39 protein-coding genes and 5 pseudogenes (1 of these 44 only partly in view) are annotated in these 57,671 nt (G+C 71.4%); 40 read left to right on the forward strand and 4 right to left on the reverse strand.

Translation table 11 applies throughout. The features are described 5' to 3' along the window. Nucleotides 1-459 precede the first annotated feature (459 nt). The 10 genes and pseudogenes from ACHMXE_RS11550 (at nucleotide 460) to ACHMXE_RS11595 (ending at nucleotide 18,907) form a co-directional block, all read left to right on the forward strand. Nucleotides 460-1,302 (forward strand): substrate-binding domain-containing protein, encoded by an 843-nt coding sequence (locus ACHMXE_RS11550; RefSeq protein ID WP_395346083.1) that lies wholly within the window; start codon nucleotides 460-462, stop codon nucleotides 1,300-1,302. Further along, nucleotides 1,299-1,463 (forward strand): hypothetical protein, encoded by a 165-nt coding sequence (locus ACHMXE_RS11555; RefSeq protein WP_395346084.1) that lies wholly within the window; start codon nucleotides 1,299-1,301, stop codon nucleotides 1,461-1,463. The genes ACHMXE_RS11550 and ACHMXE_RS11555 overlap by 4 nt, the downstream gene beginning before the upstream one ends. Before the next feature lie 330 nt (nucleotides 1,464-1,793). Continuing rightward, entirely contained in the window at nucleotides 1,794-2,531 is a 738-nt protein-coding gene (locus ACHMXE_RS11560; RefSeq protein WP_395346085.1) for a TonB C-terminal domain-containing protein, read from the forward strand. Then, the gene (locus ACHMXE_RS11565; protein ID WP_203207396.1) at nucleotides 2,531-3,121 is read left to right on the forward strand and encodes an RNA polymerase sigma factor; all 591 of its coding nucleotides are present in this window, start codon (nucleotides 2,531-2,533) and stop codon (nucleotides 3,119-3,121) included. The genes ACHMXE_RS11560 and ACHMXE_RS11565 overlap by 1 nt, the downstream gene beginning before the upstream one ends. An 8-nt stretch (nucleotides 3,122-3,129) precedes the next feature. Continuing rightward, nucleotides 3,130-3,234, forward strand: a pseudogene (locus tag ACHMXE_RS11570) (hypothetical protein); the annotation flags it as partial. 163 nt (nucleotides 3,235-3,397) lie between these two features. Then, nucleotides 3,398-4,114 carry a FecR family protein gene (locus ACHMXE_RS11575; protein ID WP_395346086.1) on the forward strand — a complete coding sequence of 239 codons (717 nt, stop codon included), beginning with the start codon at nucleotides 3,398-3,400 and terminating at the stop codon, nucleotides 4,112-4,114. Nucleotides 4,115-4,185: 71 nt separating this feature from the next. Continuing rightward, nucleotides 4,186-4,551 carry a FecR/PupR family sigma factor regulator gene (locus ACHMXE_RS11580; RefSeq protein WP_395346088.1) on the forward strand — a complete coding sequence of 122 codons (366 nt, stop codon included), beginning with the start codon at nucleotides 4,186-4,188 and terminating at the stop codon, nucleotides 4,549-4,551. 4,363 nt (nucleotides 4,552-8,914) lie between these two features. Next, nucleotides 8,915-17,398 (forward strand): filamentous haemagglutinin family protein, encoded by an 8,484-nt coding sequence (locus ACHMXE_RS11585; RefSeq protein WP_395346089.1) that lies wholly within the window; start codon nucleotides 8,915-8,917, stop codon nucleotides 17,396-17,398. A 177-nt stretch (nucleotides 17,399-17,575) separates the two neighbouring features. After that, nucleotides 17,576-18,160 carry an RNA polymerase sigma factor gene (locus ACHMXE_RS11590; RefSeq protein WP_395346090.1) on the forward strand — a complete coding sequence of 195 codons (585 nt, stop codon included), beginning with the start codon at nucleotides 17,576-17,578 and terminating at the stop codon, nucleotides 18,158-18,160. Nucleotides 18,161-18,274: 114 nt separating this feature from the next. Then, on the forward strand, nucleotides 18,275-18,907 hold the full coding sequence (locus ACHMXE_RS11595) for a transposase (RefSeq protein ID WP_395346091.1): 633 nt from the start codon (nucleotides 18,275-18,277) through the stop codon (nucleotides 18,905-18,907). Between the two features lie 2 nt (nucleotides 18,908-18,909). Here the strand turns inward: ACHMXE_RS11595 and ACHMXE_RS11600 are convergent, their stop codons facing one another. Continuing rightward, nucleotides 18,910-19,347, reverse strand: coding sequence for a type II secretion system protein N (locus ACHMXE_RS11600; RefSeq protein WP_395346092.1), 438 nt, complete (start codon nucleotides 19,345-19,347; stop codon nucleotides 18,910-18,912). 144 nt (nucleotides 19,348-19,491) lie between these two features. Here ACHMXE_RS11600 and ACHMXE_RS11605 point away from each other — a divergent pair, with 144 nt between their 5' ends. The 27 genes and pseudogenes from ACHMXE_RS11605 to acs all read left to right on the forward strand — a co-directional run bounded on the left by ACHMXE_RS11605 (nucleotide 19,492) and on the right by acs (nucleotide 48,339). Continuing rightward, nucleotides 19,492-20,007 carry a prepilin-type N-terminal cleavage/methylation domain-containing protein gene (locus ACHMXE_RS11605; protein WP_395346094.1) on the forward strand — a complete coding sequence of 172 codons (516 nt, stop codon included), beginning with the start codon at nucleotides 19,492-19,494 and terminating at the stop codon, nucleotides 20,005-20,007. A gap of 3 nt (nucleotides 20,008-20,010) precedes the next feature. Further along, nucleotides 20,011-20,391, forward strand: coding sequence for a type II secretion system minor pseudopilin GspI (gene gspI, locus ACHMXE_RS11610; protein ID WP_395346096.1), 381 nt, complete (start codon nucleotides 20,011-20,013; stop codon nucleotides 20,389-20,391). Beyond that, nucleotides 20,392-21,054: a type II secretion system protein J gene (locus ACHMXE_RS11615; RefSeq protein WP_395346097.1), complete on the forward strand. Its 663-nt coding sequence runs from the start codon at nucleotides 20,392-20,394 to the stop codon at nucleotides 21,052-21,054. A 222-nt stretch (nucleotides 21,055-21,276) separates the two neighbouring features. Next, nucleotides 21,277-22,329 (forward strand): cation:proton antiporter, encoded by a 1,053-nt coding sequence (locus ACHMXE_RS11620; RefSeq protein ID WP_395346098.1) that lies wholly within the window; start codon nucleotides 21,277-21,279, stop codon nucleotides 22,327-22,329. Between the two features lie 213 nt (nucleotides 22,330-22,542). Beyond that, the gene (locus ACHMXE_RS11625; protein WP_395346099.1) at nucleotides 22,543-23,631 is read left to right on the forward strand and encodes a transporter substrate-binding domain-containing protein; all 1,089 of its coding nucleotides are present in this window, start codon (nucleotides 22,543-22,545) and stop codon (nucleotides 23,629-23,631) included. A gap of 16 nt (nucleotides 23,632-23,647) precedes the next feature. Beyond that, complete coding sequence (locus ACHMXE_RS11630; protein WP_395346102.1) at nucleotides 23,648-24,247, forward strand: ANTAR domain-containing response regulator; 600 nt, start codon at nucleotides 23,648-23,650, stop codon at nucleotides 24,245-24,247. Nucleotides 24,248-24,506: 259 nt separating this feature from the next. Further along, nucleotides 24,507-25,754 carry a transporter substrate-binding domain-containing protein gene (locus tag ACHMXE_RS11635; RefSeq protein WP_395346104.1) on the forward strand — a complete coding sequence of 416 codons (1,248 nt, stop codon included), beginning with the start codon at nucleotides 24,507-24,509 and terminating at the stop codon, nucleotides 25,752-25,754. A gap of 65 nt (nucleotides 25,755-25,819) precedes the next feature. After that, on the forward strand, nucleotides 25,820-26,713 hold the full coding sequence (urtB, locus tag ACHMXE_RS11640) for an urea ABC transporter permease subunit UrtB (protein WP_057591911.1): 894 nt from the start codon (nucleotides 25,820-25,822) through the stop codon (nucleotides 26,711-26,713). Nucleotides 26,714-26,718: 5 nt separating this feature from the next. Next, a complete protein-coding gene (gene urtC / locus ACHMXE_RS11645; RefSeq protein WP_395346105.1) occupies nucleotides 26,719-27,834 on the forward strand; it encodes an urea ABC transporter permease subunit UrtC in 1,116 nt (371 codons plus the stop codon). After that, nucleotides 27,831-28,271 (forward strand): ATP-binding cassette domain-containing protein, encoded by a 441-nt coding sequence (locus ACHMXE_RS11650; protein WP_395346106.1) that lies wholly within the window; start codon nucleotides 27,831-27,833, stop codon nucleotides 28,269-28,271. Before urtC ends, ACHMXE_RS11650 begins: the two co-directional genes overlap by 4 nt. After that, nucleotides 28,220-28,588 carry an ATP-binding cassette domain-containing protein gene (locus tag ACHMXE_RS11655; RefSeq protein ID WP_395347359.1) on the forward strand — a complete coding sequence of 123 codons (369 nt, stop codon included), beginning with the start codon at nucleotides 28,220-28,222 and terminating at the stop codon, nucleotides 28,586-28,588. The genes ACHMXE_RS11650 and ACHMXE_RS11655 overlap by 52 nt, the downstream gene beginning before the upstream one ends. Further along, nucleotides 28,582-29,274: an ATP-binding cassette domain-containing protein gene (locus ACHMXE_RS11660; RefSeq protein WP_203207381.1), complete on the forward strand. Its 693-nt coding sequence runs from the start codon at nucleotides 28,582-28,584 to the stop codon at nucleotides 29,272-29,274. Before ACHMXE_RS11655 ends, ACHMXE_RS11660 begins: the two co-directional genes overlap by 7 nt. 55 nt (nucleotides 29,275-29,329) lie before the next feature. Then, the gene (locus ACHMXE_RS11665; protein ID WP_395346107.1) at nucleotides 29,330-30,871 is read left to right on the forward strand and encodes an amidase; all 1,542 of its coding nucleotides are present in this window, start codon (nucleotides 29,330-29,332) and stop codon (nucleotides 30,869-30,871) included. 183 nt (nucleotides 30,872-31,054) lie between these two features. Further along, nucleotides 31,055-32,293, forward strand: a complete 1,239-nt coding sequence (gene phnA, locus ACHMXE_RS11670; RefSeq protein ID WP_395346108.1) for a phosphonoacetate hydrolase — start codon at nucleotides 31,055-31,057, stop codon at nucleotides 32,291-32,293. 10 nt (nucleotides 32,294-32,303) lie between these two features. Next, nucleotides 32,304-33,317 (forward strand): annotated as a pseudogene (gene psrA, locus ACHMXE_RS11675) (iron-containing alcohol dehydrogenase PsrA); the annotation flags it as partial. Between the two features lie 81 nt (nucleotides 33,318-33,398). Next, a pseudogene (phnY, locus tag ACHMXE_RS11680) lies at nucleotides 33,399-34,846 on the forward strand (phosphonoacetaldehyde dehydrogenase). Nucleotides 34,847-34,955: 109 nt separating this feature from the next. Then, nucleotides 34,956-36,521: an ABC transporter substrate-binding protein gene (locus ACHMXE_RS11685; RefSeq protein ID WP_395346109.1), complete on the forward strand. Its 1,566-nt coding sequence runs from the start codon at nucleotides 34,956-34,958 to the stop codon at nucleotides 36,519-36,521. A gap of 108 nt (nucleotides 36,522-36,629) precedes the next feature. After that, nucleotides 36,630-36,746 (forward strand): annotated as a pseudogene (locus ACHMXE_RS11690) (hypothetical protein); the annotation flags it as partial. A 295-nt stretch (nucleotides 36,747-37,041) separates the two neighbouring features. Continuing rightward, nucleotides 37,042-37,527 (forward strand): ABC transporter permease subunit, encoded by a 486-nt coding sequence (locus tag ACHMXE_RS11695; RefSeq protein ID WP_395346110.1) that lies wholly within the window; start codon nucleotides 37,042-37,044, stop codon nucleotides 37,525-37,527. Nucleotides 37,528-37,530: 3 nt separating this feature from the next. Beyond that, on the forward strand, nucleotides 37,531-38,376 hold the full coding sequence (locus ACHMXE_RS11700; protein ID WP_395346112.1) for an ABC transporter permease: 846 nt from the start codon (nucleotides 37,531-37,533) through the stop codon (nucleotides 38,374-38,376). Nucleotides 38,377-38,390: 14 nt separating this feature from the next. Continuing rightward, nucleotides 38,391-40,094, forward strand: coding sequence for a dipeptide ABC transporter ATP-binding protein (locus ACHMXE_RS11705; protein ID WP_395347360.1), 1,704 nt, complete (start codon nucleotides 38,391-38,393; stop codon nucleotides 40,092-40,094). Continuing rightward, entirely contained in the window at nucleotides 40,091-40,891 is an 801-nt protein-coding gene (locus ACHMXE_RS11710) for a phosphodiesterase (RefSeq protein ID WP_395346113.1), read from the forward strand. The genes ACHMXE_RS11705 and ACHMXE_RS11710 overlap by 4 nt, the downstream gene beginning before the upstream one ends. Then, entirely contained in the window at nucleotides 40,888-42,147 is a 1,260-nt protein-coding gene (locus ACHMXE_RS11715; RefSeq protein WP_395346115.1) for an alkaline phosphatase family protein, read from the forward strand. The genes ACHMXE_RS11710 and ACHMXE_RS11715 overlap by 4 nt, the downstream gene beginning before the upstream one ends. Nucleotides 42,148-42,305: 158 nt before the next feature. Continuing rightward, entirely contained in the window at nucleotides 42,306-43,328 is a 1,023-nt protein-coding gene (locus ACHMXE_RS11720; protein ID WP_395346116.1) for a porin, read from the forward strand. Between the two features lie 50 nt (nucleotides 43,329-43,378). Beyond that, nucleotides 43,379-44,983 (forward strand): alkaline phosphatase D family protein, encoded by a 1,605-nt coding sequence (locus tag ACHMXE_RS11725; protein WP_395346118.1) that lies wholly within the window; start codon nucleotides 43,379-43,381, stop codon nucleotides 44,981-44,983. Nucleotides 44,984-45,007: 24 nt separating this feature from the next. Then, nucleotides 45,008-46,291 carry an MgtC/SapB family protein gene (locus ACHMXE_RS11730; RefSeq protein WP_395346119.1) on the forward strand — a complete coding sequence of 428 codons (1,284 nt, stop codon included), beginning with the start codon at nucleotides 45,008-45,010 and terminating at the stop codon, nucleotides 46,289-46,291. A 50-nt stretch (nucleotides 46,292-46,341) separates the two neighbouring features. Then, the gene (gene acs / locus ACHMXE_RS11735) at nucleotides 46,342-48,339 is read left to right on the forward strand and encodes an acetate--CoA ligase (protein WP_395346120.1); all 1,998 of its coding nucleotides are present in this window, start codon (nucleotides 46,342-46,344) and stop codon (nucleotides 48,337-48,339) included. A gap of 44 nt (nucleotides 48,340-48,383) precedes the next feature. Here the strand turns inward: acs and ACHMXE_RS11740 are convergent, their stop codons facing one another. Both ACHMXE_RS11740 and ACHMXE_RS11745 read right to left on the reverse strand, forming a co-directional pair. Continuing rightward, nucleotides 48,384-48,638 (reverse strand): DUF1488 family protein, encoded by a 255-nt coding sequence (locus tag ACHMXE_RS11740; protein WP_203207369.1) that lies wholly within the window; start codon nucleotides 48,636-48,638, stop codon nucleotides 48,384-48,386. A gap of 110 nt (nucleotides 48,639-48,748) precedes the next feature. Beyond that, the gene (locus tag ACHMXE_RS11745) at nucleotides 48,749-48,907 is read right to left on the reverse strand and encodes a hypothetical protein (RefSeq protein WP_395346121.1); all 159 of its coding nucleotides are present in this window, start codon (nucleotides 48,905-48,907) and stop codon (nucleotides 48,749-48,751) included. A 354-nt stretch (nucleotides 48,908-49,261) separates the two neighbouring features. On the opposite strand from ACHMXE_RS11745, the gene ACHMXE_RS11750 reads away from it, so the two are divergent. From ACHMXE_RS11750 to ACHMXE_RS11760, 3 genes and pseudogenes are all read left to right on the forward strand, one after another. Then, nucleotides 49,262-49,405: a hypothetical protein gene (locus ACHMXE_RS11750; protein ID WP_395346122.1), complete on the forward strand. Its 144-nt coding sequence runs from the start codon at nucleotides 49,262-49,264 to the stop codon at nucleotides 49,403-49,405. A 3,598-nt stretch (nucleotides 49,406-53,003) separates the two neighbouring features. Next, nucleotides 53,004-55,430, forward strand: a pseudogene (locus ACHMXE_RS11755) (glucoamylase family protein); the annotation flags it as partial. A gap of 97 nt (nucleotides 55,431-55,527) precedes the next feature. After that, nucleotides 55,528-57,606 (forward strand): GH36-type glycosyl hydrolase domain-containing protein, encoded by a 2,079-nt coding sequence (locus tag ACHMXE_RS11760; protein WP_395347361.1) that lies wholly within the window; start codon nucleotides 55,528-55,530, stop codon nucleotides 57,604-57,606. A gap of 16 nt (nucleotides 57,607-57,622) precedes the next feature. Here ACHMXE_RS11760 and ACHMXE_RS11765 read toward each other — a convergent pair whose 3' ends face one another. After that, nucleotides 57,623-57,671, reverse strand: the 3' end of a protein-coding gene (locus ACHMXE_RS11765) for a response regulator transcription factor (protein ID WP_203207365.1). The gene runs 749 nt beyond the window's last position; the window shows 49 of its 798 coding nt (coding positions 750-798); its start codon lies beyond the right edge, outside the window; it ends in the stop codon at nucleotides 57,623-57,625.

The raw sequence follows: 57,671 nt of genomic DNA on the forward strand, positions 1-57,671 counted from the left end.
CCTGCTGTCACCCCCCGAAAAGAAGATTCATGGGTCGCCAGGAAGGCGGCACAGGTAGCGAGGAGGCAGGCGGATTCGATGGCCCCATGGGGCCTCGCGCGGCACCTGTCTCTGCCAGCTCAAATCTTTATTGGTCAATGCAAAGGAGTTTCCCAATGCGTGCAATGTTCAAGCCGGTCGCGATCGCGGCCGTGATGGTGGTGGGTGTTCTGGCCGCCGGTGCGGCGTCGGCCCAGATCGCGGTCGGCGGTGGCGCGACCCTGCCCGAGCTGCTGTATGACGATGCCCTGCCTAGCGGCGTGGGCCTCACCGACTTCAGCTACACCGGCACCGGTTCGGGCGCCGGCAAGACGGCCTTCTTCACCAACAACGCGACCGGCTTCAAGAACGAATCGCTGGCCACGACGCCCGCCTGGGGCGCGACCCCAGTCGGTGCACTTCGCCGGCAGCGATTCGCTGATGACCGCCGCCGAGCGCAACAGCTACACCAACGACGTGTTCCCCGCCGGCGGCACGCAGACCCGCCAGGCCGCCTGGGGCCGCCAGATCCAGCTGCCGACGGTGGCCACCTCGGTGCTGATCCCCTACAAGCGCACCGGCGTCTCGACGCTGAACCTGACGGACGCCCAGATGTGCGCCGTCTTCGCCAACAAGCCGCTGATCACCACCACCCAGCCCAACCTGATGTGGGAACAGGTGCTCGGCACCGCGACGACCGCCAACCCCGGCACGAACCTCGTGCGCGTGGTCTATCGCAGCGAGACCAGCGGTACCACCGAACTGCTGAGCCGCTACCTGGTCGAAGCCTGCCCGGGCGCCGGCTTCGTGGTGTCCAACAGCTTCACGACCGCCGTGGCCGGTGCCCTGAGCGCCGCGACGGGTTCGAGCGCCATTCCCGCCCACTGGGTGGCAGTGACGGGCAGCAGCGGCATGTCGGGCGCCTTCGGCACCGACGGCCGCGTCGGCTACCTGAGCCCCGAACCGCTCTACACCGGCAGCAACAACGCGGTCGTCGCCCGCATCAACGGCAACCTGCCGTCGTCCAGCGCGATCAAGACCCAGCTCGCCGGCACGTCGCTGCCGGTCGGCGGCGCGTCGCAGTCGACCGATCCGCTGGCATGGGTTCCGGCCTATTCCAAGCCGGCCTCGGGCTATCCGATCTTCGGCACCACCAACATCCTGGTGAACCAGTGCTACAAGGACGCCGCGGTGCAGACCAAGGTCCGCAACTTCCTCGCGAAGATCTATGGCCTGCCGGCCATCGGCGCCAACCCGCCACGCTGCCGGACTCGGCGACCATGACCAAGGTTGCCAACCACAACTTCATCGCGCTGCCTGACGGCTCGGTGGGCACCAACAACTGGAACACCCAGATCAAGAACGTGTTCCTGAACCCGAGCAGCCCGCTGGGCATCGGCAACACCAGCGTCTGCGCCAGCGTCGGCCGTCCGCTGACGAACTGATCCACGGCCGTAGCGTGGCCAGGCTGCCGGCGCGTCCGGCGGCCATTCCGCCTCGGGGAGAACGCCGCGCACGACGCGGCCGGATCCTCGGGGCTTTCTCCGTTTTGCCTTCCACGTACCCAAGGAACACCGCCGCGATGCAACCCTCGCGTTCGCGCCGATCCGGGGTGACACCCGCGCCCGGCCTCCATGTCACGCGAGCGTCACCGCCGCGAACTAACGTCGACCGCGTACCGAGCAGTCCACGCGGTCCCGGATCGTCCGGCGAACGCGGCGGCTCGGGGGCATCTGCGCCTATCGGGTATGAGAGCGAATTCGGCATCGGTCAGTGTGCTGACACTGGCCTGGTGTCTGGCTGGAACCGCCACGCTGTTCGCGCCGGACGGCGCGCGGGCACAGGCCGCGGGCTCGAACCCACCCGTGGCCATGCAGGCCGGCACGCGGATCGAGTTCGACATCGGCGCGCAGCGCCTGGGCGATGCGATAGCGGCTTTCAGCCGGGCCACCGGGCTCGACGTGCTGGTCGACGGCGAGGATGCGCAACGGCCGGCCGGCGCGGTGCGCGGGCGGTTGACGGCCGCGCAGGCCCTCGAGGCGATGCTGGCCGGGACGGGGCTGGAGGCGCGCCATGCCACCGCGACATCGGTGGTGATCCAGGCGGCGCGCGGGCCGGCTGCGCCGGCCTGGCAGCCGGGCACGGAAGCGCCGGAGTTCGAGGAGTCGGGGTTCCACGGAGGAAATGTCTTGTACCAGTCCTATGCCGCCCAGGTGCAGCAGGCCCTGCGCGCCTCGCTGTGCGGCGCGAGCGAAACGCGGCCCGGCGGCTATCGCCTCGCGCTCCAGGTGCGCCTGGATGCGCGCGGCACGGTCGAGCGCTTTCGCCTGCTGAGCACCACCGGCCAGACCAGCCGCGATGCCGCGGTGCTGCGCAAGGTGCGTACCCTGGCGGTCGGCACGCCACCGCCCGCCTCGCTGCCGCAGCCGCTGGTGATCCTGCTGCTGCCCGAAGGGCCCGATGCCGAGTCGGCCTGCGCAGATGTCCCGGCCGCGCCGGAGGCCCTGCCGTGATGAACGAGACGCCGGGCCTGGCGGCAAGCCTGCGCGCCCGCGTGGTCGCGCGCTATGCCGAGTTGCGCGGCAGGCTCGAACGCATCGTGGGCTCGCGCGACGACGCGGCCGACGCCATGCAGGAGACCTGGTTGCGGCTGGCCACCACCGCCGGCGAGACGGGGGCACAGCCCGGTTCGCCCGCCTCGAACCCCGCCACGATCCACAACCCCGACGCCTACCTGCTGCGCATGGCCGCCAACATCGCGATCGACCGCTATCGGCAGGACGACGCGCTGCTGGCTCGCGTCGAGATCGACGCGCTGGTCCACATCGTCGACGAGACCGCCGATCCCGAGCGCATCGCGAGCGCGCGCAGCGACATCGAGGCGCTGGGCGAGGTGCTCGCGCGCATGCCCGCGCGGCGGCGCGCGATCCTGGTCGCGGCCCGCGTCGAGGGCCGGCTCAACAGCGAGATCGCGCAGCGTCTCGACGTGTCGCTGAGCACGGTCGAGAAGGAATTGCGCGCCGCGCTCGACTACTGCAAGAAGCATCTGCCGCACGTGGAGGCGGCCCAGCAGGGCCATTTCAGCGGACCGCGAAAATACTGATGTACGCCATGTCCTTCACTCCACCCGAATCCGGCTCGCCGCAGCATCAGGCCCAGGCCTGGTGGCTGCGCCTGCATTCGGGCGAAGCCACGCGCGCCGATGCCGACGCGTTCCGCGAATGGGCCACCCGCAATGCCGCGCACGCGCAGGCATGGCGCGAGGTGATGCGCGTGTGGTCGTCGATCGATCCGTTGCTGATCGAAGAGGCCGCGCGCCAGGCGCTGCCCCCCGCGTCGAGCACGCGGCCTGCCGGGCTGGCGCGGCGGGTCCCGCGCGTTGCCTTCCTCGCCCGGCCGGCGCGCCTTTCTCGGCGGTGCGGTGGCGGCGGCGGTGGCGGCGGTCGTGGTGCAACCGCCGCTGGGCCTGTGGCCCTCGGTCGAGGAGCTCGCGGCCGACTACCGCACCGCGACCGGCGAACAGCGCCAGCTCGCGCTTGCTCCCAGCGTCGACGTGCGGATGAACACGCAGACCCTGATCAATCGCGTGGGCCGCGACGGCTTCGAACTGGTGGCGGGCGAGGCCGAGGTCGCCCTCGCCGGCACCGGGGCCTTCTTCGTGGACGCCGGCGGCGGCCGCCTGCAGGCGAATGCCGCGCGCATCAATGTCCGCTACACCGGTCCGCAGGTCTGCGTGACCTGCCTTGAGGGCCGGGTCACGGTCAGCGTGGCCGGCCAGCAGCGCACGCTGGAGGAGGGCCGGCAGATGTTCTACGACCGGACGGGCCTGCAGGAGCCCGTGCGTGCCGACGTGGCGAGCGTGGGCGCCTGGCGCAGCGGCGTGCTGTCCTTCGACCGCGTGCCGCTGGCGGACGTGATCGCCGAGATCAACCGGTATCGCCCGGGCAAGGTCTTCCTGCGCAACGACGAGCTCGGCCGCACCCCGGTGCGCATGCAGATCGCGCTGCGCAGCATCGACAACGCCCCGCTGATGATCCGCGAACGCTACGGCGCGCGCATGCGCAGCCTGCCCGGCGGATTCGTCGTCCTGAGTTGAAGGGGCGGGGACCGCGACGGCCCGCCCTCGAATAATTTACGGGTTGCCCCGCGCAGGCTCGTCTTGGGGGTATGGAACCGACACCCATCGACGACGGCCCCGCCTCGCACGACGCCTGCCTCGGCGAAGCGTTCGAATGGCTCGTGCGCCTGAATCGCCTGCATGCCAGCGAGGCGGAGGCCTTCGCGCTGCAGGCCTGGTGCGCGCGCAGCGCGATGCACGCGCAGGCGTGGCGCGAGGCGCTCGCGCTGTGGCGGGCACTGCTGCCGGCCGCATGCGCCGCCGTGCAGCGCGCGTCGATCCTGCCGGGACGCAGGCGTCCGCGGCGACCCGTCGATGACAGGCGTGTCGGTTCCAGCCGTGTCGCCGCCTTCGGGCGCGGCAGTTCCTCCGACACCTTCCGCATGCAGCACCGCACCGGGCAATCATGGTCCTGAATTCCCATTCCCTTCGTTCGCGCGCACCGGCCGCGCCCCTGGCGCCCCTGGCACGCGCCGTCGCCTTGCTGCTCGCCGCCTGCGGCATGACGGCGGCTGCGCACGCGCAGCAACGCGCGTTCAGCGCGGCATGGATAGCGCAGAAGAACATCGCGCAGGGCCAGGCGATCGCGACGGGTCGCCTGCCCAATGGCCTGCCCGTGTCCTCGCTCAACACGCCGAGCGCGCAGCAGCAACAGTCGCGCGAGCAGTTGCAGCGTTCGCTCGGCAACCTGAACCTCGCCGCGCAGGGCATCGCGGCGCAGCAGGCCGCGCAGGCGGCCGCGCGGCAGGCGGCCTTGGACGATCCCTCGTCAGTGCCCGACGGCCTGGCCGACGGCGGCTTGAAGGTCGACACCAATTCGCTGACCGCGGGCTGGCTCGATGCCCAGGCGCCCGTGCAATCGCAAGGCGGCGATGGCCGCACCACGGTCACCATCCAGCAGACCGGCGACCGCGCGATCCTCAACTGGGAGACCTTCAACGTCGGCAAGCGCACCACCGTCGATTTCAGGCAGCAGGCCGACTGGGCCGTGCTCAACCGCGTCAACGACCCGCAGGCGCGGCCTTCGCAGATCCAGGGCCGGATCAAGGCCGACGGCACGGTGTTGATCGCGAACCGCAACGGCATCGTGTTCAGCGGCTCGAGCCAGACCGACACGCGCAACCTCGTCGCGGCGGCGGCGAAGATCGGCGACGAGCAGTTCAAGGCGCGCGGCATCTACAGCGCGCAGGCGAACGGTGCCTACACGCCGAGCTTCACCGATGCCGACGGCAAGGTCGAGGTGCAGGCCGGCGCGCGCATCAACACCACGCCGACGACCACCGTCACGCAGGGCGGCGGCTATGCGCTGCTGCTGGGCAAGGAGGTCACCAACGCCGGCACCATCACCGCGCCGCGCGGCCAGGTGCAGATGGCGGCGGGAGATTTCTTCATCGTGCGCCAGGGGCAGGGCACCGCGTCGAACCAGCGTTCCACCACGCGCGGCAACGAAGTCGCGCCGCAGTTCGATGTCGACAGCACGGCGGGCGCGGTGACCAACACCGGCCTGCTGCAGGCGCCCGAAGGCGACATCACCCTGGCGGGTCGCAAGGTGGTGCAGGACGGCGTGGCCGTGGCGACGACCACGGTCGATGCGCGCGGCAGCATCCATCTGCTGAATTCGGCGAGCGACAAGCTCGGCAGCGTCACGGTGACGGCACGTGGCCTGAACGCGATCCTGCTGGACGACCGGCACGGCCGCACCGCGCTCGACAGCCAGCGCGATGCGCTGATGGTGCCGCCGGCGGTGGCGAATTCGCCCGATTCGACCTTCGACAACCTCTCGCTGATCGAGGACCGCCGCGACCAGTCGCGCATCGAGATCGTCGCGGGCGGCGGCGTGCTGTTCGAGGGCGGCTCCACCACGCTGGCAACGGGCGGCCAGATCGCGGTGAGCGCGGGCACCGCGGCGCGCAGCACGGTCGCCAACGGCGCCAGGCTCGACGTTTCCGGCGCCGTCGGCGTGCAGGTGGCGATGTCGTCGAACAATGTGCAGATCAACATCCAGGGCAACGAGCAGCGCGACGCGCCGCTGAACCGCGACACCACGCTGCTCAACAACGGCAACGTGTGGATCGACCGGCGCAAGCTGCTGCGCGTGGCGGCCGGCGTGGGCGGCTACGACAAGGAACGCTGGTACACGCCGGGCGGCCTGCTCGAGGTCGGCGGCTACCTGGGTCTGCAGGGCCACGGCATCGGCGAATGGGCCGCGCAGGGCGGCAGCGTGGTGTTCGCGGGCGCGGAGCTGGTCACGCAGGCGGGTTCGAACATCAACCTCTCGGGCGGCACGCTGGACGTGCAGACTGGGATGATCCGGCAGAGCTGGCTCAAGGGAGCGGACGGCCGGCTGTACGAGGTCTCCAGGGCGCCGGCGGACGTGCGGTACACGGGCCTCTACAAGGGCTATGAAGACGCGCACGAGCGCTGGGGCGACAAGACCACGGAGTTCTTCTACAACCCGCTGATCGGGCCGCAGCAGCGGCTGGAGAACGGCTACACGGTCGGGCGCGACGCGGGCCGGCTCGTGGTGTCGACCCGTGCCGCGGTGCTCGAGGGTGACATCACGTCCACGGTCTACCAGGGGCCGCAACAAACGGCCAGGCGCGACGCGGGACTGGATGGCTACGCGCAATCGCACGATGCGGCGGCACTGGCCGCGCAACTGGTGCTGGGCAGCTACCTCACGTCCTACGGCACCGATCCGGGGACGGGGCGCGCACGCGCGTTCCCGACCTTCTCGCCGACTTTCGCGCGCATCGTGTTCGGCACCGGCGAGCCGGGGCTGGGCGACGGCATCTCGCCGAACGGGCCGCTGCCGCAGGAACGCAAGGACGCGCTCCACATCGACAGCGAGCGCCTGAACGGCTGGGGCCTGGGCGCATTGCTGGCCGCGGGCTCGGACAGCGTCACGGTGGAAGATGCCGTGGCGGTCGCCGCGGGCGGCAGCATCCGGCTGCTCGCACCCCAGGTGCAGGTGGACGCGAACCTCACGGCACGCGGTGGCGAGATTGCGCTGGGCAACGTGCGCCGGGTGAACGGCAGCACGGGCATCGTGGAGGGCGCGTTGGCTCCCTTCGGTGAAAAGCCGGTCAAGGTGACGATCGCCAGCGGCGCGGTGCTCGACGCGCGTGGCTTGTGGTCCAACCTGAAGCTCGATCCCACCGACAGCCACGGCCTGCCCTACATCGACGGCGGCAAGGTCGACGTGCGCACCACCGGCGACCTGACGCTCGCCGCGGGCACGACGATCGACGTCTCGTCGGGCGCGGCGCTGCTGGCCGACGGCAAGACGCGCGGCGGACGCGGCGGCGACGTGACGCTGTTCGCGGACATGCAGTTCGCGGGCGTGCCATCGACGCACGGCCTGCTCACGGTCGACGGCGACATCCGCGGCTTCGGCGTGGCGGGTGGCGGCACGCTGCGCATGCTTTCGGGCACGGCCATCGTCGTCGGCGGCCAGGTGCCGGGCATGGATGGCACGCTCGGCGCCGGCCAAGCGGCACCGACCGATCTGATCCTGCTGCAGGACTACCAGGTGCGCGCGGGCGACGTCCTGCCGGTGGACTACAGCTACGAGCGCACGCGCGCGCAGCCCGGCGAGGCGGTGGGGACGCGGCCGATCTTCTCGGGCGATGGGGTCGTGCTCGCGGCCGACTGGACGCCGCCGGCGGGTGCCGGGCGATACACGCTCGGAGGGTTCCACAGCGACGGCCGCTTCGAGGCATTCTTCATCGAGTCGACCGGCGATCGGCCGACCATGCCCGCGGGGTTCCGCATCACGAGCAGCGTCAGTGCCGAGAACTTTCCCGGCGGCTACGTGGTGCCGAGGGAGGTCTTCCCCGAAGGCTTGTTGATCGTTCCGGAAAACCGGACGATCGCCGCCGGGCAGGCGTCGCCCATCGATCTCACGCTCGCGGGTGGCACGCGCGTGACGGCCGGTGCGGTCTTCGATCGGCCGGTCGCCACGCGGCCGAACCTGTCTCTCGACACCGGCATTTTCCAGACCGGCTTCTCCAGCTACGACATCAACGCCCGCCTCGGCGTGGTCGTGCCCGACAACGCCAGGATCGACGTGCGCATGCCGGTCTTGCGCTTCGGCGATGCGGCGCGCGCCGTGGCCACCGGCAGCGATCCCGCGCTGGCGCTCGAACGCTGGCTGCCGCCGACCTGGACCGAGGATCCGCTGAAGGGCGTGCTGACGCAGCGCGGCGGCGCCGGCATTGCCCTGCAGTCCACCGACGATGCGGTCGCCGCGGCGGCGGCGGTCGCGTCGGGGCCGGTCGCCATCGGCGTGGGCAGCGCCATCACGGTCGATCCCGGCCAGTCGATCGCGCTGCGCGGCCGCGACGTGCGCGTGGACGGACTCCTGAGCGCACCGGGCGGCACCATCGCCATCGGCGGCGGGCAGGCCGACCTCGCGAAGACCGGCCTGTTCTGGATCGGCGACACCGCAGTGCTCGACGTTGCGGCGCAGGCCGTCACCGCGGTCGACCTGTCGGGCCGCACCTACTGGCCGCGTGGCCGACGGCGGCACCATCCGCATCGGCGGCTCGCTGGATTGGGAGGCCAAGGGCCAGGCCGAGGCGGCGAATGCCTTCATCGTGGTGCGGCCCGGTGCGCTGCTCGACGCCTCGGGAAGCCATGCCGTCCTCGATCACGGCACCGCCCCCGGCGCACGCGGGACGGTCGCCAGCGATGGCGGATCGATCGTCCTGGCCTCGACCCTCGGCCTGTATCTCGACGGCACCCTGCGGGCCGCCTCGGGCGGTGCGGGCGCGGCCGGTGGCACGCTCGCGCTCGCGCTCGAATCGACGAACTATCCGACGGTCTCCACGCCCGGCGACGTGCTGCGGCACCGCGAACTGGTGCTGGCGCAGACGCAGGGCACGAGCGCGGTGGGGAGCGGCGCGATCGCTCGAGGATGCGCGGGGCCTGCTGTCCGTCGGCAGCGCGCGCATCGGCGTCGACCGCATCGAGGCCGGCGGCTTCGACAATTTCTCGGCGCTGGTCTACGGTCCCCTGAGCTTCGACGGCGACGTGGCGCTGCATATGGGCCAGAGCCTGCGCCTCTACGCCGGCACCTATGCGCTGGGCGAGAACGCCGCTGCGGGATCGACCGCCTCGCTGTCGGCCCCCTACGTGCGCCTGGCGGGCGCGACGCGCGTCCAGCTCGACCAGATGACGCTGCCGGGCGCCGTCTGGCAGGGGGCCGGCGCCATCACGCCATCGACGCAGGACGCCACCGGCACCTTCTCCGTGCGGACGGACCTGCTCGACATCCGCGATCTCATCGGCTTCGGCACCCACGCGACCATCGACCTGCGCACCTCGAGCTACGAAGTGGACCGCCGGGGATTCCAGGGCGTCGACCTCGCGAGCCGCGGCGACGTCCGCATCTTCGATGGCGGCCTGACCACCACCGGCAACCTCGTGGTGACGGCGGCACAGCTCTACCCGGTGACCGGGGCGCGCGGCACGCTGATGGCGGGCTACCGAACGCCGGATCCGGACAACGGCATCACCGGCTTCGCGCCCGGCAGCGTGCTCTCGATCCGTCGCCACGGCTCCGAAGACGCAGCCATGCCCTACACGGTCTTCGGCAGCCTCTCGCTGGCCGCCGAAACCATCGAGCAGGGCGGCGTCGTGCGGGCGCCGCTCGGACAGCTGCTGCTGGGCAGCACCGACGCCGCGTCGAACACCGAGCGCGTGATCCTGCTGCCGGGCAGCATCACCTCGGTCAGCGCCGCGGGCCTGACCCTGCCCTACGGCGGCACGGTCGACGGACTGGCCTACCAGTACGGCGGCAAGCCGGTGACCATCCAGGGCGTGGGCGCCTCCGATGCGGGCGGCATCCGGGTCACGGCGCGTCATGTCGACGCCCAGGCCGGCTCCGTGCTCGACCTGTCGGGCGGCGGCGCATTGACCGGCGCGGGCTTCGTCGCGGGCCGTGGCGGCTCGGTCGACGTGCTGACCACGCCGCTGGCCAATGCCAACCCGGTCAACGGCTACAGCAGCGCCGGCAACACGGTCTACGCGATCGTGCCGGGCAGCGCCGCGCAGTACGCGCCGGTGGCACCGGAGGCAGGCTTCGGCGCCCCCGCCATCGGCCAGCAGATCACCATCGGGGCGGGCGTGCCGGGTCTGCCCGCCGGCACCTACACGCTGCTGCCTTCGACCTATGCGCTGCTGCCCGGCGCCTTCCGGGTGGAGATCGGCACGGCCGACGCGGGACGGCTGGCGCTGCCGGGCACCACCGCCGTCGGCAACGGTTCGTATGCGGGCGCGGGCTACCTCGGCATCGCCAACACCGCCATCCGCGACGCGGTACCCCATCGCATCGTGCTCACGCCGGCCGACAAGGTGCGCACCCAGTCGAGCTACAACGAGACCGGCTACGACAGCTTCGTGCTGGCCGACGCCCAGCGGCGCGGCTTCGTGCGTGGCATGACGACCGCGGATGCGAAGACGCTCGCGCTGGACCTGCGCAGGCCGAAGGACGAGGACGCCGAACGCACCAGCCTGTCGTTCCGCGGCGAGGCACGCCTGCAGGCCGCGGCCGGCACGCAGGGCTTCGGTGGAACGGCGAGCGTGCTCGGCGTGGGCGAGGTGCTGGCGTCCGGGCAGGCAGCGACCGACGGCCTGCCGTTCGCCTCGGTGCACGACGAGGACCTGAACCGGCTCGAAGCGCCTCGCCTGGCGGTCAACGCGAACATCGCCACCAGCTATGGCGCCCGCGGCGGCATGGCCAGCATCGACGGTGGGGGCGAGCTGATAGTGCGCAGCGGCGCGCGCCTGTCGGCCGGCGATCTGATCCTGGGCGGCAGCCAGCTCACGATCGAGGAGGGCGCGACGCTCGGCACCATCGGCCGGGGCCGCGCGAGCTTCGACTCGAGCGACGGCTACGTGTTCTACGGCCGTGGCGTGCTGGCATTGTCGAACGGCTGGCTCAACATGCTGCTGCGCTCGCCGTCGAACGGCGAGCAACCCGGCAGCGGCTCGGTCGACATCGGCCGCTGCGTCACCGCGAGCTGCAATGGCACGACCACGCTGGTGTCCGAGGGCACGCTGGCCATCGCCACCGACGGCACGCTGAGCCTGGCGGACAACGTGTCCTATGGCACGCGCAATCTGCTGCTCGCGGTGGCCGCCGTCAACCTCGGCGAGGACGCGAGCATCGCCGCCGCCGCATCGGCCGGCCGCCTGCCGCGCGGCCTGAGCCTCAACCAGGGCCGACTCGGCAGCCTGCTGGCCGGCAACAGCGCCACAGGCGCGCCCGCGCTCGAGACCCTGGTGCTCAACGCGCGCGACGCGGTCAACGTCTTCGGCGCGGTGAACCTCGATGCCTCGCGCCTCGAGCGTTTCGTGCTCGGTACGCCCGCCATCCATGGCTACGGCGCCGCGGGCGACGTGGCCGCGATCCGCGCGGGCGAATTCATCTGGACCGGTGCCGCCGCGCCACCCGGCGCGCCGATGGCCGATCTGCTGGGCGCGGGCACGCTCGACATCGGCGCGCGCTCGATCGTGCTCGGCCAGGCCCCCAACACCCAGCCCGACAGCACCGCCGCCGACGACCGCATCGCGCTCGGGTTCGCCGATGTGCGACTCAACGCCAGCGAAAAGCTCAGCTCGAACGGCGGCAAGGGCACGCTGGCCGTGTTCCAGCACCAGGGTGACTACACGCCCGGCACGGGCTATGCGCGCGAAGGCGGCAACCTGCGCATCGCCACGCCGGTTCTCACTGGCGACGCGGCATCCACCATGCGCATCGAGGCGGGTGGAGCGATCGATATCGCGGCTTCGGGCTTCGGGGCCACCAGCGATGCGCTGGGTGCCACGCTCGAACTCAAGGCACGCCGCGTCGGGGTCGACGGCAACGTCGTACTGCCCTCGGGCCGGCTGGTGCTCGCGGCCACGGAGGACATCGTGCTGGGCGCCAGCTCGCGCATCGATCTCTCGGGCCGCAAGGTCGCGCTGTTCGACGTCGACAAGTTCAGCTGGGGCGGCGACCTCGTGCTCACGAGCAGCGCCGGCAACATCGTGCAGGCCGCGGGCGGCACGATCGACATCTCGGCCGTGAACCAGCGCGCGGGCACGGTCGAGGCGGTGGCGCTCGGCGCCGATGCCGGACGCATCGACCTCGCGGGCGAACTGCGCGGGACCGCCAGCGGCCGCTACGACGCGGGCGGCACCCTCGTGCCCTACGGCGCGGGCGAACTCACGGTGCGCGCCCGGACCCTCGCCGATTTCGCGGGCCTCAACGCGCGCCTGAACGCGGGCGGCGTCGAAGGCGCGCGCCGCTTCCAGATCAAGCAGGGCGACCTCGTCGTGGGCGACGGCGTGAAGGCGCGCGAGGTGGCGATCGTCGTGGACGGCGGCAGCCTGCGCGTGAACGGGCGCATCGACGCCAGCGGCGAGCAGGTCGGCACGATCCGCCTCGCCGCCAGGGGCGACCTGCGCGTGGACGGCACGCTCGACGCGCACGCCACCGGGCTGCGCGTGGACAGCTACGGCAAGATCATCGACAGCCCGAACCGCGCCATCGTCGCGCTGAGCAGCAGCGAAGGCACGCTGACCTTGGGCGCCAATGCGCGCATCGACCTGCGCGCCGGCACCGGGGTGCCGGTGGGCAACGGCGCGGGCCTGAACGACGGCCGCGCGCGCGGCACGCTGGACCTCGACGCGCGGCGCACCGGCGGCGCGGGGGCGGGCGGCAGCGGCGACGGCGCGAACGATGTCGCGCTCGCGGTCGAGGGCCGCCCGGCCATCGAGGGCGCGAAGACGATCGCGGTGAACGCCTTCCGCCGCTACGACGACGCACCCTTGGCCGAGCTGCCCGATGTCTCGGGCCAGCGGCCGCAGCTGATCACGCAGGGGTACCTCGATGCCATCGACGGCCAGAGCGTTGCCTTCGTCGACGCGGCGCTCGCCAATGCGGCATTGCGCGACCGTCTCGCCGGGCTGGCCAATTGGCGGCTGCGCCCGGGCGTGGAGATCGTGAGCAAGGCCGAGATCAATCCGAACGGCACGCTCACGGTGGTGGGCGACATCGACCTGTCGGGCTACCGCTACGGTCCCGACGCGAACCGCGGCGATCCCGCGCGGCGCGGCTTCGGCGAACCCGGCGTGCTGTCGATACGCGCGGCGGGCGACCTCGACATCCACGGCAGCATCAACGACGGCTTCGCGCCGCCGCCGGGCACGCCCGACGACAAGTACGCATGGATGCTGGCCGAGACACGCGATGTCAACGGCAACACGGGGCCGACGCAGTTCGGCGCCGACGTGGTCGTGCCGATCGACGGCGTGACGCTCGACACCGGCACGCGCTTCCCCGCGGGTGCGAAGCTCAACTACGCGATCTCCATCGCCGGCGCGACCTTGCCTGCCGGCACGGTGCTGCCGGTGGACGTCGTGTTGGCCGGCGCACTGAACCTGCCCGCGGGCACGGTGGTGGGCGCGAACATCTATCGCGCCGACGGTTCGCTGGCCTACAAGGCGGGCACGGTGCTCGCGAGCGGTGCGGCGCTGGAGGCCGGCATGCGGCTGGGCGCGGGCACGACGCTGCGCGCGGCGGTCGCCGTGGGCGCGCTGACCTGGCCCAAGGGCGTGGCGCTGCCGACCGACATGAGCCTCGCGGCGCCGCTGCTGCTGGCGCGCGGGTCGCTGATCCCGTCGAACACGCTGCTGGAATTGCCGGGAGACCAGCCGATCAATCTGCGGCCCGAACAGGATGGCCGGCAGGGCCGCAACTGGGCGGTCGCGCCGATGCTCGGGGAGGGCGCCAGTTCGTGGGACCTGCAGCTGACGGCCGGCGCCGACCTCGGCTCGGCCGATCGGCGCGCGGTGGCCGTCGGGTCGAAGGGCACGATCCGGCTGGCCGACACGCACCACGTGATGAGCTTCAGCTTCAGCGCGTCGCTGGTCTGGGCCGAAGGCAACTTCATGGGCTATCCGGCAGGCACGCCGGTGTCCCCCGACGAGACCTTCTGGTGCGAGATCGATCCGAGCCAATGCCAGGCCGGGGGCCCTTCGACGATCAGCGGCAGCAAGGCCGACTCGCCGGCCTTCAGCGTGCTGCGCACCGGCACGGGCGACCTCGATCTCGCGGCCGCGGGCGACATCCGCAGCGATTCGCTGTTCGGCATCTACACCGCGGGCACGGCCACGGCGGTGGACGCGGCCTACGACCGGCCGCGCGGCAGGCTGGCCGACGGGACGCTGATCGGTCCGCAGGACGCGGCGCTCGACTATGCGAGCAGCCTGGCCACCTATCGCGCCTGGTATCCCGACCAGGGCGGCAACGTCTCGATCCTCGCGGGCGGCAACCTGGTCGGAGACATCGCGGATGGAACCAACTCGAGCGTGATACCCGGCAACTGGCTGTGGCGGCAAGGCTCGGGCACGGCGGCCGTCGATGCGCCGATACCCACCGCGTGGTGGATCAACTTCGGTGCCTATGTGCGCGGTGGCAACGGCAGCACGATGGCGCCGGCGCTCGCCGGCTTCACCGGCATCGGCGCGCTCGGCGGCGGCGACATCCGCATCCGCGTCGGCGGCGATGCCGGCGCCATCGATCCGCGCGGAGCCCAGGCGGCCGGCACGAGCACCGAGGGACGCAGCCAGGGGCTGGTGGTCGCCATCGGCAGCAGCGGCCGGGTCGCGGCCGACGGCAGCCTTGCGCTCACGGGCGGCGGTGACATCGACATGCGGGTGGCCGGAGCGCTCAATCCGCAGCGCGGGCTCGCCGACAGTGCCGAGAACCTCGTGTTCACCGGTGTCATCGCCAACCTGCGCGGCGCGACCGAGGTCGATGCGGCATCGATCGGCAGCGTCGCGCCGCGCTACCAGGTGCCGGGCGGGTCGTTCATCGAGCGCAACGATCCACGCGGCGTCGACCTGTTCGCCGCCTCCTACGCCAATGCGCGCGGCGGCGTCAATCTGGCGCCCGGGGATACGACGATCCGCCTGAATACGCTCGGTGACCTCGTCCTTGGCGGCGTGACCGATCCCGGACGATCCGCGACGCCCAACACCTCGGCCTTCGCGGCAGGCGGCCTCCAGCCCGCGGGCGGTGGCAATGCCTGGTTCAGCCTCTGGAGCGGGCGAAGCGCGATCGATCTCGTGGCGGCCGGTGGAGACCTGACCCCTCTCACGGCATTGCGCGGCATCAACGACAGCGCGGTTCAGACCGTGGTTCGGGACGGTTGGATCGTCTACCCCTCGATCTTCCGCGTCGCGGCGCTGAGCGGCAGCCTCTACTACGGGTCCGCGGCGCAACCGAGGGCCATCGACCGTCCCGAGGCGATGAACGTCGGCCTCGTGCTCGCACCCTCGGCCACGGGCGAGCTGGAGCTGCTGGCGGGCGGGTCGATCCATGCCGGCCGGCTCGCCATCGGCATGTCGGGCTCGGGGGCGGCATTGCCGACGCCCTTCGATCCCGCCTTCGCCGGAACGGACATCGCGGGCTCCGGCGAGGTCATCGCCAGCAACCTGGCGGCGAACGCACTCGCCACGAGCGGCGTGCCGACGCTCTTCGCCTTCGGGCCCAACAGCGCGAGCATCCCGCTGGAGCGCGCTGCGGACGCGCCGCCCATTCGCATCTATGCCGCGGGGGGCGACATCGTCGCGCTGAAGACCGGCGAGACCGTGACATTCGGCGGTGGCAGCGACACCTGGTTCAATGCCGCCCGGCCGGTCCGGATCCGGGCCGCGCGCGACATCGTCAACACCGGCGACGCGCCAGGCAGCGCCACCGGCGGAGCGACCGAACTGAGCGGCGCAGCGCTGCGCGGCAACCTGATCGTCCACACCCACCCGAACGACGTCTCCATCGTCTCGGCCGGCCGCGACATCCTCTACGCCAACTTCGACATCGCCGGTCCCGGCACGCTCGAGGTCTCGGCCGGGCGCAACCTGCTGCAGGAGGACCGCGGCGGCATCGTCTCGGTCGGCCCCGTCGCCACCGGCGACACGCGCCGCGGTGCCTCGATCGCGCTGATGGCGGGCATCGGCGCCGAAGCCGCCACGCGCGGGCTCGACATGTCGGCCATCCGCGCGCGCTACCTCGACCCGGCGAACCGCGCCGAGGCCGGCACGCCGCTGGCCGAGCAGCCGGGCAAGCCCGTGGCGACCTACGAACGCGAACTCGCCGACTGGCTGAAGACGCGCTACGGCTTCGAGGGGGACATGGCTCAGTCGCTCGCCTACTTCGATGCGCTCGCGCCCGAGCAGCAGCGCATCTTCCTGCGCGAGGTCTACTACGCCGAGCTGCGCGCGGGCGGGCGCGAGTACAACGACGCCGCGAGCAGCCGCGCGGGCTCCTACCTGCGCGGACGCGAGATGATCGCCACGCTGTTCCCGGCACGCGACGCCGCGGGCCAGGCGATCGCGCGCGGCGGCGACATCACGATGTTCGGCGGCTCGGGCGTGCGCACCGATTTCGGCGGCGAGATCGAGATGCTGGCGCCGGGCGGGCAGATCATCGCCGGCGTGCAGGGCGCGGTGCCGCCGGCCGGCGCGGGCGTGATGACGCAGGGCGAGGGCGACATCCGGCTCTACAGCCAGGGCAGCGTGCTGCTCGGGCTGTCGCGCATCATGACCACCTTCGGCGGCGACATCCTCGCCTGGTCGGCGCAAGGCGACATCAACGCGGGCCGCGGCAGCAAGACCACGGTGCTGTTCACGCCGCCCAAGCGCGTGTACGACGACCTGGGCAACGTGAAGGTGTCGCCGCAGGTGCCGAGCTCGGGCGCGGGCATCGCCACGCTGGCGCCGATCGCCGAGGTGCCGCCCGGCGACGTGGACCTGATCGCGCCGTTGGGCACCATCGACGCGGGCGAAGCGGGCATTCGTGTCTCGGGCAATGTCAACGTGGCGGCGCTGCAGGTCGTGAACGCCGCCAACATCCAGGCCAAGGGCGAGTCCAGCGGCCTGCCGGTGATCGCGGCGGTGAACGTGAGCGCGCTCACGAATGCCAGCGCCGCGGCCGCGCAGGCCTCGATGGCGGCGCAGGACACGGTACAGCGCGAACGCAGCGCGGCACGCCAGGCGCTGCCCTCGGTGTTCACAGTGCGCGTGCTGGGCTTCGGCAACGAACCCGCCGAGGGCAGCGAAGCGCCGCCGGCCGGCGGCAGAGGCGCGGCGCCGGCCGGCACCGATGCCTACAACCCGCGCAGCGTGATCCGCGTGCTCGGCGGCGGCGCCAGCCTGCCGCCCGCGGCGAGTCGCCAACTGACGGACGAGGAGCGCGCCAACCTGCAACGCTGAGCCGTGCCGCGCGCCCCGGCCGGCCGGGGCACCCCGTTTTCTCCGCCACAGGTCCCGCCGCGTGCCCGCTCCGCAAAGTTTCCGGAGTTCGGCGAGCCGGGGCATCCATCGAAAACCATCATGACCCCAGACATCGAGGCCCTCGGCCGCAGCAGAGCATCGGTTCGGTTCACGCGGATGCCCCCGCCCTCGCTCTGGCGCCTGCCGCCGGAGCGCCAGGGACTGTTGCTGCCCGACCTGCGCGTGCCGCAGGCCGAGCCCGCGCCGAAGCCGCCAGCGGCGATCGACCTGCAGGCCTACCTCGAGGCGCACTACGCGCGGCTGCATCGGCGGCTCGAGCGGCACCTCGGCTGCGCCGACCTGGCCAGCGAATGCCTGCACGACGCCTGGTTGCGGCTCGGCGAGCGCCAGCCGCGAGCGGAGCTCTCGAACCCGGATGCCTACGTCTACCGCGTGGCCTGCAACCTGGCGATGGACAGCCTGCGTGCACGCCGGCGCTGGCTCGGCGCCGACGATGCCGAGGCGGACGCGGATGTCGAGGTCATCGCCGATGGCCAGCCCGGCCCGGAACTGATCGCCGAGGCGCGCTCGGAGGTCGCGGCCGTGGACCGCGCGATGCAGCGCCTGCCGCGGCGCCACCAGTCGGTGCTGCTCGCCTTGCGCTGGCACGAGATGTCGCGCCAGGAGGTGGCGCGGCGCCACGGGGTGTCGGTGCGCAAGATCGACACCGCGCTGCGGCAGGCGCTCGGCGGCCTGCGTTGATCGGCGAGGCCCGCGATGCACGCCCATCCGTCGCCGAGCGCCGGGATCGACGCCGGCCCTTCACGGTCATCACGGATCCTGTCGCATGATTTTTCGGGGAAGGAGGATCGCAAGATGTTGAAGTGGACGGCGCCCCTGCGGGTCACGATGCAGGAACTCGACGCCAGGCTATCGAAGATCGTCGAACACGCGCGCGAGGAGCCGGTGGCCGTCAATCGCTATGGCTCGCCCTGGGTCTGGATCGTGAGTCACCGCGCCTGGGTGCAGGCCGACAACCTGCGTGCGCTGGTGCCCAGGAGCCATCCGCTGGTGCCGCTGCGCGACCTGGTCGACGATGCGCTGCGCTACGAGCGCGCGCTGCTGGCCGAACTGGCGCGCGAGCACGGCAGTGCCGTCGGCCTGCCGATCCTGCTGCGCTGCCTGGTGCTGCAGATCATCTATTCGATCGAGGATGCGGAGAAGGTGCACGAGAGCCTGGTCTACAACATGCTGTTCCGCTGGTTCGCGGGCTTCGAGAAGTTCGCCGACGAGCTGCCAGGCGATGCCGAGTTCACGCGCGAGCTGCAGGCCGTGGGCACCGATCCGCGCGCGGTGCGCATCGTGACGCGCTGCCTGTCGAGCACCCACCTGCCCGAATCGGGCGAGGGCGATTTCCGCGTGAACCGTGGCCTGCTGCATGCGCTGTCGAACTGGGTGGCCGATGCCTCCGTGCCACAGCCCAAGCCGCACGGGGCGCGCGGCGTCTGAGGCTAGGGCGTACCCACGCGCACGATGCCAGGGCTTGCCAGCGACGGCATCGCCGGCGCGGCGATGCGTTCGGTGCGGCCCGCGATGTCGATCACGACCGCGCCGGGCTCGATCGCCGACAGCCTGACCGAGGGCGCGAGCGCTTCCCCGATGCGGAAGGCGCGAGGGGCCGCACCGTTGACGGCCAGCACGGCCACCCCCTGCAACTCACCCTTGATCAGCCCGTTGACCACCACGTTGGCCCGGATCTCGCCCGGGCCGAGCCAGCCGGCGATGGTGCCGGCGGCGGGGTCGGGCGCGGGCGCCGGCGTCGGCGCCGCCACGGCCACCACGGTGTCGGCGGCGGGCAGGCGCGCCCAGACGGCAATGCCCGCGGCCACCAGCAGCAGGCCGGCCGCATGCACGGCATATCGGGGGAGTCGTTTGGCAAGAAGATTCATGGTCGGTGCTTCCGGTGTCGGGTTCCTGTCTATCACCGCGCTGTTGGCTTCGTGTGTCGGAAACTCGGGTGTGCATGCCGCGCGACCTTCATCGCACCATCACATGCGCGGCCTAGCATCGCCGCGGCACACCGCCGCCCTCCGATGAACCTCGCACCGCTCCATGCCCCCGCGCCGCGCGCCTGGCGGCGGCCGCACGGCTTCTCGTTGATCGAGTTGATGGTGGTGATGGTGATCGTCGGCATCGCCACCGCGGCGATCAGCCTGAGCGTGGCGCCGGATCCCGCGCGCGAACTGCGGCGCGATGCGCGCGAACTCGCCCTGCGGCTCGCGGCCGCGCAGAACGAAGTGCGCGTCGACGGACGCGTGATCGCCTGGGAGGCCGATGCCGATGGCTACCGGTTCAGCCGCGGCACCTGGCGCCCGCAACCCGGCAGCACCATCCCCACGGTCACGACCCTGGGCGCGCTCGACCGCTTCGAGCGCGACGACGTGCTCGGCCCCGTCGCCTGGCGCGCCGGCCCGGTGCAGGTCGTGCCCGCGCGCCCGGTGCTGCTGACCGCCGAGCCCATGGGCGCCCCCTGGCAGCTCGCGCTGCGCCATGCCGACGCCACGGTCGTGATCGTGCGCGACCCGTCGGGCGCCTACCTGCTGCGCTGAACCATGTGCCCCCGTTGCCGTGCCACGGCGAGGCCGTCGGGCTTCACGCTGATCGAGGTGCTGATGGCGCTCACGATCGTCAGCATCGCGCTGGCGGCGATCGTGCGCGCCTCGAGCCAGTCGATCACCCATCTCGGACGGCTGGAGAAGCAGTCGCTCGCCATGCTCTCGGCCGAGAACCGGCTGGCGGAGTTGCGCATCGGCAGCGCACCGGCGTCGCCGGGCGTGCTGCGCACGCCGTGCCCGCAGGGCGAGGTGCCGCTGCTGTGCCGGCTGGAGGTGGGCGCGGCGGCCGGCGGATTGCGCAACGCGACGGTCGAGGTGTACCTCGCGGGCGACGCGCATTCGCTCGCCTCGCTGCAGACCCGGATCGAGGTGCGCTAGATGCGCCGCGGCGGCTCGTCGAAAGTTCGCGGCCGGGGCTTCACGCTGGTCGAAGTGATGATCGCCATCGCGCTGATGGCGGTGGTCAGCGTCATGGCATGGCGCGGACTCGAGAGCGTGACGCGGACCGACAGCCAGCTCGAGCGACGCAGCGACGATGCCGCGCGGCTGCTGCGGGCGCTGGGCCAGCTCGAGACCGACCTGGCCCAGCGTGCGACCACCGAGCTGCCGTTGCCGGCGGCGGCCACCGCCGCGCACGCGAGCGCGCAGTTGCTGCCGACCGCACTGCAGGTGCGCAGCCAGGCCGCGCTGCCGTTGCTGATCGAGATCGTGCGCGCCGCGCCGGCAGCCCCAGGCCAGTGGCAGCGCGTGCAGTGGTGGCAACGCGGCAGCTCGCTGTACCGCGCCGCGGGCGAGGCGCGCCGGGAGTTCCCGCTGCCCGCGCCGGACGCCGCCGACCGGGTCGAGGTGCTGGGCGACGTCGCATCGTTCGGGCTGCGGGCCTGGGAACCGGGTCAGGGGTGGCGCAACCTCCCGGCCGTCGCGCCCGCACGCGTGCCCGCCAGCGGCCTCGAAGCCGAACTGGCGGTGCTGCCGGCCGGCGACGGACCGGCACGGCGCTTCAGGCGCGTGTTCGTGCTCGAGGGAAATTCGCCCGGCTGATGCCACGGTAGCATCCACCCATGCCCCACAGCCTGCTATCGACCTTCGCCGACCTGATCCTCTTCATGGGCCTGTCCTGGGCCATCTGGCGCGCCCTCGGCCGCTCGGTGCCGATCGCGGTGCTGCCGATCATCATCGGCCTGCTGCTCGCGGCCACCGGCGTGCTGCCCCAAGGCCGCCGGCATCCCGTCGGCGGGTGGCGACTTCATCGGCTGGATCGGCGTGCTGCTGCTGGCCTTCACGGCCGGGCTCGAAACGCGGCAGACGGTGCACCTGCCGGGCGCGACCGACCTGCCGCCGGCTCGGCCCGGCGAGACGCTGCGCTTCGTCGCCAGCGCGGTGATGGCGCTGCTGCTGCCGTTCGCGGTGGGCACGCTGGCCGCCAAGCTCTGGTTCAACCACCTGCCGGGCTGGGCCGCGCCGCATGGCGGGCAGTGGTGGGGCGCGCTGGCGATCGGCCTGTGCCTCGCCGTGAGTGCGCTGCCGGTGCTGATCGGCATCGTGCGCGAACTCGGGCCGCTGCACCGGCCGCTGACGCGCATCGCGCTGCGCATCGCGGTGCTCGACGATGCGGTGCTCTGGATCGGCCTGGCGCTGCTGCTGCTCGCGGCCGAAGGGCAGGCGCTGCTCGCGGGCTCCTGGGTCAAGCCGGCCGCGGCGATCGCGCTGGCCGCGGCGCTCGCGGGCATTGCCGCGGTTGCGCGCAAGGCGACGCGCGAGCCGCCGGCCTGGGCAATCTGGCTCGCGATGCCGCTGTTCCTCGCGGCCGGCGCATGGTCGAGCTCGCAGCTGGGGCTGCACGAATTGCTCGGCGCCTACTTCGCGGGCGCGATCGTGCCGGCGGCCTGGTCGCGGCGGCTGCCGGCGGAGCGGCTCGGCAAGTTCGCATTGATCGGCCTGGCGCCGGTGTTCTTCGGCCACAGCGGGCTCAAGATCGACGGCAGCGTGCTGGGCTGGGCCTCGCTGCAGGCCTCGGTCACCTTGCTGGTGCTCGCGGTGGGCGCCAAGCTGGTGGCGGTGCTGGCATGCTCGCCTGCCAAGTGGCTGTCGCGGCGCGAGGCGCTCGCGGTGGGCACGCTGCTGCAATGCAAGGGGCTGATGGAGATCGTGGCCGCGACCATCCTGCGCGACAAGGGCCTGCTGTCGGAGCATGCCTTCGCGGCGCTGGTCACGCTCGCGGTGCTGTCGACCCTGCTGACCGGGCCCGCCTTCCGCTGGATCGTGCGGCGCGTGGCGCCGATGGAGAACGCCAACGGCCGTCCGGCCTCCCACTGAAGCGCGGGGCTTCTCGAAAGACTTGCCTGCCGTGCGCGCGGGACTGCTACAGTAGGGCGGACGACGCCGCGAGGCCTCGACATTGACACGGAGCAGTGAAGCTCCCAGCGGCCGCAAGGGCTGCTGGGGGCTTTTTTCATTGGGAGTCCAGACGTGACCGGATCCAAATCACAAACCCCCTGGCGGGTCGGGGTGCTTTTCTCATCGACGGGCGTGACCGCGGCCGTCGAGCGCACGCAGCAGGCCGCGACCCTGCTCGCGATCGAGGAGGTCAACGCGAGCGGCGGGGTGCTCGGGCGGCCGATCGAGCCGGTGGTGCTCGACCCGGCCTCGCGGCCGCCGCGCTACCGCGAGCTGGCCAAGCAGCTGTGCGACCAGGCGGGGGTGGCGGTGATCTTCGGCTGCTACATGTCGAGCACGCGCAAGGCGGTGCTGCCGGTGGTCGAGGCGCATCGCGCGCTGCTGTTCTATCCCACGCTCTACGAAGGCTTCGAGTATTCGCCGAACTGCGTCTACACGGGCGCGGCGCCGAACCAGAACTCGGTGCAGCTGGTGCGCTACCTCACGAGCCATTTCGGCAAGCGGCTGTTCCTGATCGGCTCGGACTACGTCTATCCCTACGAGTCCAACCGGATCATCGCGGACCTGTTCCGCCAGGCCGGCGGCGAGGTGCTCGACGAGATGTACGTGCCGCTGCGCGTGGCCGACATCGACATGCCCAAGGTGATCCGGCGCATCGAGGCCGCGCAGCCCGACGTCGTCTATTCGACCGTGGTCGGCGACGGTATCGCGCGCTTCTACGAGGCTTACAGCGAGGCGGGCTTCGACCAGCAGACGCATCCGATCGCGAGCCAGTCGACGCAGGAGGCCGAGATCGCGCAGATGTCGGCGCGCGCGGCCGCGGGCAGCATCACGGCGGCGCCTTACTTCTCGACCCTGCAGACGCCGGCCAACCTCCGGTTCGTCGCGGCCTGGCGCAAGCGCTTCGGCAGCGGCCTGCCGATCACAGCCTGCGCGGAGTCGGCCTACTTCCAGGTGATGCTCTATGCGCAGACGCTGGAACGCGCAGGCAGCGACCGGCTCGAGGCGATGCTGCCGCACCTGCACGAGCACGAGTTCGACGCGCCGCAGGGCCGGGTGCGCATCGACCAGGAGAACCACCACACCTACCTCTGGCCGCGCGTGGCGCGCGTCGATGCGCAGGGCACGTTCCAGGTGGTGGACGATCCGGGCCTGCGCGTGAAGCCCGATCCCTACATGTACGAGAACCGGTTCGATCCGCTCGCGGGACGGCCGGCCTGAGGGAAGCGGAAGCGCCATGACCATTTCGCTGCTGCGCGAACTGCCCGAGCTCAAGATCGTCGTCGTCCATCCGCCGGACGAGGAGGGCGACGCCCTCGTCAGCCACCTGCGCCGCGTGGGCTGCATGGTCAGCATGGCCTGGCCCATGCCGGCCACCGTGCCGCCCAATGTCGACGTGCTGTTCCTGCTGGTGGAGGGCGAGTCGCGCCAGGCCACCGAGGCGCTGCTCAAGTCGATGCCGCGGCCCGAGCCGACGGTGATCGCGATCGTCAACTACGAGGACCCGACCACCCTGCAGCTGGTGCTCGAGAGCGCGGCCTTCGCGGTGGTGCAGAAGCCGATCAAGCCCTTCGGCCTGCTCGCGCACCTGGTGACCGCGCGCAGCCTGTGGTCCGAGCGCCAGGCGATGCTCAAGGAGAACCGCAAGCTGCGCCGCAAGATCACGAGCGACCAGGCCATGAGCCGTGCGAAGACGATCCTCATGGCCTCCAAGGGCATCAGCGAGGGCGAGGCCTACCAGGCGATCCGCGCGCAGGCGATGGCCAAGCGGCTGTCGATGGAACAGATCGCGAGTTCGATCATCAACATGGAAACCCTGTTGCACCCGGCGCCCTAACTCGCTAGCATGACTGCATCGAGTCGGTCCTCCGGCTCGGTGGTTGCATTCCCTTGATTCGTCAGGCGCCGATGCAGCCGGCACCGGGAACCATGTGTGTTCTCCGGTCCACCTGGCAATGAAGCCCACGCCGCGGTCCCCACCGCGTTGTGGGTTTTTTTTCGCCTGCGCCCGACAGTGCTGTCGGCTGGTTCCACCCATCGAGCTCTTCAACCATTCGTCAGCGCATGGTCGCTGCGTCACGTCCTGAGGTCCCATCATGTTGACAACCAACCGTCGCCACTTCCTCGTTTCCTCGGCTGCTTCCGCGGCCGCCCTCGCGTCGCCCGCGCTGATGCGCAGCGCCTACGCGGCCGACACCATCAAGGTCGGCGCGCTCTACTCGCAGACCGGCGGTCTCTCGATCGTCGAGAAGATGCTCGCCAACGGCGTGCGCATGGCCGTGGCCGAGATCAACGCCGCGGGCGGCGTGATGGGCCGCCAGGTCGAGGTGGTGCTCGAGGACGGCGCCTCCGACCCGAAGACCTTCAACGAGAAGGCCTCGAAGCTGATCACGCGCGACCGCATCGAGACCGTGTTCGGCTGCCACACCTCGGCCAGCCGCAAGGCGGTGCTGCCGGTGTTCGAGCGCCGCAACGCGATGCTGTTCTATCAAACCCACTACGAAGGCTTCGAATGCTCGAAGAACGTGGTCTACAGCGGCGCGGTCGCCAACCAGCAGCTGGCCAACTACGTGCCGTGGATCGTCGAGAAGCTCGGCAAGAAGAAGTTCTTCATCGTCGGTTCCAACTACGTCTATCCGCGCGAGATGTCGAAGGTCAGCAAGAAGCTGATCGAGCAGTCGGGCGCCAAGTGGGTGGCCGACGAGTACCTCGAGCTCGGCCATTCGGAATGGGCTTCGGTGGTGCGCAAGATCAAGGAGTCGGGCGCCGACGTGGTGCTCTCGCACGTGGTGGGCGATTCGCTCGTGGCCTTCTACCGCGAGTACAAGAACCAGGGCATGTCGCAGGCCGCGGTGCCGATCTGCGCCACCGTGATCAGCGAGATCGAGATCGCTGCCATGGGCGGCGAGTACGCGGCCGGCAGCTACACCTCGGTGCCGTACTTCATGTCGATCGACACGCCGGCCAACAAGTCCTTCATCGAGCGCTACCGCAAGTTCGTCAACGACCCCAAGGCCGTGACCTACCACTCGCTCGAGGCCGCCTACTTCCAGGTCTTCCTCTGGAAGCAGGCGGTGGAGGCCGGCAAGGCCACCACGGCCGACGCCATCCGCGCCCACATCGGCGGCCAGAGCTACGACGCGCCCGGCGGCAAGGTGCGCATCGATCCCGAGAGCCTGCATGCGTGGGTCACGCCGCGCATCGGCCAGTGGCAGGCCGACGGCCAGAGCAAGGTGGTCGACGCGAGCCCGCAGCCGGTGCGGCCGCTGCCTTACTTCGCCTACGGCGAGACCGACGCCAACCTGATCTGCAAGCGCAACGGCGCCGCGCCGGTCAAGGCCTGAAGAGCCGGCCGCGAGCGCGGCGGCAACCGCCGCGCCCGCACGCATCCTCGAGAGAAAGACTTCCGATGTTGGACGTACTCCTGATCGGGCTCAGCATGGGCTCGATTCTTCTGCTGGCCGCGCTCGGCCTGGTCATCATCTACGGCGCGATGGGCGTGGTGAACATGGCGCACGGCGAGATGATCATGGTCGGCGCCTATGCCGCGGTGCTGGCGCAGATCTGGCTCGGGCTCGGGCTGTTCGCCGCGATCCCGATCGCCTTCGTGGTCGCGGCCGCGCTGGGCCTGCTGATCGAACGTTGCGTGGTGCGGCGCCTCTACGGCCGGCTCGGCGACACGCTGCTCGCCACCTGGGGCGTGGCGATCCTGGTGCAGCAGGCGGTGCGGCTCGAAGGCGGCCTGGCCTTCTTCGGCATCCACATCGAAGGGCTGGGGCCGGGGCTGCAGAACATGCCGATTCCCGCCGTGCTGCAGGGCGCGGTGATGGTCGGCGACACGCCGATCAATGCCTACCGCGCCTTCATCGTGGCTTGCACCGTGGTGCTGACCTTCGCGACCTGGCTGCTGCTCTACCGCACGCGCATCGGCATGCAGGTGCGCGCCATCATCCGCAACCCGCGCATGGCCGCGGCCTGCGGCATCGACGTGCAGCGCGTCAACGCCTGGACCTTCGCCTTCGGCGCCGGCCTGGCCGGCATCACCGGCGTGCTGGTGGCGGGCTTCAAGACCGTCTCGCCCGACATGGGCACGGCCCTGGTGGTCGACAGCTTCCTGGTGGTGGTGTCGGGCGGCGTCGGCAGCCTGCTCGGCGCGGTCGTCACCTCGATCGGCCTCGGCGAGGTCACGGGCGTGGTGGCGGCGGTCAGCAACGACATCCTCGCGCGCGCGGTGGTGTTCGGCCTGGTGATCCTGCTGATCGTGGTGCGGCCGCAGGGCCTCTTCTCGTTCAAGGGGCGGTGAGCGGCATGGGCACTCATTTGGACCGGCGCGCGACCTTCGCCGCCTACGCACTGTTCCTGGCCCTGGTCGCGCTGGCACCGTTGGTGCTCGACGGCTTCTGGCTCAACCGGCTCGCCAAGTACCTGGTGTTCGGCATGCTCGGCATCGCCGTCGCCATGAGCTGGGGCTATGCCGGCATCCTCAACCTCGGGCAGGGGCTGTTCTTCGGCCTCGGCGCCTACATGCTGGCCATGTCGCTGAAGATGGCCAGCCCCACCAGCCTGCAGCATGGCGGTGCCAACCCGGTGCCGGACTTCATGCTGTCGAACGCGCAGCCCGGCGCCACCGTCGACCTGTGCTGCATCAACCCGGGCGCCTTCCTGTGGCAGCCGTTCCAGTCGCAGGGGTTCGGCCTCGCCATGGGCCTGCTGCTGCCGGCGCTGGTGGCCTTCGTGCTCGGCGCGCTGCTGTTCCGCAAGCGCATCGCGGGCGTGTTCGTCTCGATCGTCACGCTGGCCCTGGTGCTGCTGGTGCGCCTGCTGCTGGTCGACGCGCAGCCGATCACCAACGGCTTCAACGGGCTGTCGGACCTGGCCTGGCTGCGCATCGCGGGGCACGAACTCGATCCCTACGGCGTGTCGACCTACTACCTGGTCGCGGGCGTGCTCGCCGTGGTGCTGGTCGGTGCGCGCGCGCTGCTCGCCACGCGCGCCGGCGTGATCCTGCGCGCGACCTCGGGCGATCCGCAGCGCGCGCGCTACCTGGGCTTCGACGTGGCGCACTACCAGACCTTCTTCTTCGCGCTGTCGGCGGCCATCGCCGCGGTGGCCGGGATGCTCTACGTGGTGGTGGCCGAGTTCGCCTCGCCCACCTTCATGGACCTGAGCTTCTCGATCACCATGGTGGTGTGGGCGGCGGTGGGCGGGCGTGCCTCGCTGCTGGGCGCGTGCATCGGCGCGATCCTGATCAACATGCTCGAGGCCACGGCGAGCGAGACCCAGTCGCTGGTCGAGGCCTGGCGCGTGATCGTGGGGCTGACCTTCGTGCTGGTGGTGCTGTACCTGCCCAAGGGCATGGCGGGTTGGGCGCACGACCTGCTCGAGCGCATCGGCCAGCGCCGTGCTGGCGGAGGTGCGCCATGAGCGACATCGCACTCGAACTGCATGCGCTGGGCGTGAGCTTCGGCGGCTTCAAGGCGGTGGACGGCGTGTCGCTGCGCGTGGCCGAGGGCGAACTGCGCGTGCTGCTGGGCGCCAACGGCGCCGGCAAGACCACGCTGATGGACCTGATCTCGGGCAAGACGCGCAGCACCGAGGGCCGGGTCGAGCTGCACGGTCGCGACCTCACGAACTGGCCCGAGTACCGGATCGCGCGCGCGGGCATCGGCCGCAAGTTCCAGATCCCGAGCGTGTTCCGCGAGCTCACGGTGCGCCACAACCTCTGCGTGGCCGCGAGCCGCGAGCCCTCGATCCTGCGCAACCTGCGCTGGGGCTTCGGCGCGAGACCGATCGCCGCGTCGACGAGATCCTGGCGCTGGCCGGCCTGGAGGAGGTGCAGCAGCAGCAGGCCGGCGACCTGAGCCATGGCCAGACGCAGTGGCTGGAGCTGGGCTTGCTGATCGCGCAGCAGCCGAAGGTGATCCTGCTCGACGAACCCACGGCCGGCATGACGGCCGGCGAGACGCGCAAGACCGCGCAGATCCTCAAGAGCCTGCGCGGGCGCCACACCATCCTGGTGGTGGAGCACGACATGGCCTTCGTGCGCGACATCGCCGAGCGCATCACCGTGCTGCACCTGGGCCGCGTGCTGGCCGAGGGCAGCGTCGCCGAGATCGAACGCGATGCGCGCGTCCGGCAGGCCTACCTCGGATCCCACGGAATCGCATCAACATGCTGACACTCGCCAACGTCGACAGCTACTACGGCCGCAGCCACGCGCTGCAGGACGTGAGCCTCTCCATCCCGAAGGGGAAGATCACCGCCATCCTCGGGCGCAACGGCATGGGCAAGACCACGCTGCTGCGCACCCTGATGGGCAGCATGGTGCGCGCCACGGGCCGCATCGAACTCGACGGCCTGCGCATCGACGGGCTGCCCACGCACCTGCGCGCGCGCGGCGGCATCGCCTACGTGCCGCAGGGGCGCGAGATCATCCCGGACTTCAGCGTGCGCCAGAACATCCTGATGGGCGCCTTCTCGGGCCGCGGGCCGCGCGCGATCCCGCCGCTGGCGCTCGAGCTGTTCCCGTACCTGGCGGCCAACCTCGACCGGCCCGGCGGCGTGCTGTCGGGCGGCCAGCAGCAGCAGCTCGCGCTGGCGCGCGCCCTCGCGGCGCAGCCCAGCGTGATGCTGCTCGACGAGCCCAACGAGGGCATCCAGCCTTCGGTGGTGCAGGAGATCGAGGCCGCGATCGCGCGCATGAACCGCGAGCTCGGGCTGACGATGGTGCTGGTCGAGCAGAACATCGACTTCGTGCGCCGCGTGGCCAGCGGCTTCGCCATGTTCGAGAAGGGAACCATCGTCGAGAGCGGTCCCATCGAGCAGCTGAGCGACGAGATCATCGATCGCCACATGACCTTCTGACTTCCCCTTTTTGTCTCCCTCTTCATTCACCGTATTCACGAGGAGTTTCTTCGCCATGAGCCAGACCCCCCCCACCATCGACCTCGCCACCCTGACCGTCGACACCGTGCAGGAAGGCTTTCGCAACGGCAGTTTTACGGCCGAGTCGCTTGCGCGCGCCTGCCTCGCGCAGATCGAGACCTGGAACGGGCGCTACAACGCCATCATCTTCCTCAACGACGAGGCCATCGACGATGCGCGCGCCATCGACCGCCGGCGCGCGGCCGGCGAGGCGCTCGGCCCGCTCGCGGGCGTGCCCGTGGTCGTCAAGGACCCGATGGACATGGTCGGCTTCCCGACCACGGCCGGCTGGTCGCTGCTGCACGGCAAGAGCGGCGGCGTCGACCTGATGCCCGCCACCGACGCGCCCGTGGTGGCGCGCATGCGCGCAGCCGGCGCCGTCATCCTCGGCAAGACCAACGTGCCGGTGCTGAGCCACACCGGCACCCATGCCGACGACAGCTGGGCCGGCCCCACGCTCAACGTGGTGCTGCCCGATCGCGTGCCCGGCGGTAGCAGCGCGGGCACGGCCACCGCGGTCGGCGCCAGCATGGCCGTGCTGGGCCTGGCCGAGGAGACCGGCGGCTCGATCCAGAATCCGGCCTCGGCGCAGGACCTGGTCGGCATCAAGCCCACCATCGGCCTGGTGCCCAATGCGGGCGTGATGCCGCTGTCGGGCAACCGCGACGTGGTGGGCCCGATCGCGCGCACCGTGAAGGACGCGGCGCTGTGCCTCGACGTGCTCGCGGGCTATTCGCCGGAAGATCCGAAGACCTTGGCCGGCGTCGGCAAGAAGCCGGTGGGCGGCTACACCGCGCAGTTCGGCAGCCGCAGCCTCGCGGGCGCGCGCATCGGCCTGTACGGCCCGGGCTGGCGCACCCAGCCGCTGTCGGCCGAGGCGGGCGAACTCTATGCGCGTGCCGCAAAGGAACTCGTGCAGCGCGGCGCGGTGCTGGTCGACGATCCCTTCGCCGACACCGGCTTCGCGCAGCTGCGCCAGCCCACGCTGCCGCTCACCAACTTCGACGCGCGCGGCATGGAGTCGGTGCCCTACGACCTGCAGAAATACCTCGAGCGGCTGGGCCCCGACGCGGCGCTCAAGTCCTTCGCCGATTTCGCGAAGGCGACCGAGAAGGAATCCGCCTTCGCGCCCGGCGGCGTGCTGAGCTACCTGCACAACCTGCCGCAGTTCGCGGCCGCGCTCAAGTCGCCGATCACGCCGCCCGACCTGTCGGACTTCATCGCGCTCAAGGAGGCCTACCTGCGCATCGTCGATGCGGTGTTCGCGCGCGAGCGGCTCGACGCGCTGGTGTTCCCGCAGATGCGCGAGGAGCTGCCGGTCACGCGCGGCGGCACGATCCAGGAGACCACGGTGGGCGAGCTCAACATCGCAGGCTTGCCGGGCGTGACGGTGCCCGCGGGCTACTACGCCTCGGGCGCGCCGTTCGGGCTGCTGTTCGTCGGGCCGCTGTGGAGCGAGGCGACCCTGCTCGCGCTGGCGCACGACTACGAGACGGCGACGCGGCATCGCAAGGCGCCGCGGCTCGCGGCCGCCTGAGCGCCGCGCCACGAGGAGCGTACGGAGCGGCGCCTCCGTGCTTCCCGGGCAATGTATAGCTCTGCTCAATACATTGCCCGAAAAACTTGAATTGGACGAATAGAAGCTTCGAGCGGACAGTGCACCCAACGAGAGACGACAAGGTCTCCGAGACAACGCACTGATTTCCAAAGGAGCTTCCCGATGACATTTCAAGCCGAGACCGTCCTGGCCAATGGACGGCATTACGCGAAGCCGCGCGCGCCGGTGGTCGTGGTGTGCGTCGATGGCTGCGAGCCCGACTACATCACGCAGGCCATCCAGGCCGGTGCGGCGCCGTTCCTGCAGCGCATGCTGAAGCAGGGCAGCTCGCTGATCGGCGACTGCGTGGTGCCGAGCTTCACGAACCCGAACAACGTGTCGATCGTGACCGGTGTGCCGCCCTCGGTGCACGGCATCTGCGGCAACTTCTTCTACGACGTGGCGGCGGACAAGGAGGTCATGATGAACGACCCCGAGTACCTGCGCGCGCCCACGCTGCTGTCGGCCTTCTCCGATGCCGGCGCGCTGGTGGCGGCCGTGACCGCCAAGGACAAGCTGCGCACCATGCTTGGCCACGGCCTGCGCGGCATCTGCTTCTCGGCCGAGAAGGCCGACAAGGCGACCGTCGCCGAATGTGGCATCGACCGGGTGCTCGAGCTGGTCGGCAAGCCCGTGCCCTCGGTCTACAGCGCCGATCTCAGCGAGTTCGTCTTCGCCGCCGGCGTGCGCCTGCTCGAGACGCGCAAGCCCGACCTGATGTATCTCTCGACCACCGACTACGTGCAGCACAAGTGCGCGCCCGGCACGCCCGAGGCCAATACCTTCTACGCGATGATGAACGGCTACCTCGCGCGCCTCGACGCACTGGGCGCGGTGATCGGCCTCACGGCCGACCACGGCATGAGCCCCAAGACCGACGCCGCCGGCAATCCGCGCGTGCTCTATCTGCAGCAGGAACTCGATGCGCGGCTCGGCGAGGCCAGCACGCGCGTGATCCTGCCGATCACCGATCCCTACGTGGTGCACCACGGCGCGCTCGGCTCGTTCGCGACGGTGTATGTGAACCGCGCGCCGCTGGAACAGGTGCACGAGGCGCTGGCCGGCCTGCCGGGTGTCGAGCAGGTGCTCACGCGCGACCAGGCGGTGCGGCAGTTCGAGCTCGCGGGCGACCGCATCGGCGACCTGGTCGTGGTCGGCGATCACCTGACGGTGCTGGGCACCAGCGCGGCGCGGCACGACCTCAGCGGCCTCACGGTGCCGCTGCGCTCGCACGGCGGTATCTCGGAGCAGAAGGTGCCGCTGCTGTTCAACCGCGCGCTGCAGGGTGTGGACCCGCGCCGCCGGCTGCGCAACTTCGACGTCTTCGACCTGGCCCTGAACCACGCGGGCGCCGCCCGCTGAAGAGGCCCAGATGTCCCAGGAATTCTTCAATCCCGTGCGCAGCGTGTACGGGGCAGGGGCCCTGTCGTCCCTGCCGAAGCTGCTGGCCGGCCGCAAGGCCGTGGTCGTGACCTTTCCGGAGGCGCGCCGCTTCGGGCTCGTCGACCGGCTGCAGGCCCTGCTCGGCGATGGCCTGGCCGGCGTGATCGACGCGGTGCTGCCGAACCCCGACGTGGCCGAACTGCGGGCGCTCTACGAGGCGTTCTGGAGCGAGGCCGAGCAGGCCGAGGTGCTGGTCGCGGTCGGCGGCGGCAGCGCGATCGACACCGCCAAGGCGCTGATGGTCGGCACGCGAAGCGGCCGCTTCGACGACCTGGTGGCGGCCCTGGCCGCGGGCGGTCCCTTCGTGCCGGCGCGGGTGAAGACGCTGATCGCGGTGCCGACGACCGCCGGAACCGGCAGCGAGGTCACGCCCTGGGCCACGATCTGGGATCGCGAGGCGCAACGCAAGCATTCGCTGCACCTTGCCGAGACCTGGCCCAGCATCGCGATCGTCGACCCGGAGCTGATGCTCTCGCTGCCGGCCTCGGTGACGCTGCAGAGCGGGCTCGATGCGCTGTCGCATGCGCTCGAGGCGATCTGGAACGTGAATGCGAACGCGCTGTCCGACACCTTCGCGGTCGCGGCGGTGCAGCAGATCTTCGAGACCCTGCCGCTGTTGATGGAGAAGCTCGACGACCTCGAGCTGCGCGCCCGCATGGCGCTGGCGGCGCTGCAGGCCGGCATGGCGTTCTCGAACACCCGCACAGCGCTCGCGCATTCCATCTCCTACGAGATGACCCTGCGCTACGGCCTGCCGCACGGCATCGCCTGCTCGTTCCCGCTGCCGATGGTGCTGCGGCGCGCGATCGGGCAGGACGCCGGCCGCGACGCGGTGCTCGAGCGCGCGCTCGGCCCGCTGGACCGCGCACCGCAACGGCTCTCGGACTTCATCGAGCGCCTGGGCGTCAAGACGCATTTTTCGGACTACGGCGTGTCGAGCGAGCAGGCGGACCGAATGGTCGCGCATGCGCTGACCGCGCGCGCGCGGCAAGAACTTCATCGGCACCCAACAGAAGGAGGCGGCATGAACGCCATTCTCGACAGACAGGACATCCGCGCCGAAGCGCTGCGCATCGGCGGCGAGAAGGTCCACACGCCGCGCACGATCGCCGTGCGCAACCCCCTACACCGGCGAGACGGTGGGCACCGTCGCCATGGCCACGCTGGAGGACGTGCGGCGCGCCTACGAGATCGCGCACGCCTACGTGCCGCGCCTGTCGCGCTACGAGCGCTCCGCGATCCTCAACCGCGCCGCGCTGCTGCTGCGCGCGCGCACCGACGAGGCGTCCACGCTGATCACCAGCGAGTCGGGCCTGTCGAAGAAGGACAGCATCTATGAGATCGGCCGCGTGGCCGATGTGCTGAACTTCGGCGCGAACGAGGCGCTGCGCGACGACGGCCAGGTGTTCTCGTGCGACCTCACGCCGCACGGCAAGCAGCGCAAGGTGATCACCACGCGCGAGCCGCTGCTGGGCGTGATCACCGCCATCACGCCCTTCAACCACCCGATGAACCAGGTGGCGCACAAGGTGGTGCCCTCGGTCGCGACCAACAACCGCATGGTGCTCAAGCCCTCGGAGAAGGTGCCGCTGTCGGCGCTGTACTTCGCGGACCTGCTGTACGAGGCCGGCCTGCCGCCCGAGATGCTGCAGGTGATCACGGGCGACCCGCGCGAGATCGCCGACGAGATGCTGACCCACCGGCACGTCGAGCTGATCACCTTTACCGGCGGCGTCGAGATCGGCAAGTACATCGCGAACAAGGCCGGCTACCGGCGCATCGTGCTCGAGCTCGGCGGCAACGACCCGCTGATCGTGATGGACGACGCCGACCTCGACCGCGCCAGCGATCTCGCCGTGCAGGGCTCCTACAAGAACTCCGGCCAGCGCTGCACCGCCGTCAAGCGCATGCTGGTGCACGAGAAGGTGGCCGCGGAATTCACCGAGCGCGTGGTGGCCAAGACCCGTGCCTGGAAGTTCGGCGACCCGATGGACGCGGGCAACGACATGGGCACGGTGATCGACGAGGCCGCGGCGCGCCGCTTCCAGGCGGTGGTGGACGAGGCGGTCGCGCAGGGCGCGCGGCTGCTGGCCGGCAACGAGCGCGAGGGGCGCGCTGTACGCGCCGACGGTGCTCGACCGGGTGCGACCCGAGATGACCGTGGTGCGCGAGGAGACCTTCGGGCCGGTGTCGCCGATCCTGCGCTTCGCGAACATCGACGAGGCCATCGCGATGTCGAACGGCACCGCCTTCGGCCTCTCGTCGGGCATCTGCACCAACCGCATGGACGACGTGATGCGCTTCGCCAAGGAGCTCAAGGTCGGCACCGTCAACCTCTGGGAGGTGCCGGGCTACCGGATCGAGCTCACGCCCTTCGGCGGCATCAAGGACTCGGGCCTTGGCTACAAGGAAGGGGTGCAGGAGGCGATCAGGTCGTTCACCAACTGCAAGACGCTCTCGCTGCCATGGTGAGCCCACCGACAATGGATTGAACGGCGCGCCGCCTCGCATCGACATGCGATGCGAGGCAGCGCGAACCGAAGAGCGCCGACCAGGCGCCCGATGACTGCCAGGAGACACGATGAGACCCAACGACAACTGCCCGATCGACGCCATGCGCCGCCGATTGCTGACGGGCGCCGGCGCCGGCGCCGCGCTCTCGCTCGGCGAGCTGCTCTTTCCGCAGGCGGCCCAGGCCGCCCCCAAGCGCGGCGGCACCTTCGTCTACACCAACACCTACCCGAACAACCGGATGGGCGATGCGCGCACCGGCCGCCATCCCCAGCACTGGCTCGACCTCAACAACCGCAGCGCCTACAACGCGCTGACCTGGGTCGACGAGAACCTCGAGGTGCAGCCCGAGCTCGCCACGGCCTGGGAGCCGAGCGCCGACCTCAAGGTCTGGGACATCGCGCTGCGCGAAGGCGTGCTGTTCCACGACGGCCGCGAGATGACGGCCGACGACGTGGTGTCGTCCTACCGCTTCCACCAGACCGCGACCGGCTACGCCAAGCAGATCGTCAAGGTCGAGAAGGTCGGCAGGAAGGTGCGCATGACGCTGGACGCGCCGAACAGCGAGTTCCCCTACGTGCTCGCCGAGTACCACCTGATGATCATGCCGGCGGCCGAGAAGGACGCGATCGGCCTTTCGGGCATCGGCACCGGGCCGTTCCGGATCGCGAGCCTCGATCCCAAGCGCCGCATCATCCTCGAGCGCAACGAGAAGTACTGGCGCGCCGGCTTCCCCTATCTCGACCGCCTCGAGGTCGTGAGCTCGCCCGGCCGAATGGAAGGCGCGCTGAACGGATTCCGCGGCGGCCTGTTCGATGCCGTGATCGGCGTCGACCCCGGCCTGCTGCCCGACCTCGAGCGCACGCCCGACCTCAAGTACAGCCTGTCGAGCAGCGGCGACCAGGCGCTGATGGTGATCCCCAAGGTGGCGGGCTCGCCGCTCGACGACAAGCGCGTGCGGCAGGCCCTGGCGCTGGCGGCCGACCGCGAGAAGATCATCCGCATCGTCTACGGCAAGAAGGCCGGCTGGGTCGGCAACGACTCGCACCTGACGCCGGCCAATGCCGCCTTCCAGCCGCTGCAGCGCATGCACGACGTGGCGCGGGCGCGCGCGCTGCTGGCCGAGGCCGGCCATCCCAACGGCGTGAAGCTGCCGACCTTCTACTTCGCGCCCACCTGGCCCGAGGTGCCGCGCGTGTTCCAGGTGCTGGCCGAATCGGTGAAGGAGGCCGGCATCGTGCTGCCGATCGAGCAGCGGCCGAGCGACGGCTACCGCCAGTGGCGCGTCGAGGATGCCGAGAAGACGCGCAAGCACCGCTTCGCCTACACGCCGGCCGGCCCGCGCAATCCCGGCGTGAGCCTGTACCGGCTGCGGCCCGACAACAACGAGAGCGGCTACTGGCGCGGCGCGGGCTGCGACGAGTACATGGCGCTCTACCAGAAGTCGCTGGCCGAGCCCTCCGCCGAGAAGCGGCGCGCGAACTACGTGCGCATGCAGGAGATCCTGCGCGACGAGGTGCCGACCCTGTCCGCGGGCGGACGGCGCAACCTGCTGATCCACAAGCCCAACGTGCACGACCTGCGCAACCACTCGCAGTTCTGGTCGATGCGCTTCGACGAGGTCTGGAAATCGTGAGCCGGCCCCGCATCCCCTTCACCGACCCGCGCGCGAACGGCGACCCATCATGCTCATGACTTCCTGCGGCGCGTGGGGCTCTACGCGCTGACCCTGCTGCTGGCCTCGATGCTGGTGTTCGTGGCGACCGAGGTGCTGCCCGGCGACGCGCTCGAAGTCAGCCTCACGGCCGACGAGATCGCGATGATGAATCCCGAGGACCTGGCGCGAAAGCGTCACGACCTCGGCCTCGACCGGCCGGCGCCGGTGCGCTATTTCGAGTGGCTCACGGGCGCCATGCGCGGCGATTTCGGCAAGACCATCCTCGGCGGCACGCCGGTGGTCGAGATCATCCGCGAGCCGGTGAAGAACTCGCTGCTGCTCGCGGCCGTGACGGCGCTGGTGGCCATTCCGGTGTCGCTGCTGCTGGGCATCGTCGCGGCCTTCTGGCGCGGCCGGCTGCCCGACACGCTGGCCTCGATGGGCGCGGTGATCGGCTACTCGATCCCCCGAGTTCGCCTCGGGCAACCTGCTGGTGCTGGTGTTCGCGATCTGGATCCCGGTCTTCCCGGCCGTGATCCTGGCCTTCGCCGACGCGCCGCCGTCGGCGCTGCTGGCCGTGTCGGTGCTGCCGGTCGCGACCATCGTGTTCGGCTCCATCGCCCACCTGGTGCAGCTGATCCGCACCGGGCTGATCGAGTCGCTGGCCAGCGACTACGTCGAGCGCGCCCGCTTCACCGGCCTGGGCGAGCTGCGGCTGATCCTGCGCCATGCCCTGCCGGCCTCGGTGATCCCGGCGCTCAACTCGGCCGCGCTCTACGTCGCCGGCCTGCTCAGCGGCATCGTGGTGGTCGAGAAGGTGTTCGGCTACCCCGGGCTCGGAATGATCCTGCTGCAGGCCGTCGACAAGCGCGAGGTGCCGATCGTGCAGGCCATCAGCCTGCTGGCGGCCCTGGCCGTCGTCTCGATGAACCTGCTGGCCGACCTCGCGGTGGCCGCCCTCGACCCCCGCGCCAGGAGCCGCTGAATCATGATGTTCAAGATCAACCACCACGCGCTGCTGCGGCCCGTGGCCCTGTTCGGCATCGGCATCGTCGTGCTGCACCTGGCGATCGCGCTGGCCGCGCCCTGGATCGCGCCCTACGACCCGATGTCGCTCAACGGCGGCCGCGCCGAGCCGCCGAGCGCCGAGTTCTGGCTCGGCACCGACGTGCTGGGCCGCGACTACCTGTCGCGCCTGCTGTGGGGCGGACGCACGGCGCTGCTGGCCGCCTTCACGGGCGTGGTCGTCGCGGTCAGCGTCGGCAGCATCCTCGGCGTGGCGGCCGCCTACCTCGGCGGGCTGTTCGACGACGTGATGATGCGCATCGTCGACCTCAAGCTGGCGCTGCCGGGCATCCTGTTCGTCGCGCTGTTCGCGGTCGGCTTCGGCGAATCGCTGCCGGTGTTGATCGTGCTCATCGGGATGGTGTACTTCCCGGGCGTGATCCGCATCGTGCGGGCCCAGGCGCTGACGCAGGTGCAGCTGGGCTACGTGAAGGCCGCGCAGCTGCGCGGCGAGGGCACGGTGTCGATCATCCTGCGCGAGCTGCTGCCCAACACGCTCGACGTGGTCTACGTCGAGTTCGCGATCCGCATGTCGCACGCGATCCTGCTCTTGAGCTCGCTGTCCTTCCTGGGCATGGGCATCTCGCCGCCCACGCCCGACTGGGGGCTGATGGTGGCCGAGGGCGTGAGCCAGCTCGCGTTCGCACCCTGGCTGGTGCTGGCGCCGGCGGTCTTCATCTCCACGCTGGTGGTGGGACTCAACTTCGGCGCCGAGGCGCTGGCACGGGCCCTGGGACTGGACGCCACGCGCGGTCAGGACGCGGCATGAAGGAACAGGCAACGATGAAGCATCCCGAATCCAACGCGCTGGCACGGCGCCAGCAGGCGGCGCGCCGCATCGGCGGACGGCTCGAGGTCCAGGGCCTGGGCATCGGCTACCGGCGCGCCGACGGAGAGATCGTCGGCGCGGTGCGCGGCGTCGAGTTCACGGTCGAGGCCGGCAGCAGCCTGGGCATCGTCGGCGAGAGCGGCTCGGGCAAGTCGACCGTGGCGCGCGCCCTGCTGGGCCATTGCCGGCCCGGCGGCGTGATCACCGCGGGGGCGGTGCGCATCGCGGGCGAGGACATCCTGCGCCTGGACGAACCGGCGCGGCGCCGGCTGCGCGGCCGGCACATCGCCTTCGTGCCGCAGAACCCGCTGAGCTCGCTGACGCCGCACATGCGCATCGGCGACCAGGTCGACGAGGCCGTGCGCCACCTGCGCGGCTGCGGCGCCGCCGAGGCGCGGGCGCGCACGCTCGAGCTGTTCGAGGCCACCAACCTGCCCGATCCGAAGGGCATCTGCACGCGCTTTCCGCACGAGCTCTCGGGCGGTCAGCGCCAGCGCGTGGTGATCGGCGCGGCGCTGGCCGGCGACCCGGGCGTGCTGGTGCTCGACGAGCCGACCACCGCGCTCGACAAGACCACCGAGGTCCAGGTGCTCGAGCTGGTGCGCACGCTGCGCGAGCGCTTCGGCACCTCGCTGATCTACGTGAGCCACGACCTCGGCGTGATCTCGCGCATGTGCGACCAGGTGATCGTGATGCACCAGGGCCGCATCGTCGAACAGGGGCCGGCCGCGCGCATCTTCGGCGCGCCCGCGCATGTCTACACGCGGCAGCTGATCGCGGCCATTCCGCGCGTCGATGCCGAGCCGCCGGCGCGCGAGCCGCAGCAGCAGGCGCAGGGCGCGCTGCTGGTGGCGAAGGACCTCGCGTTCTCGTACCCGGCGCGCCGCCGCGCCTGGTTCCAGCCGCCGCCGGCCACGGCGCGGCCCGCGCTGGCGGGCCTGTCGTTCGCGATCGGTCGCGGCGAGACGCTCGGCCTGGTCGGCGAATCGGGCAGCGGCAAGTCCACCGCGGCCTCGCTGGTCGCGGGGTTGATGGCGCCCTCGGGCGGCTCGCTGCATTTCGACGGCCAGCCGCTGGCCGCGAAGGCCACCGATCGTTCGCCGACGCTGCGGCGGCGGGTGCAGATCGTGTTCCAGGACCCGCTGTCCTCGCTCAATCCGCGCCAGCGCATCGCCGCCATCCTCGAGCGGCCGCTGACCCTGTTCACCGGGTTGCGCGGCCCGGCGCTGCGCGAACGCGCGCAGGCGCTGATGCGGGCCATGCACCTCGATCCGGCGCTGCTCGAGTGCTACCCGCGCCAGCTCTCGGGCGGGCAGCAGCAGCGCGTCGCCATCGCGCGCGCCTTCGCGGCCGAGCCCGACCTGATCGTCTGCGACGAGATCACTTCGGCGCTCGACGTGTCGGTGCAGGCCCAGGTGCTGGAGCTGCTGCTCGAGCTGCAGCGCAAGACCGGCACGGCCTACCTGTTCATCAGCCACGACCTCGGCGTGGTCCGGCGCATGGCCGACCGCGTCGTGGTGCTGCGCCATGGCGAGGTCCGCGAGGCCGGCGCCACGCGCCAGGTCTTCGACGCCCCGGCCGACGACTACACGCGCCTGCTGCTGCAGGCCACCGCCCTGCATTCCGTGACCGCCTCACCCGAAACCCTTGCCGCATGACCAAGTTCATCCACATCACCGATCCCCACCTCGTCGCGCCCGGCGAGATCCTGCACGGCCTGGACCCGTACGCGCGCCTGAGCGCCTGCATCGACGACATCCTCGAGCACCACCGCGACGCGGCCTGCTGCGTGATCACGGGCGACCTCGCGCACCGCGGCGAGAGCGCCGCCTACGCGGCGCTGCGCACCCAGCTCGCGCGGCTGCCCATGCCGTGCTTCCCGCTGGTGGGCAACCACGACATCCGCGCGCTGCTGGCGGCGCAATGCCCGGGCGGGCCGAGCGACGGCAACGGCTTCGTGCAGGGCCGCTTCGATGTGGCCGACGCGAGCTTCCTGCTGCTCGACACGCTCGACGAGGGCCGCAACGGCGGCCTCTACTGCGAGCAGCGGCTGACCTGGCTCGCGGCCGAGCTCGACCGGCTCGGCGAGCGCCCGACCTACCTGTTCATGCACCACCCGCCGTTCGACATCGGCATTCCGTGCCTCGACCGCATCGGCCTCGCGAACCCCGAGCCCTTCGCGCGGCTGGTGGCGGGCCGGCGCAACCTGCGCCACCTGTTCTTCGGCCACGTGCACCGGCCGGTCTGCGGCAGCTGGCGCGGCATCCCGTTCTCCACCATGCGCGGCCTCAACCACCAGGTGCCGTTCGACCTGCACACCATCTCGCCGGTGCCCAAGAGCCACGAGCCGCCGGCCTATGCGGTGGTGTTCCTCGCGGCGGACCAGGTCACGGTCCACTTCCACGACTACCTCGACAAGTCCACGCTCCCGGCGCCCCGGGACGCTTCGAAATGAGCAGCCGGCGGCGCGCCGTCGTGGTGGTCTGCGACAGCCTGTGCGCGGACCTGGTCACGCCCGACGTGGCGCCCGCGCTCGCGGCGCTGCGCGCGCAGGGTGCCGACTTCGTTTCGGCGCGCGGCGTCTTTCCCTCGACCACGCGCACCAGCTCGGCCTCGATGGCCACCGGCTGCCTGCCGGCCGCCCACGGCCTGCTGGGCAACACCATGGTGCTGCGCGAGCAGGGCGCGCTGGTGCGGCTGTCGGTGGGCAAGCCCGACTTCCTCGAACGCCTGCGCCGTGCCACGGGCCGCACCTTGCGGCGCCCGACCTGGGCCGAGCGGCTCGCGCAGCAGGGCGGCGCGATCGTCATGTCGAACGTGTCGCCGGGCGCGGCCTACCTGCAGGACCCCGACGGCTTCGGCCATGTCTACCACCGTGCCGGCTCGCGCGGACCGGGCGGTGTGGCGTTGGCGGACGGCCTGGCCATCGAGGTGGGCGCCGCGGGCGACCGGGCGATGACCGATCGCTTCTGCCGCGAGGTGCTGCGCGAACGCGCGCCCGCGCTGGCCGTGCTGTGGCTCTCGGAGCCCGACCACACGGCGCACGGCGTGCCGCTCGGCTCGAGCGAGCACCTGGCGATGATCGCCCACGCCGATGCCTGCGTCGACCAGGTGCGGCGCACCGTGGAGGCGCTCGATCCGGCCGGCGACGAGATCCTGCTGGTCGCCTGTTCCGACCACGGCATGGAGACGGTGGAACGCAAGATCGACCTCGACGCGCTGCTGGTCGAGGCCGGCTGGAAGCAATCGCGCGAATCGCAGGAGGTGGTGGTGGCGCCCAACGGCAATGCCGCGCTGCTGTACTTCGCCGACGAGGCGCGCGACGCCATTCCCGCGCTCTTGCGCTGGCTGCAGGACCAGGACTTCACCGGACGCGTGTTCGCCGGCCAGGCCCTGGCGGAGATCGGCCTGCCGACCGAGGGCCCGCTCGGCCTGGCGCTCGCGCTGCGCCATGACGCGCGCGCCAATCCCCATGGCGTGCCGGGCCGCAGCGTCTCGCTGCTGAGCCCGTTCAGCGATTCATCGCCCGTCGGCTGCGCACAGCACGGCGGACTGGGCGAGCACGAACAGCATCCCTTTCTCTGCCTGAGAGGGGGAGGGCTGCGCCCCGGCGAGCGACGCCAACCCGCGTCGCTGATCGACATCGCGCCGACCGTGCTGCGCCACCTCGGCGTCGCGGTCGACGGCATGCAGGGACGCGCATTGCAGTAGACGCGCCGCGTCTTTCGTTCCCCCGACGCCGGATGGATTCGTCACGCATGCGCGTGAGGGGCCCGCCTGCGCGTCGCCATCCCGGGGTCACTCCCCACCACGCGAAGAAAGAGATGAAGAGACAAAGAAGATTCACCCCCGTCATCGCCGGCGGCGCCATGCTCGCCATCGGCGCCTGTCATGCGCAGTCGAGCGTCACGCTGTTCGGGCTGATCGACACCGGTGTCGCCCACTACCGCGTGCACGGCAAGGGCAGCCAGACCGCGCTGGCCTCCGACGGGCTCGCGAGCAGCCGCCTGGGCTTTCGCGGCCAGGAAGACCTCGGCGGCGGCCTGAGCGCGGGCTTCTGGCTCGAGGGCTCGCTCGCGGTCGACAACCCGACGTCCTTCGACCTCGCGCGGCGCTCGACCGTGAGCCTGGCCGGCCCCTGGGGTGAACTGCGGCTGGGCCGCGACTACACGCCGACCTACCTGATCCAGTCGGACTTCTCGGGGCCCTGGGTCACCAACGGCGTCGGCGAGAGCATCGTCTACCGCGGCCGCGCCGTCCTCTACGGCAGCGCCAACGCGGGTCAGAGCTCGCATGTGCGAGTGAGCAATTCGGTCGGCTACTTCCTGCCGCGCGACCTCGGCGGCTTCTCGGGACAGTTCCAGTACGGCCTGCCCGAGGCGGTCGACGGCGGCGACGCGGAGCGCTACCTCGGCGGGCGCCTCGGCTACCGGCACGGTGCGTTCCGCGTGGGCGCGGCCTACAGCCGGACCCTGGGCGGGCCGAAGGCGCCGACCACGCGCCCGCGCGACATCCGCTCGGCCAGCATCGGCATCGCCTACGACTTCGGCGTGGCATCTGTCGAGGCGCTGTACGCGCAGGACCGCGTGGAGATGCCGCTGGGCCACAAGCGCTTCGAAGGCGCGACCGTCGGCGTGACGGTGCCGGTCGGCCCCGGCGAGATCCGCGCGAGCTACGGACAGGTGGCCTTCCGCTACCCGGGCGACCGCTCGCGCGCCAGCAAGATCGCGCTGGGCTACGTGCACCACCTGTCGAAGCGCACCGCGCTCTATGCGACCGTTGCCCATGTGCGCAACCGGCGCGGCGCCGCGCTGACCGTCGGCGGCGACGTCGCGGGCCTCGCCGACCACGCGGCCAGCGGCCAGAACTTCGGCATCCGCCACGCGTTCTGAGCGCGTCCGTCCCGCTGAACCACCCCCACAATCCACGATTGGAGACAAGCATGCACCGTCGCGATCTCATCCGCCTGGCCTCGGCCGCCGCGGCCGCCAGCTCCCTGCCGCGCTGGAGCTGGTCGAACACGCTGGCCCAGCGCGACCTGTTCCCGCTCGGCGTCGCCAGCGGGTCGCCGACCCCCGACGGCTTCGTGCTGTGGACGCGGCTGCTCGACGGCCCCGTGCCCGGCACCGTGCCCTTCGACACGCCGCGCCTGCCGCTGCCCGCTTCGCTGACGGTGCGCTGGGAGGTGGCCGAGGACGAGGCCTTCCGCCGCATCGTGCGCGCGGGCCAGGCGAACGCACTGGCCGAGCTCGGGCACGCGGTGCACGTGGAGGTGTCGGGCCTGCGGCCGGACCGCTGGTACTTCTACCGCTTCATGCACGGCGACGCGGTCACGCAGACGGCGCGCACGCGCACCGCGCCGGCCCTGCACGCCATGCCCGGGCGCACGCGCTTCGCCTTCGTCTCGTGCCAGCGCTGGGAGCAGGGCCACTACGCGGGCTACCGCCACATGCTCGACGAGAACCTCGACCTGGTCGTGTTCCTCGGCGACTATGTCTACGAATACGCGATGCCGAAGAAGCCGCCGAGCTACCAGCTGGTGCGCACGCACACGCTGCCGGCCGCGAAGACGCTCGCGGACTTCCGCGACCGCTACGCGCTCTACAAGACCGACGCGCAGCTGCAGGCCGCGCACCGCGCCTGCCCCTGGCTCGTGACCTGGGACGACCACGAGGTGCAGAACGACTACGCGGGCCTCGAAGGCACCGGCGCGGCGGGCGACTTCCTCGCGCGGCGCGGCGCCGGCTACCAGGCCTTCTACGAGAACATGCCGCTGCGCGCCTCGGTGCTCACGCAGGGCATCGGCGGGCTCGGCACGCTCGACGGCCTGCGCATCCACGAGCGGCATGCCTGGGGCCGGCTGCTGCGCTTCCACATGCTCGACACGCGCCAGTACCGCGACCGCCAGCCCTGCCGCGTGCCCGGCGAGGAATCGCCGAGTTCGGTGACGCCCACCGGTTGCCCCGAGCTGCGCGACCCCGCGCGCTCGATCCTCGGCAGCTACCAGGAGCGCTGGCTCGAGCAGGGCCTGGCGCAGGACGCCGCGCTGGGCGAACGCTGGAGCGTGGTGGCGCAGCAGACCATCTTCGCGCAGCGCAACTACAAGCCGCTGCCGGCCGAGAGCTACCACCCCAGCACCTGGGACGGCTATCCCGCGAGCCGCCAGCGCGTGCTCGACGCGGTGCAGGGCGCGGGCGCGCGCAACACCGTCTTCCTCGGCGGCGACATCCACCAGAACTACGTGAGCCGCGTGCTGGCCGATTTCTCGCGGCCGCAGTCGCCGGTCATCGCGAGCGAGTTCTGCGGCACCTCGATCGCCTCGGCCAGCGGCACCGCACAGAGCCGCGCGCAGGAGATCGCCGACAACAACCCGCACATCCTGCTCGCGCGTTCCGACAAGCGCGGCTATGCGGTGGCCGACGTGACGCCCGGGCGCTGGCTCACCTCGCTGCGCGTGCTCGACGACGTGGCGCAGCCCGACAGCGGCATCTCGACGCTGGCGCGCTTCGCGGTCGACGACTGCGTGCCGGGTCCGCGGGCGGTCTGACCCATGCCCGACAAGACCATCCCCATGACCACCGGGGCCGAGTGGCCCTACCTCGAGATCCTGGTGCGGCTGGCGCTGAGCCTGGCGCTCGGCCTGCTGATCGGACTGGAGCGCGAGCGACGCGGCAAGGAGGCGGGGCTGCGCACCTTCGGCTTCATCTGCCTGCTGGGCGCGCTCGGCGGCCTGCTCGGCATGCCGGTGGCGCTGCTGTGCCTGGCGCTGGTCGGCGTGCTCGCGGTGTTGCTCAACGTGCAGACGCTGCGCGCCGGGCAGGGCGCCGAGCTCACGACCTCGGCCGCCATGCTCGTGACCTGCCTGGCCGGCGTGCTGTGCGGCCAGGGCCACACCATCTCGCCCGCGGCCGTGATGGTGCTGGCCACCGCGCTGCTGGCGTGGAAGGAACGGCTGGCCGGTTTCTCGGCCGGGCTGACCGAGAGCGAGATGCGCTCGGCGCTGCTGCTGGCCATCCTCGCGATCGTGATCTATCCGGCGCTGCCGGCCGGGGCCGTGGGCCCGTGGCACCTGGTGGAGCCGCGCGCCGCCTGGGTCACGGTGATCCTGATCGCGGGCATCGGCTTCGTGAACTACATCCTCTGGAAGCTCTACGGCACGCGCGGCACCGAGCTCTCGGGCTTTCTCGGCGGGCTGGTGAACAGCAACTTCACGGTGATCGAGATGGCCTCGCGCGTGGTCGCCACGCGCGGTGCCTACGTCGGCACGGCCTACCGCGGCATCCTGCTGGCGACCACCGCGATGGTGGTGCGCAATGCCGGTCTGCTGCTGATCCTGGCGCCGCTCGCGCTGCTCGGTGCCTCGGGCGCCTTCGCGCTGATGATGCTCGCGAGCGCGGTGCTGGTGCTGTGGAGCTACCGGCGCGCCACGCGCGGCCCCGTGCCCGACGTGCCCGAGATCAAGCTCGACCTGCCGTTCTCGCTGCCGCTGGCGCTCAAGTACGGCGTGGTGTTCCTGGTGCTGCACATCGTCGGCGGGCTCACGCAGCGGCAGTTCGGCGATGCGGGCTTCTACTTCGTGAGCGTGGTCGGCGGCCTGATGTCGAGCGCGAGCGCCGTGGCCGCGGCCGCCGCGCTCGCGTCGCAGGGCAGCCTGTCTGCCACGACCGCCGGCACGGGCGCGGTGCTGGCCTCGCTCACGAGCATCGCGTTCAGCATGTCCTTCGTGCTGCGCACGCGCGAACGCAGCCTCACCACGAAGCTGTGCACGGCCATGCTGTGCATCGCCGTCGCCGGCGCCATCGGGCTGGCCGGCCGGCACCTGGTGCTGCCGCTGGTCCTGCCGAGCGTCGGTTGAGTGCCGGTTGAGCGCCGCATCGGTCCCTTTTCTTCCCGAACCCGAAATCCATGAGCAATCCCTCGAAGAACATCGAATCCGTCCTGGTCGAGAACCGCGTGTTCCCGCCCGATGCCCGCGCCACGGAGGGCGCCCGCATTTCCGGCATGGCCGCCTACGAAGCCCTGTGCAAGGAAGCGGAGCAGGACTTCGAAGGCTTCTGGAGCCGCCAGGCCAAGAGCCACCTGCAGTGGACCAAGCCCTTCAGCAGGATCCTCGACGAATCGAACGCGCCGTTCTACCAATGGTTCGGCGACGGCGAGCTCAATGCCAGCGCCAACTGCCTCGACCGCCACATCGGCACGCCCGTCGAGAACAAGACCGCCATCGTCTTCGAAGCCGACGACGGCACCGTCACCCAGGTCACGTACAAGGAACTGCTCGCGCGCGTGAGCCAGTTCGCCAATGCGCTCAAGGCCTCCGGCATCCAGAAGGGCGACCGCGTCATCATCTACATGCCGATGACGGTCGAGGGCGTGATCGCGATGCAGGCCTGCGCGCGCATCGGCGCCACCCACAGCGTGGTGTTCGGCGGCTTCTCGGCCAAGGCGCTGCAGGAACGCATCATCGACGCCGGCGCGGTCGCGGTCATCACCGCCAACTTCCAGCTGCGCGGCGGCAAGGAACTGCCGCTCAAGGCCATCGTCGACGACGGCATCGCGCTCGGCGGCTGCGAGTCGATCAAGACCGTGTTCGTCTACGAGCGCACCCCCTCGGCCTGGAACCGCGTCGAGGGCCGCGACAAGACCTTCGCCGAAGCGCTGGCCGGCCAGAGCACCGAATGCGCGCCCGAGCCGGTGAATGCGGAACATCCGCTCTTCATCCTCTACACCTCGGGCTCCACCGGCAAGCCCAAGGGCGTGCAGCACGCCACCGGCGGCTACCTGCTGTGGGCCAAGATGACGATGGACTGGACCTTCGACATCCGTCCCGAGGACGTGTTCTGGTGCACCGCCGACATCGGCTGGATCACGGGCCACACCTACGTCGCCTACGGCCCGCTCGCGGCCGGCGCCACGCAGGTGGTGTTCGAGGGCGTTCCCACCTTCCCGCACGCGGGCCGCTTCTGGCAGATGATCGAGAAGCACAAGGTCAGCGTGTTCTATACCGCGCCCACCGCGATCCGCTCGCTGATCAAGGCGGCCGAGGGCGACGAGAAGGTGCACCCGAAGAACTGGGATCTCACGAGCCTGCGCATCCTCGGCTCGGTCGGCGAGCCGATCAATCCCGAGGCGTGGATGTGGTACCACCGCAATATCGGCGGCGAGCGCTGCCCGATCGTCGACACCTTCTGGCAGACCGAGACCGGCGGCCACGTGATCACGCCGTTGCCGGGGGCCACGCCGCTGGTGCCGGGTTCGTGCACCTTGCCGCTGCCGGGCATCATGGCCGCGATCGTGGACGAGACCGGCAAGGACCTGCCCAATGGCGCGGGCGGCATGCTGGTGATCAAGCGGCCCTGGCCCTCGATGATCCGCACGATCTGGAACGACCCCGAGCGCTTCAAGAAGAGCTATTTCCCCGAGGAGATGGGCGGCACGATCTATCTGGCCGGCGATGGCGCCGTGCGCAGTGCCGACCGCGGCTACTTCCGCATCACCGGCCGCATCGACGACGTGCTCAATGTCTCGGGCCACCGGCTGGGCACGATGGAGATCGAGTCGGCGCTGGTGTCCAGGACCGACCTCGTGGCCGAGGCCGCGGTGGTGGGGCGTCCCGACGACGTGACGGGCGAGGCTGTGTGCGCCTTCGTGGTGCTCAAGCGCGCGCGGCCGACCGGCGAGGAGGCCAAGCAGATCGCCACCGAGTTGCGCAACTGGGTGGCCAAGGAGATCGGTCCGATCGCCAAGCCCAAGGACATCCGCTTCGGCGACAACCTGCCCAAGACGCGCAGCGGCAAGATCATGCGGCGGCTGCTGCGCAGCATCGCGAAGGGCGAGGCGATCACGCAGGACACCTCGACGCTCGAGAACCCGGCGATCCTGGATCAGCTGTCGCAGGCGAACTGATTTCCCCGGGCGGCACCCGCCCGATCCCCGGAAGGCGCGCGCCGCTAACCCGTGGTTCGCAGATCGTGCTCCCGCAGCATCACGGGCGGCGTCGATCCCTGCGCCAGCCGGCGCCGCACGGCGGCATCGATCTCCTCGGCATGCGATGCGTAGGTCTCGAGCGGATCGGCGTTGTCGCCGGTGCGGAAGTGGTAGTGCAGGGTCGTCTTGCCGATGCTGGCGTCCACGCTGCGGCCGTCGACCGTCACGAGGAAGCGGACCGCGTTCGAGGCGTCGTGGAAGAAAGGGGTGTCGGACATGGCGCTAGTTCCCGCGGGCCGCGACCGCGACCCGCGCAATGTGAGAAGAGGACGGGACCGCTGTGTCATGGGGAGCCTTCGAGGCGTTCGCCGCGGCCGCGCTTCGATGCCTAGAAGGACGCATCGATTGCCCAGAGCACGAGCAGCACGGCGGCGTAGAGGACGCCGGCGAGGACCAGGGCGGTGCGCAGTGACCCCATCTCGGGGACCGAGGGCACGATGACCGGCGGGGCCAGGGCGGGGGGAAGGGCAGGGAAGGGCTTTTTCATGGGAGCGCTTTCGTTGCGAGCCATGGCGTCGAGCGGCGCGCCCGGTTCGGGCGACCGCAGCCAGGCAGCCGGCCCACGCTACGCCTGTTCGAGCGACAGCGCTCGACTTTCTCGCGCATCGCGGCCGCGCAGCCGTGCGGGGCCTTGTAGGCCAACAGGCCTTTCTCGCGCGCAGGCCGAATAAGTGAGCGCGGGGGCCGGAAAGAGAGTACGGTCGGCAGACGTTCACAGTTATCGCGATCGCGCGGCAGCTCTTGATCCGTCACAAGGAGCCGTAGCCATGTCCGCCCCCCTCTCGTCCCCCATTCGCACGCCGACCTCATCGGCAGCGACGTCGACTCCCTCGCCTCCCACATGCGCCACTGCGCGCGCGCGCACGGACGCTGGTCCTCGCTGCGCGGCCGCCTGCAGCAGCTGCACGCGCTCGCGGCCGGCCGCATCGTCACCCTGGCTTGCGTCGCCGTGGTGCTCGGCATCGGCCTGTTCCTCGCGGCTTGAGCGCCGCGGCCATCGTCCACAGGCTCGACGGACTGAGCGCCTATGCGCGCAAGCTGCTGCTCGACCCGCACGATCCGGTGGCACCGCCGATCCGCGCGGAGCTGTTCGGCGCGCAGCGTTTCGAGCAGCACGGGCGCAGCCTCGCGCGCGCGCAGGCGCTGGTGGAGGACGACGACCGGCCTCGCCACGCGCGCGAGCGCGCGCCGTTCTTCCCGCGCGTGCACGAGAACCTCGAGTCGCTGCGCGGCGCCTTCGACTACATCGCGCTGATCTCGCAGAGCGGGCGCTACGTGTCGCCGGCCGCGGAATGGCTGCTCGACAACTTCCACCTGGTCGAGGCGCAGCTGCAGCAGATCCAGGACGGCGTGCCGCGCAGCATTACGCGCGCCTGCCCAAGCTCGCGCGCGCGCCGCTGGCCGGCCTGCCGCGCGTCTACGGCATCGCCTGGGCCTACGTGGCCCACACCGACAGCGTGCTCAACCCGGCGCTGTTCACCGGCTTCCTCGAGGCCTACCAGGACGTCGACGAGCTCACGCTCGGCGAACTCTGGGCGCTGCCCACGACCTTGCGCGTGGTGCTGCTCGAGAACCTGCGCCGCGTGGCCGAGAGCATCGCCGAGCACAAGGTGGCGGGCGAGATCGCGCATGCGGCCTGGGACGCGGCCGCGCGGCTCGACGCGGCCGAGCTCGACGTGCTGTTCCGCGCGCTGCACAGCCACGGCCTGCAGCACAGCTACCTCACGCAGCTGTGGCAGCGCCTGCCGGGCGAGCATGGCGAGAACATGCCCGCGCTGGTGCGCTGGACCGAGCAGCATTGCCCGAACGGCGCGGCGCTGATCCGCGATGCGCAGGACGCGCAGGTGGCCGCCAACCTGACCGTCGGCAACATCATCACCACGCTGCGCATGGTCGGGCAGGTGGAGTGGAACGACCTGATCGAACCCGTGAGCCGTTCGCTGCGCGTGCTGCGCGAGCTGCCGAGCTTCGCGGCCGAGAGCGAGTCCACGCGCCAGCAGATCACGCACGCGATGGAGCAGGTGGCGCGCCAGAGCCGGCGCTCCGAGCGCGAGGTGGCGCAGGCGGTGGTGCGACTCGCCATCGCGGCCGCGCACGACGGCATCGATACGCGCGAGCCCGATGTCGACCCGGCGGACGAGACCGCCGGTTACTACCTGTTCGGCCAGGGCCTGCCCGCGCTCGACGCGCTGCTGCGCCCGAACCCGGAGGCCGCGGGCCAGCGCGCGCGCCGCGCCGCGCGGCACGGCACGCGCTCGTGGCGGCTGCCGCTCTATGCCTTCGCCGTCGTGCTGTTCACCGGCCTGCTGCTGCTGGCCGTCGCGCACGGATTGCCGCATCGCGGCGGCTGGCTGTCGGTGCTGGCGCTCGCGCTGCTCGCCTGGCCGCTGTCGGAGGCCGTGACCGCGCTGGTGCAGCGCATCGTCGCGGAGTCGGTGCGCGTGCAGCCGCTGCCGCGGCTCGATTTCGCGGCCGGCATTCCCGCGCGCCACCGGGTGCTGGTGGCTGTGCCGGCGATGCTGGTCTCGGCCGAGGGCAACGCGCAGCTCGCGCACCGGCTCGAGCTGCACTGGCTCGCCAACCGCGAGGAACAGGCCCAGTTCGCGCTGCTGACCGACTGGGCCGACGCGCCACTCGCGACGCTGCCCGGCGATGCGCCGCTGCTCGAGGACGCGCTCGCGCGCATCGCGGCGCTCAACGCGCGCCATCCCGCGGCCGAGGGCGCGTTGCCGCGCTTCGTGCTGCTGCACCGCCCGCGCAGCTGGAGCGACACCGAGCGGCGCTGGATCGGCTGGGAGCGCAAGCGCGGCAAGCTCGAGATGCTGCTGCGCCTGCTGGCGCAGGGCGAGGCCGACGGCTTCCTGCCGCTGGCGCCCGGCAGCTTCGCGACCGGCCGCACGCCCTACGTGCTCACGCTCGACAGCGACACCGTGCTGCCGCCCGGCGCGCTGCGCGAGCTGGTCGCGGTCGCCGCGCATCCGCTCAATGCGCCGCGCGTCGATGCCGCGCGCCGCCGCGTGGTCGGCGGCTACGGCATCCTGCAGCCGCGCATCGTCACGCCCTTCGGCCCGCGCGAGGAGCGCTCGCCGTTCCGCTGGATCTTCGCGGGCGCCTGCGGGCTCGATCCCTACAGCAACGGCGCCTCCGACGTGTACCAGGACGTGTTCGGCAGCGGATCGTTCACCGGCAAGGGCCTGCTCAACGTGCGCGCCGTGCACGCGGTGCTCGATCGCCGCCTGCCCGATGGCGCGGTGCTGAGCCACGACCTGCTCGAAGGATCGATGGCGCGCTGCGCGGTGGTCAACGACATCGTGCTGGTGGAGGACTTCCCGCACCACGCGGGCGTGTTCGCCTCGCGCGTGCACCGCTGGGTGCGCGGCGACTGGCAGCTGCTGCCGCTGATGCGGCGCGCCGGCCACTACGGCATCGATGCCGTGGGCCTCTGGAAGATGGGCGACAACCTGCGCCGCTCGCTGGTGGTGCCGGCCTCGTTCGCGCTGCTGGTGCTGGTGGTGTTCACGCATGCGCTGCCGCTGGGCTGGACCTTGCTGGCCGTGGCCGCGGGGCTGACCATCGGCCCGGTGCTCGGCGCGCTGGCCGGGCTGGTGCCGACGCGGCGCGCGATCGAGCTGCGCCATTTCTTCGACGTCGGCGCGGTCGAGCTGCTGCGCGCCCTGGCTGGCGCGGCCTGGCAGTTCGTGCAGCTCGCCGCGCAGGCGCGCATGCTGCTCGATGCGATGGCGCGCGCGCTGTGGCGGCTGCTGGTGAGCCGGCGCGGCCTGCTGCAATGGACCACCGCCGCGCAATCGCAGGCGCAGTCGAGCCAGCGTCTGGCCGTGTTCGTGCGCGGCGGCGGCGCGGTCGGCCTGGCCTGCCTGCTGCTGGCCGTGGCCGCGTACCGCAGCGACTGGCCGGTGCTGGCGCCGCTGCTGTTCGTGCTGTGGGCGCTGGCGCCGGTCGCGGCCTGGTGGGGCAGCCGCGTCGAGACCGGGCGTCCCGACGCGCTCGACACCGGCCAGCGCGACTACCTCGAGGCGCTGGCGCGCGACACCTGGCGCTTCTTCGAGCACGTGGTGGGCGCGCAGGACAACCACCTGCCGCCCGACAACCTGCAGACCGATCCCGAGCCGGCGCTGGCGCACCGCACCTCGCCGACCAACATCGGCATGTACCTGCTGGCGGCCGCGTGCGCGCGCGAGTTCGGCTGGATCGGCAGCACCGAGCTGGTGGCGCGGCTTTCGGCCACGCTCGGCAGCGTCGACCGGCTGCACAAGCACCAGGGCCACCTGTGCAACTGGTACGACACGCGCACGCTCGAGCGGCTGGCGCCGGCCTACGTCTCGAGCGTGGACAGCGGCAACCTCGCCGGCCACCTGATCGCGGTGGCGCAGGCCTGCCGCGCCTTCGCGGCGCAGGACGCGGCCGGCGCGCCCAACGGCGAGGCGCTCGAGGCGCTCGCCAGGCGCTGCGAGGCCCTGTGCGACGGCATGGACTTCCGCGGCCTCTACGACCCCAAGCGGCACCTGTTCCACATCGGGCTGCGCGTGGACGACGACGTGCTCGACGCCAGCTACTACGACCTGATGGCCTCGGAGTCGCGGCTGCTGAGCTTCCTCGCGATCGCCAAGGCCGACGTGCCGCGGCGCCACTGGATGGCGCTGGGCCGGCCCTTCCTGCTGGTGGGCTCCCGGCCCGGCCTCAAGTCGTGGTCGGGCTCGATGTTCGAGTACCTGATGCCCTCGCTGGTGATGCCCGAGCCCGACGACGGCCTGCTGCAGGTGGCGAACGCCGCCGCCATCGCCGAGCACCGGGCCTTCGCACGCACGCAGCAGCTGCCCTGGGGCGTATCGGAGTCGGCCTATCACGGGCGCGACCATTCGCTGGCCTACCAGTACGCGCCCTTCGGCGTGCCGCGCCTCGCGCTGCGCCGCACGCCGCCCACCGACCGCGTGGTGGCGCCCTATGCGAGCGCGCTGGCGGCGGTGCTCGCGCCGGCCGCGGCGGTCGACAACCTGCGGCTGCTCGAATCGCTCGGCGCGCGCGGCGCCTACGGCTTCCACGACGCGGTCGACTTCACCGCCTCGCGCCAGCACGAAGGGCAGGACTTCACGGTCGTGCGCAACTTCATGGCGCACCACCAGGGCATGACCCTGGTGGCGCTGTGCAACGTGCTGCGCGACGACGCACCGCGCCGCTGGTTCGGCAGCGCGGCCGTGGTGGAGGCGCATCTCTCGCTGCTGCACGAACGCACGCCGCGCCAGATCATCGGCAGCGCCGACCCGCGCTCGCCGCCCGAGCCCAGCCGCGGCGAACTGCCGCCGATGTTCCAGCCGCGGCTGGTCGATCCGCTGGCGCCGGGCCCGCAGCCCACGCACCTGCTGTCGAACGGCCGCTACACGGTGGCGCTGCGCGCCAGCGGCGCGGGCGTGAGCCGCTGGCGCTCGTTCAACGTCACGCGCTGGCGCGACGACCCGCTGCGCGACGGCTACGGCACCTTCTTCTACCTGCGCGACGACGCGCGCGACACGCCGGTCTCGCTGACCGCATTGCCCGCGCCCGGCATCGACTGGGAGTACCGCACCCGCTTCCTCGCCGACCAGGTGCAGTTCGATGCCAGCGGGCCGGGCCTGCAGGTGCGCACCACGGTGCTGATCAGCCCCGAGGACGACACCGAGCTGCGCAGCATCAGCCTGCACAACACCGGCGAGCGCACGCGCACGCTCGAGCTGTTCTCGTACTTCGAGCCGGTGCTCTCGAACCCGAAGGCCGACGAGGCCCATCCGGCCTTCGCCAACCTGTTCGTCGAGTCGCGCTGGCGCCCGGACCTGCGCGCGCTGCTGATGTCGCGCCGGCCGCGGCTGCAGGGCGATCCGGCGGTGGCGGCGGTGCATTTCGTGGCCTCGGTCGATGCCCACGTGATCGCCATCGACTGCATGACCGACCGGCGCGCCTTCGTCGGCCGCAACCGCACGCTGGCGGCGCCGGCGATCGACATGCAGCCGCTCGATGCCGCCGGCGCACCCGTGAACGGCCTCGACCCGATCGCCTGCCTGCGCGTGCGGCTGTCGATCGCGCCGGGCGCCACCGCGCGGCTGGGCTTCGCCACAGCGGCCGATGACAGCATCGAGGCGCTGATGCCCACCATCGACCGCTACCTCGAGCCGATGCACGTGGAGCGCACGAAGCGCATGGCCGCCACGCTGGCGCAGGTGCGGCTGCGCGACCTGACGATCACGCCCGCGCAGAACGTGGCGCTGCAGGACCTCACCACCATCCTCACCTACACCACGCCGCGCCCGATGGGCGAGCGCGGCCTGTTCGACCTGCGGCAGATCTGGCGCTTCGGCATCTCGGGCGACAAGCCGATCGTGCTGGTGCTGATCCACTCGATGAGCGGCATGGGCCTGGTCAACGCGCTGCTGCGCGCGCAGCCGTGGTGGGGCTTCGGCGGCGTGGCCTGCGACCTGGTGGTGATCAACGGCGAGCCGGCCTCCTACCTGCTGTCGCTGCAGCGCGAGATCGAGACCTTGCGCCAGCGCGTGCTGCAACAGACGCGCAACAGCTTTCCGCGCAACGACACGGCCGGCTTCTACCTGCTGCACGAGCAGGAGGTGTCGGCCGCCGAGCGCGCGGCGCTGTCGAGCATGGCGCGCGTGGTGTTCACCGCCGACGGGCGCGCGCTCGACGTGCAGGTGGCCGCGCTGCGCGAGGCGCGCGGCATGGGGCCGTGGGCGCCCGAGGCCGTGCTGCCGCCGGCGGTGCCGCTGGCAAGCGGGGCCGCGCCGAGCCTGCCATCCGAGACCGTCGCGGGCGAGTTCGATGCCGCGAGCGGCGAGTTCCGCTTCGAGGTCGGCCTGGCGCGCCGCACGCCGCGGCCATGGATCAACGTGATCGCCAACGCGGGCTTCGGCTTCCAGGTCTCCGAGTGGGGCAACGGCTTCACCTGGGCCGGCAACAGCCGCATGCACCAGCTCACGCCGTGGTCGAACGACCCGGTGCAGGACCCGGCCTTCGAGCACTACCTGCTGCAGGACCTGGCGTCGCGCGAGCTGCTGCCGCTCACGCCGGCGGGGCGCGGCGCCAGCGTGGGGCGCCCCCGACGATCTGCTGCACCGCGTTCGCCATGGCCAGGGCTACACGGTCTTCGAATGCCGAGTGGCCGGGCTGTCGCTGAGCACCACCTTCCTGGCCGACCGCGACGATGCCGTGAAGCTGGTGCATGTGCAGCTGCGCAACGACGGCGGCGGCACACGCCGGCTGCGCGCGCTCGCGATGGCCGAATGGCAGCTGGGCGCGGCGCGCGGCGAGCGCCGCAGCGTGCGGACCTGGAAGCAGGACGATCTGCCGGCCGTGTTCGGCGAGCAGCGCGAATCGAGCGGCGGCTTCGGCGGCGGCACCGCCTTCCTGATGCTCGCGGGCCTGCCGGGCGCCACCCAGTGGACCTGCGACCGCAACGAATTCTTCCGGGGCCGCGGCATCGTCGAGGTGCCCGACAGCCTCGGGGGCCGCGGCGGCAGCGGGCTCGATGCCTGCGCGGCCGTCGACGGCGAATTCAGGCTGGCCGCGGGCGAGGGTGCGAGCTTCACCTTCGTGCTGGGCCATGCCGACAGCGCCGAGGCCGCCATCGCGCTCGCGCGGCGCTGGCGCGAACACGACGTGCCGGCCGCGCTCGCGCAGGTCGACGGCTTTTGGGATGAGCTGCTGGGCCGGCTGCGGGTGCGCACGCCCGATCCGCTGTTCGACGCGATGGTCAATCGCTGGCTGGTCTACCAGACCCTGGCCTGCCGGCTGTGGTCGAAGGCCGGCTTCTACCAGGCCGGCGGCGCCTTCGGCTTCCGCGACCAGCTGCAGGACGCGATGGCCTTCGCGCTCACCGACCCGCAGCGGCTGCGCGCGCAGATCCTGGTCAACGCGGCACGGCAGTTTCCCGAGGGCGACGTGCAGCACTGGTGGCACATGCCCGGCGGCGCCGGCGTGCGCACGCATTTCTCCGACGACCTGCTGTGGCTGCCGTTCGCGGCCGCGCACTATGCGCAGGTGACGGGCGACGGCACGCTGTTCGACGAGAGCGTGGGCTTCATCGAGGGCGCGGCGATCCCGGCCGGCGCCGAGGACGCCTACTACACGCCGCAGCATGCCGGCCGCGTCGCCAGCCTCTACGAACACGGCGCGCTGGCCATCGACCGCAGCCTCGCGATCGGCGCGCATGGCCTGCCGCTGATGGGCACGGGCGACTGGAACGACGGCATGAACCGCGTCGGCCACGAGGGCCGCGGCGAATCGGTCTGGCTCGCGTGGTTCCTCTGCAGCGTGGTCGAGCGCTATGCGCCGATCGCGCAGGCGCGCGGCGAGACCGAACGCGGCGCGCGCTGGCTGCGCGCGCGCGAAGGCTGGATCGCCGCGCTGCACGACGCCGGCTGGGACGGCGCCTGGTTCCGCCGCGCCTTCTTCGACAACGGCGCGCCGCTGGGCTCGGCCGCCAACGACGAGTGCCGCATCGACCTGATCGCGCAGGCCTGGTCGGTGCTGTCGGGCGCGTCGGACGAGGGCCATACCCAGGCAGCGATGGCCGCCGCGAAGGCGCATCTGCACGACGACACGGCCGGGCTGCTGCGCCTGCTGGCGCCGCCCTTCGTGCAGTCGGCCAACAACCCGGGCTACATCCAGGCCTACCCGCAGGGCGTGCGCGAGAACGGCGGACAGTACGCGCACGGCGCCGTGTGGGGAATGATGGCGCAGGCGCTGCTCGGCGACCGCGAAGCGGCCTGGGCGAGCTTCGAGGGCCTGAGCCCGGCCCATCGCGCCAGCGATCCGCGACGCGGCCCGGCCTACGAGCTCGAGCCCTACGTGATGGCGGGCGACATCTACGGCGCCGCGCCCTACGTGGGACGCGGCGGCTGGAGCTGGTACACGGGCTCGGCCGCGTGGCTGCACCGCGCGGCGGTCGAGACCCTGCTGGGCCTCACGGTGAAGGGCGACGCGCTGTCGCTCGCGCCGCGCGTGCCGGCGCACTGGCCGGCCTTCGAGATCGAACTGCGGCTCGGGGAGCGCGAATTCACGCTGCAATGGGGCGCGCCGCAAGGCGCCGCCGCCGCCACCCACCATGCGGTGGAGGGCGACTGGATCGACTGGCGGGCGCTGCCCGCGAAGGCGGTGGTGCGCATCGGCACGCGCTCGGGCGCCTGAACCGCCGGCGCCCGGCTCACAGCAGCCCGGTCAGGGTCGCGCGGCTCACGGCCTGCGCGCGCGAA

Origin of the sequence: Variovorax sp. UC122_21, from assembly GCF_044056785.1 — a bacterium.
Lineage (GTDB): Bacteria > Pseudomonadota > Gammaproteobacteria > Burkholderiales > Burkholderiaceae_C > Variovorax.

Bases quoted from the DNA above. Each gene is read 5' to 3' on its own strand.
- ACHMXE_RS11590 (WP_395346090.1), top strand. From the start codon at position 17,576: ATGCCCCCGCCCTCGCTCTGGCGCCTGCCGCCGGAGCGCCAGGGACTG.
- ACHMXE_RS11705 (WP_395347360.1), top strand. From the start codon at position 38,391: ATGAAGCATCCCGAATCCAACGCGCTGGCACGGCGCCAGCAGGCGGCG.
- ACHMXE_RS11605 (WP_395346094.1), top strand. From the start codon at position 19,492: ATGAACCTCGCACCGCTCCATGCCCCCGCGCCGCGCGCCTGGCGGCGG.
- ACHMXE_RS11700 (WP_395346112.1), top strand. From the start codon at position 37,531: ATGATGTTCAAGATCAACCACCACGCGCTGCTGCGGCCCGTGGCCCTG.
- ACHMXE_RS11650 (WP_395346106.1), top strand. From the start codon at position 27,831: ATGAGCGACATCGCACTCGAACTGCATGCGCTGGGCGTGAGCTTCGGC.
- ACHMXE_RS11580 (WP_395346088.1), top strand. From the start codon at position 4,186: ATGGAACCGACACCCATCGACGACGGCCCCGCCTCGCACGACGCCTGC.
- gspI (WP_395346096.1), top strand. From the start codon at position 20,011: ATGTGCCCCCGTTGCCGTGCCACGGCGAGGCCGTCGGGCTTCACGCTG.
- ACHMXE_RS11635 (WP_395346104.1), top strand. From the start codon at position 24,507: ATGTTGACAACCAACCGTCGCCACTTCCTCGTTTCCTCGGCTGCTTCC.
- ACHMXE_RS11550 (WP_395346083.1), top strand. From the start codon at position 460: ATGACCGCCGCCGAGCGCAACAGCTACACCAACGACGTGTTCCCCGCC.
- ACHMXE_RS11685 (WP_395346109.1), top strand. From the start codon at position 34,956: ATGAGACCCAACGACAACTGCCCGATCGACGCCATGCGCCGCCGATTG.
- ACHMXE_RS11660 (WP_203207381.1), top strand. From the start codon at position 28,582: ATGCTGACACTCGCCAACGTCGACAGCTACTACGGCCGCAGCCACGCG.
- ACHMXE_RS11725 (WP_395346118.1), top strand. From the start codon at position 43,379: ATGCACCGTCGCGATCTCATCCGCCTGGCCTCGGCCGCCGCGGCCGCC.
- ACHMXE_RS11730 (WP_395346119.1), top strand. From the start codon at position 45,008: ATGACCACCGGGGCCGAGTGGCCCTACCTCGAGATCCTGGTGCGGCTG.
- urtC (WP_395346105.1), top strand. From the start codon at position 26,719: ATGGGCACTCATTTGGACCGGCGCGCGACCTTCGCCGCCTACGCACTG.
- ACHMXE_RS11615 (WP_395346097.1), top strand. From the start codon at position 20,392: ATGCGCCGCGGCGGCTCGTCGAAAGTTCGCGGCCGGGGCTTCACGCTG.
- ACHMXE_RS11710 (WP_395346113.1), top strand. From the start codon at position 40,091: ATGACCAAGTTCATCCACATCACCGATCCCCACCTCGTCGCGCCCGGC.
- ACHMXE_RS11665 (WP_395346107.1), top strand. From the start codon at position 29,330: ATGAGCCAGACCCCCCCCACCATCGACCTCGCCACCCTGACCGTCGAC.
- ACHMXE_RS11600 (WP_395346092.1), bottom strand. From the start codon at position 19,347: ATGAATCTTCTTGCCAAACGACTCCCCCGATATGCCGTGCATGCGGCC.
- ACHMXE_RS11750 (WP_395346122.1), top strand. From the start codon at position 49,262: ATGCGCCACTGCGCGCGCGCGCACGGACGCTGGTCCTCGCTGCGCGGC.
- ACHMXE_RS11630 (WP_395346102.1), top strand. From the start codon at position 23,648: ATGACCATTTCGCTGCTGCGCGAACTGCCCGAGCTCAAGATCGTCGTC.
- ACHMXE_RS11720 (WP_395346116.1), top strand. From the start codon at position 42,306: ATGCTCGCCATCGGCGCCTGTCATGCGCAGTCGAGCGTCACGCTGTTC.
- ACHMXE_RS11595 (WP_395346091.1), top strand. From the start codon at position 18,275: ATGTTGAAGTGGACGGCGCCCCTGCGGGTCACGATGCAGGAACTCGAC.
- ACHMXE_RS11745 (WP_395346121.1), bottom strand. From the start codon at position 48,907: ATGAAAAAGCCCTTCCCTGCCCTTCCCCCCGCCCTGGCCCCGCCGGTC.
- ACHMXE_RS11565 (WP_203207396.1), top strand. From the start codon at position 2,531: ATGAACGAGACGCCGGGCCTGGCGGCAAGCCTGCGCGCCCGCGTGGTC.
- phnA (WP_395346108.1), top strand. From the start codon at position 31,055: ATGACATTTCAAGCCGAGACCGTCCTGGCCAATGGACGGCATTACGCG.
- ACHMXE_RS11555 (WP_395346084.1), top strand. From the start codon at position 1,299: ATGACCAAGGTTGCCAACCACAACTTCATCGCGCTGCCTGACGGCTCG.
- ACHMXE_RS11715 (WP_395346115.1), top strand. From the start codon at position 40,888: ATGAGCAGCCGGCGGCGCGCCGTCGTGGTGGTCTGCGACAGCCTGTGC.
- acs (WP_395346120.1), top strand. From the start codon at position 46,342: ATGAGCAATCCCTCGAAGAACATCGAATCCGTCCTGGTCGAGAACCGC.
- ACHMXE_RS11740 (WP_203207369.1), bottom strand. From the start codon at position 48,638: ATGTCCGACACCCCTTTCTTCCACGACGCCTCGAACGCGGTCCGCTTC.
- urtB (WP_057591911.1), top strand. From the start codon at position 25,820: ATGTTGGACGTACTCCTGATCGGGCTCAGCATGGGCTCGATTCTTCTG.